The sequence below is a fragment of the Streptococcus parasanguinis genome (genome assembly GCF_009717775.1).
Classification (GTDB): Bacteria; Bacillota; Bacilli; order Lactobacillales; family Streptococcaceae; genus Streptococcus; species Streptococcus parasanguinis_AG.
Genome location: NZ_WMZF01000002.1, coordinates 288,358 through 346,028 on the forward strand (window position 1 = coordinate 288,358; position 57,671 = coordinate 346,028).

The window sequence follows — 57,671 nt, forward strand, 5'->3', positions numbered from 1 at the left end:
ACTAGTCTATTCCAAGTGGTCTCAGAAGAAGACCGCTGGGACCAAAGAGCAGAAGCGGCCTACAATGACTCTCTATCTTAAACAATTTTATGAAAGCCCTATGGGGCTTCTTTCGATCATTGTCAGTGAAGAAGGCCTTGTAGAGCTTGATTTTTATGATCCGAAAGAGGAGGCGCCTGATCCCTATGGGGCGCTGGAGCAGGTCCATCCCTACCATGAAAAGGTGAAGGAGTGGTTGGACCACTATTTTGCGGGCGATCCAATCGCTATCAGTTTTCCACTAGCACCGCAAGGGACAGCCTTCCAAGAGCGGGTGTGGCAGTTATTGCGAGAGATCCCATATGGTGAGACCAAGACCTATGGCCAGCTGGCCCAGGATCTTTCTTGTGGTTCAGCCCAGGCCGTGGGACAGGCTGTCGGACGCAATCCCTTGACGATCTTAGTCCCTTGTCACCGTGTGATGGGAAAAGATGGACAACTAACAGGCTATGCGTCTGGACTTGATCGCAAACGCTGGCTCTTACACCATGAAGGAATTACCTGGAAGGAGAAATAAAATCGATGTATACCTTTATTGAATACCCAAAATGTTCGACCTGTCGAAAGGCTAAATCAGAATTGGACGGTCTCCAATGTGAGTTTCAAATCCAAAACATTGTCACAGAAACACCGACTAGCCAAGAATTGCAAGACTGGATGGCAGCTTCTGGCCTACCGATCAAGTCTTTCTTCAATACTAGCGGAATGAAATACCGGGAACTCGGTTTGAAAGATAAGGTGGATCAACTGACAGTGAAAGAAGCGGCGGATCTCCTTGCTTCAGACGGTATGCTGATCAAGCGGCCTCTGCTTGTTAAAGACGGAAAAGTTGTTCAAGTGGGCTACCGGAAACCATACGCAGACTTAGGTTTGTAAAAGAAAAGGGAGTTGGGCTCCCTTTTCATTTTGTAGTGAAGATGATATAATCATACGAGTGAAATCAATGAAAGAGAGTCAAGCATGAGTATTTTAGAAGTGAAAAATTTGAGTCACGGTTTTGGGGACCGTGCGATTTTTGAGGATGTGTCTTTCCGTTTGCTAAAGGGAGAGCATATCGGCCTTGTCGGGGCCAATGGTGAAGGAAAATCGACCTTCATGAGCATCGTGACCGGTAAGATGCAGCCAGACGAAGGAAAGGTCGAGTGGTCTAAGTATGTGACTGCTGGTTACCTGGACCAACACGCTGTCCTAAAAGAAGGACAAACGGTGCGCGATGTCTTGCGGACGGCTTTTGATGAGTTGTTCACAGCTGAAGCTCGGATCAATGACCTCTATATGGCCATGGCAGAAGAGGGAGCTGATGTCGATGCTCTCATGGAAGAGGTTGGAGAACTCCAAGAACGTCTAGAAAGCCGTGATTTTTATACCTTGGATGCCAAGATCGATGAAGTGGCGCGTGCTCTTGGGGTCATGGACTTTGGGATGGAGACGGATGTGACCTCCTTGTCAGGTGGGCAACGGACCAAGGTTCTCTTGGCCAAACTCCTCCTTGAAAAACCTGATATCTTGCTACTAGACGAGCCGACCAACTACTTGGATTCAGAGCACATTGATTGGCTCAAGCGCTATTTGCAAAATTATGAAAATGCCTTTGTCCTCATTTCCCACGATATTCCATTTTTGAACGATGTGATTAATATCGTCTACCATGTGGAAAATCAGCAGTTAACCCGCTATTCAGGAGACTACTACCAATTCCTTGAAGTCTATGAAATGAAGAAGTCGCAATTAGAAGCGGCTTATGAGCGTCAGCAAAAAGAAATTGCTGATTTGAAAGATTTCGTAGCCCGTAATAAGGCGCGTGTAGCTACACGGAATATGGCCATGTCTCGTCAGAAAAAGCTGGACAAGATGGAACTCATTGAACTGCAAAGTGAGAAACCAAAGCCATCCTTTGACTTTAAAAATGCCCGTACTCCGGGACGCTTTATCTTCCAGGCCAAGGATCTCCAGATTGGGTATGACCATCCTTTGACCAAGCCTTTGAACCTAACGTTTGAGCGCAATCAAAAGGTAGCCATCATCGGTGCCAACGGGATCGGGAAAACCACTCTCTTGAAGAGCTTGCTAGGAATCATTCCACCGATCGCTGGAGAAGTAGAACGTGGAGATTACCTAGAACTTGGCTATTTCGAGCAAGAGGTCGAAGGAGGCAATCGTCAGACGCCACTTGAAGCAGTCTGGAATGCCTTTCCGGCTCTCAACCAAGCAGAGGTCCGTGCAGCCCTTGCCCGCTGTGGCTTGACCACCAAGCATATCGAAAGTCAAATCCAGGTCTTATCCGGTGGAGAGCAAGCCAAGGTACGTTTCTGTCTCTTGATGAATCGTGAAAACAATGTCTTGGTCTTGGACGAACCGACCAACCACTTGGATGTGGATGCTAAAGATGAATTGAAACGGGCCCTGAAAGAATACAAGGGATCGATCCTTATGGTTTGCCACGAGCCAGACTTCTATGAAGGCTGGATGGACCAAATCTGGGACTTTAATGAATTGACTTAAAGACAAAAAGAGAACCGCATGGTTCTCTTTTCATTATTTCTTGAAATTGTAGTCTTTTAAGATCTCGATTTTTTCAATCTTGATATCTGTTTTTGGTTTGTCCTTATCATCGGTTTCGGCAGAGGCGATTTTATCCACCACATCCATGCCATCGATGACTTGGCCAAAGACAGTGTAGTTACCACCATCGAGGGTTGGATTTCCACCATTTTTATAAGCATCGATGATCTTAGCCGGGAAACGATCAGTTGGAAGTTTACTTGAAATATCATCCTTATTTTGGTTGATATAGAATTGACTACCATTGGTATTTGGACCAGAATTGGCCATGGCAAGGGCTCCACGAAGGTTGTAAAGGTATGGAGAATACTCATTCTCAAAACCAGTACCTGAATCTTTGGATTTGTCTTTGCCCTTCCAGATAGATTCGCCACCCGTACCGTCTCCTTTAGGATCCCCAGTTTGGATCATAAAGTTGTTAATGACACGGTGGAAAAGTAAGCCATTGTAGTAGCCTTCTTTTGCATGGGTCAAGAAGTTTTCAACTGCAAGGGGCGCATATTTAGGGAAAAGCTTCACAGTGATATCGCCTTCAGTTGTTGTGATTTTAACCTCTGCTTCGTCTTCAGCCACATCAGTTGAGAGTTGTGGGAAGACGGCATTTTCATTGGTCATGGCATCGTTAAAATCTTTGCGCAGTTGTTCTAATTTCTTTTGTTCTTCTTCAATTTTCTTTTGATCTTTTTCACTAGAGCTAGAAGTTGCTGTCTGCTCTGTCTTTTCTTTGCTTGAGCTTGAAGCGTTAGTGTCTGTCTTATTGGACGAACAAGCTGTTAAAGCCAAGCCGGAAAATAATAGTAGTGCGATTAATTTTTTCATATTCTTCCTTTCCAACATAGTTGTCTTTCTCTATTGTACCTTAATTTTGCGATACTTTCAAATTTAGACGGAAATCTCTCTTCTCTAAAGTTGGTTAAAGATTGTCAATGCTTGATAAATCACTAATTAAGAAGGAAGTTGCGTAGAGATAGAAAATCCGGTATGATGGAAGATAAGTTGTTTTGTTGGAAAATGAACGAATTCCCTCAAAAACCGTATCATGAATAGGAGGATACAAATTGGATTATAAAACTCTACGAAAAAACTATAGACTCTATATTAGATCTGTGGGCTTGTTGGCAATGCTTCTGATTGTTTGCATTGGGTTAGTGGTCAGAGATACCCTTCTTCAGACTGCTGGTCTCTTATTGGTCCTTGCAGGCTTGTTTTTATTCATCCAATTGCTTAAGAAGAGCTACACCAACAAGTGCAGCACCTTGCTCCATGTAGACTTAGATTTAGCTTTTTGGCAGCAATACCTTCAGTTGAACAAGAATGTGAAAAAAGCCATTTTACAGATAGATATGAAGCTGACATCGGTCGCCTATTCTTTTATGATGGGAGATTTCGATACTGTCATAAAAGAAGCTAGAGAAGCAATCAGTCAGAAGGAACTACCGCAGAAATATAAGAACTTTTTTGAGAGTTATCTCATGCGATCAATCGTCCTTACAGATCCTGATTTGTCTAGAGAAGAGCTAGAGGCTCAGTTAAATGGATTGACCATTACAGACCCTATACTGGCTGAGAAAACAAAAGAGGTCTGTCTCGCTCTTTATGATTTAACCATTGCGCACCAAAGCAATGATTATTTCGAAGGCTTAAGCAATGACTTCAAGTACCAGCAGTTGGAAATCATCTACTACCAAGCCTTGAATGCTACTCTCAAAGGAGATAAGCATAGAGCAAATGATCTCTTTCACAAGTTGGTCTCAGAAGATGAGTCGCTCTATATCGTTCGAAAGGCTCAACAATACTTAAAGGATGAAGACAGTCATCTGTAAATCCTCCAATTCGAAATAGACATTAATTGAAAGAGCCTGAAAAAATATAAGGAGTTATTGGAAGGTAAGAATGAAAAAATCAATCTTTAAGGCTAATTTTTATGAAAGCCGTCGTCTACGTCATGATGGCTTTATCGATTATATGGTCAAGGACACAAATAGTCGCAAAATCTACACAAAGCCATTTAGTATTGCTAGGAAACTATTTTCATTTTTGGGGATTTTGTTCCTGTTTGGACTATCTGCAATAACCGATTCAAATATTGCATATCCACAGAATGGCATGACTGTGAAAACTTGGGGCATCAATTTTTTACCATTCTGGTTATTTTTCTTGTGCGGTTTTTTGTGGTATGCCATAAGTAAAGTCAATTGTAGAAAACAATACACTGCAAAAGTTCCATATGTTAGCATTCTAAATGGAAACTTGTATATAATTTGGATGACATTGTTTGTTAATTTATTCTTTATTAGTGCTTTTGGGAGAACTTTAACCATTCCTGGTTTACTTGTAATTTATTCTCTAATTGGAATCATTGATGGGATGATTATTCGAAAAAGAATATCTTCAATTCGAACTCGATTATATGAAAAACAAACTGATAATGGTTCTCAATCTAAACAAATTCAATTAGTTACAGGATTTGCTGGAGGAATTGTTGCAATTTGGATGGTTTTAAAATTCTTTTTTCCACAAATCGGAGAAGTTAGAACCGATATTATAGGTGTAGTATCAGTGATTGGTATGATATTTCTAATGAATGTGATATTTTTGGGTATGTATTTTATATTACTTTTGCCCCATTCACTATATGGTTACTATCGAAATAAATATTCAGAGGAATACCGCGAGTTCGAAGGAAAATCACTGGAAGAGTGGTATGGCAAGCGGTACTTGAAGAAACACAAGGAGTTATTAAATAATGAATAAGAATTTTAACGAGATGTCGTTTGATGAATTGAAATGCTACCGTAGAGAAGGTCTTTGGAGATCTTTGGGCTTATTACTGGTCATTATTTTAGTGATTACGGGAATGGTATTTATGGATGTGAACCATGTTTCTCCGTCCAATCAGAATCGTTTTCGGGGTATTGGTTTGACAACGGTCATTGCGCTCTTTGGCTACTTGAAGCCTCTGATGGCAGCAAATCGCGTGATGCGAGACCATCCGGATTGGGTCAAGAAATCAGGTTTCGGAGCAAAAATTCCCTTGCCGATGGCTTGGCATGTCAAAAGACTTTGCGTCCTTGGAGCGAATCTACTGGTGATTGGAGTAGGATTTACCTCACTATATAAACCACAAGTCCAACAGACAAATTTACAAGATCAAATCGATATCATTCAAATGGATCATGACTTGGAAAGAGAGCAAAAATTCGACCAAGTTCTAGATACCATCACACCGGAGGATAAAAAATCTGAGTAAGAACCATTTTGGAATTTGAACATCATTGAATATCGTTCTAAACAGCTCTAAAGAACAGTGCCCACTCGGTGCTGTTTTTCTGCTTTCTGCTACAAATTTATGGAAGAGATTTTACTAGAGAACTAGCTTGGAAATGTGATATAATAAAGGTTATGGCAAACAATAATCAATCAAAAAAAACACGGTCGACAAGACGACTGTCCAAAGCAGAATTAGAAAGAAAAAAAGCAATTCATCGCATGATTGCGACCATTCTGATTAGTCTGGTCTTAATTTTTGCGGCCTTGAAATTGGGGGCAGTAGGGGTCTTAGCCTATAATTTGATCCGTCTTTTTGTCGGAAGTTTGGCTTATTTGGCTATTTTAGCGACCTTCTTCTACCTTTATGCCTTTAAATGGCTGGATAAACACGAAGGGGTGATTTCAGGATTCCTAAGCTTCTTTGTTGGGGTTCTTTTGATGTTTCAGGCCTTCTTTGTATCCTCCCTTCATTTAGACAATAATGGAATCAAGGTCACTTTTTCAAGAATCATGGCAGACTTGATTCATCTGCGAGTGGAGAGTTTTGCCGGTGGTGGTATGATCGGTGCCCTTCTTTATGCTCCGATTTCCTTCCTGTTTTCAAATATTGGCTCTTATTTTATCGGTCTTCTCTTTATCGGATTGGGGATCCTCTTGATGAGTCCTTACTCCATCTATGATTTGTTTGAAAAGGGGTCCGAAGCCTTCCATGCTTCTATGGAAAAACGCAAAGAGCGTCGCGAGCAGAAATTCCTTGAAAAGGAAGCAAGAGTTGCCGAGGAAGCTGCTGCAGCTGAAAGAGAGCAAGAAGAAGCAAGAGCTGTTCTTCCAACTCCCCTTTCTATGGAAGGGCACCCTGTAGATCCTGAAACGGGAGAGGTGTTGGCGGAAGAGCCGTTTACAGAGTCCTTCCCAGAAGCTGAGATTGTTGCACCAGCAACACCAGAAATCTACCTGCCAGATGAAGAATGGCCTGAAGATCCTGAAGCATACGAAGAGTTTCCGGAAGCCGAAGAATTCGAGGACGATGGGGAAGAAGTTCAAGTGGATTTCACACCTAAGGAACTCCTTCAGTACAAGCTTCCAACGATTGATCTCTTCGCACCTGACAAGCCGAAAAATCAATCCAAAGAGAAAAACATCGTTCGTCAGAATATCCGTATTTTGGAAGAGACCTTTGCAAGCTTCAATATCAAGGCGACAGTGGAGCGGGCGGAAATCGGTCCTTCTGTTACCAAGTATGAGGTTAAGCCAGCTGTCGGTGTGCGGGTCAACCGCATCTCCAATCTAGCAGATGATTTGGCTTTGGCCCTAGCAGCCAAGGATGTGCGGATTGAAGCACCGATTCCAGGGAAGTCTCTGGTCGGGATTGAAGTGCCCAACTCAGAGATTGCGACCGTTTCCTTCCGTGAATTGTGGGAGCAGTCCAAAACAGATCCAGCTAAACTCCTTGAGATTCCTCTTGGGAAGGCTGTAGATGGCTCAGCTCGGACCTTTGATTTGGCTCGAATGCCCCACCTCTTGGTAGCGGGTTCTACCGGATCTGGTAAGTCAGTAGCGGTTAATGGGATTATTTCGAGTATCTTGATGAAGGCCCGTCCGGACGAAGTCAAGTTTATGATGGTCGATCCAAAGATGGTGGAGCTTTCTGTCTACAATGATATTCCTCACCTTTTGATCCCAGTGGTGACCAACCCACGCAAGGCTAGTCGAGCCCTGCAGAAGGTCGTTGATGAGATGGAAAATCGCTATGAGCTCTTCTCGAAAGTGGGTGCTCGTAATATTGCTGGCTTTAATGCCAAGGTGGCGGAGTACAATGCCCAGTCTGAGATGAAGCAAGTGCCACTTCCTTTGATCGTGGTCATTGTCGACGAGTTGGCAGACTTGATGATGGTCGCAAGTAAAGAAGTGGAAGATGCTATTATCCGCCTTGGACAAAAGGCGCGTGCAGCCGGGATCCACATGATTCTCGCGACCCAACGGCCATCGGTTGATGTTATCTCAGGTTTGATCAAGGCCAATGTGCCTTCCCGTGTTGCTTTTGCGGTATCATCTGGGACCGACTCACGGACTATCTTGGATGAAAATGGGGCAGAAAAATTGCTCGGTCGTGGGGATATGCTCTTTAAACCGATTGATGAAAATCATCCGATCCGTCTACAAGGATCCTTTATCTCAGATGATGATGTCGAGCGGATTGTCAACTTCGTCAAAGAACAAGCTGAAGCGGATTATGATGATGCCTTCGATCCAGGTGAAGTATCGGAGTCAGACTTTGATGGTGGTATGGGTGGCTCTGATGAAGGTGATCCTCTCTTTGAAGAGGCCAAAGCGCTCGTCATCGAGACCCAAAAAGCCAGTGCTTCGATGATCCAGCGCCGCTTATCGGTTGGTTTTAACCGGGCAACTCGCCTCATGGAAGAGTTGGAAGCAGCGGGTGTGATTGGACCAGCTGAAGGAACCAAGCCTCGGAAAGTATTGCAACAATCATAAGGATAGGGAAAAAGGGCATATGCCCCACTCCCTTTTCTTTTTATAGAAAATAGAAAGTAGGACCAGATGAAGTTAGACACGATTCATCATATTGCCATCATTGGACGGGATCGCGACGCCATGTTGCACTTTTATGTGGACCAGTTGGGCTTTGCGATTGTCAGTGAGTATGACCGTCCCGAACGCGGAGATATCTTGATCAATCTCCGCCAAGGGCAGCTGACTTTAGAACTTTTTATCAAACAGACGGCCCCAGAACGGCCTAAGCTCCCCTTGCCCGAGCATGCGGGACTGCGTCATCTGGCCTTTCAAGTGGACGATGTAGAGACCTATCTAGCTAGATTGGATCAGCTAGGTATTGAGAATACAGGCCTTCGCTATGATGATTTTGATGGCAAGAAGATGGCATTTTTCTTCGATCCAGAAGGATTGCCCTTGGAAATACATGAGTGAGGAAAGCAATGGATAGATTAGAAGGACTCAGTCAGGAAGAAGTAGCAAAAAAGATCCAAGAGGGTAAGCAAAATAAGGTCACGATTAAGACAGAAAAAAGTATTGGGCAGATCATTCGAGACAATGTCTTTACCTACTTTAATCTGATTTTTCTGGTCTTAGCGGTCTTGCTGGTAGCGGTGAAGTCTTGGAACAATCTCTTGTTTGTTCCGGTCGTTGTGGTCAACTCCTTGGTAGGAATTGTGCAGGAAGTCCGCTCTCGACGGATCTTGCGTCAGATGCAATTTCTGCATATAAGTGAGGCGATCGTTCTTCGTGAAGGAAAAGAAGTCGCTCTACCGATCGATCAGTTGGTGGAGGGCGATCTAGTTCGCTTTCAAGCTGGAGATCAGATCTATGCGGATGGGGTCTTGCTGGAGGGCGATCTAAAAGTCGATGAGTCGCAATTGACCGGTGAAGCCGATGAGGTCAAAAAAGGAGCACAAGACGCACTCATGTCAGGTAGTTTTGTGATCGCTGGTCAAGGTTTAGCGCGACTAGAAAAAGTTGGGAATGACTCCTACATCAACCAATTGAGCCTGGAAGCCAAGCAAGTCAAGTCTCATGAGGAGTCTGACATGGTCCATGCGGTCAATCGTATTGTGGGGATCATTGGTCTCCTTATCATTCCGCTAGGCTCGCTCCTTTTTCTTCGCAGCTATATCAGCCTAGGCGATAGCCTCAAGCTCAGTGTGACTTCAACAGTCGGGGCCTTGATCGGGATGATTCCAGAAGGCTTGTATCTCTTGATGACCTTGGCACTGGCTCTGGGTGCTGTCAGATTAGCCAAGGAAAAGGTCCTGCTCAATAGCATGAAGGGGATTGAGACCTTATCGCGCGTGGATGTCCTTTGTGTCGATAAGACAGGGACCATTACAGAGCCAGGTATGGAAGTGACAGAGATTCGTCCAGTTAAAGACGCTCAAGACTTGGAGGCCCTAGCTCAGTATGTAGGAGCTAGTATGGATCAAAACGATACCATGGATGCCATCCGAAAATTTCACAAGACTCCAGTCAGCCAGCCTTGGAAGGCTCTTGAAATACAGCCCTTTACGTCTAAGAAAAAATATGGGGCCATTGCCTTTGAATCAGGGATCTATGTATTGGGGGCTCCAGAATTTGTCTTACGAGAGGGCTTCTCTGAGGTTGAACAGGAGATAGCTCCTGCTACTCAGGCTGGCAATCGGGTCTTGGCCTTTGGGAAATATCGGGGAGAACAACTGGGAGAGACTTTAGAGGCTCCTGTAGACTTGGTGGCCTGGATTGTTCTCTCCAATCCTTTGAGAAAAAATGCCAAAGAAACCTTCGCCTACTTCAAACAACAAGGAGTGACCATTAAGGTCATTTCAGGGGACAACCCAGCAACAGTCTCAGCTATTGCACAAAAAGCAGGCATTGAAGGAGCAGAGGGTCTAATCGATGCTAGAACCTTATTGACGGAAGAAGACTTGCACCAAGCGGCGAGCCAATATACGGTCTTTGGACGAGTGACACCAGAGCAAAAGAAAAGCCTTGTAGAAAGCTTGCAGGCAAAGGGGCATAAAGTCGCCATGACCGGAGATGGCGTTAACGATATTCTGGCCCTCAAAACAGCGGATTGTAGTATTGCGATGGAATCTGGAAATGATGCAACCAAAAAGATGGCGCAAGTGGTTTTACTGGATTCCGACTTTGGAAAGATGCCGTCCATCGTGGCAGAAGGTCGGCGGGTGGTCAATAATATTCAACGATCAGCCAGTCTCTTTTTGATCAAGAATATCTTTTCTATTTTGTTGGCTATCTCAGTGACGCTCTTAGCTTTTACCTATCCCATCATGCCGTCTCAGATGTCTTTGATCAGTGGTTTTACGATTGGGATTCCAGGATTCTTTCTAGCGCTTGAGCCCAATAGCGAGCGCATCAAAGGACGCTTTATCGAAACGGTCTTTAAAAATGCGCTACCTGCGGCCTTGACGGATTTTATACTGATCTTCAGTCTGGTCTTGCTGTCTTCTACATTTGGCATGAGGTCGGAAGAACTCTCGAGTGCAGCCATCTGCTTGATGGCCTTCGTAGGCTTTACCATCATCTACCAAGAATCCCAGCCTCTCAATCACTACAAGAGACTGGTTCTTCTAGGAAATATCCTAGCCTTCCTGGTTTCAAGTAGTATCCTAGGTAGATTCTTTAACATGAGCCCCTTGAGACTTCAAACACTGGTTATCTGCGCCATCATGGCGGTTCTTGCTCTCATCTTGATTCAAGTCTTCAAGAAACTAGTGGGATGGTTCTTTCATCGGAAGAAATAAAAAAAAGAGAGTAGGACAGAAATCGGTAATTCGTTAGAATTCGATTTCGTCGTCCCACCTCCGCACAGTTGAGTAGGGCTGTAAAAGCTGATGAAATCAGCGTGGTAGAGACCACTCAACCACTGCGTCTTGATCGATAATCCAAAAACAATTAAGAGGCTAGGACTTTTGTCCCAGCCTCCTTTTGGCATTAGATAAACAAACTAGCGGTTAAGATCAGATAGAGCAAGAAGGTAACTAGAAATCCAGCGCGCCAGAAGTATTTGATAAATTTCGGATAATAAAAACACTTTTTCTTTTTTAAGAAATAAACCGTTAGCCCCAAGGCCAAAAGCGAAAGACTCAAGGCCAGCAGTGGTAAGAGGCTGTGGTAAAAGGCGCTGTCTGAAATCAGGTAGTACTCCAAAGCAAATAAAGGAAAGGCAATATCGGTGGATCGCCATCCTCTTTTTTGGAGTTTAAAGAGGTGAACAATGATGCCGCTCAGAATCAGCGTTAAAAAAATAAATAATACAGAAGCAACTTTGATTAACATAGCTTCATTCTATCATAAAACGAAAAAAAAGTTTACTATATTTTAATTTTTTCTTGCAAAAAAAGAGAAATCGTGTATAATAGAAAGGTATGCACAAAGCATACTTGTGGGAGGTAAAAATCTGTAATTACCGCCAAAACCACAAAGGAGGATTTAAGAAATGGCTAAAAAAGTCGAAAAACTTGTAAAATTGCAAATCCCTGCTGGTAAAGCTACTCCAGCTCCACCGGTTGGTCCAGCGCTTGGTCAAGCAGGTATCAACATCATGGGATTCACTAAAGAGTTTAACGCTCGTACAGCTGATCAAGCTGGTATGATCATCCCAGTTGTTATCACTGTATATGAAGATAAATCATTCGATTTCGTTACAAAAACACCACCAGCTGCTGTTCTTTTGAAAAAAGCTGCAGGTGTTGAAAAAGGTTCAGGTACACCGAACAAAACGAAAGTTGCAACTGTAACTCGTGCACAAGTACAACAAATCGCTGAAACTAAGATGCCAGATTTGAACGCTGCAAACATTGAGTCTGCAATGCGTATGATCGAAGGTACTGCTCGTTCTATGGGATTCACTGTTACTGACTAATTGTAACAATCCTATTTGCCCGCAATACACTTGATCAAATGACGAGTGACGTGGGAGATGAAAATCGATATGACCACATTACAAGGAGAAAGATAAAATGGCTAAAAAAAGCAAACAACTTCGTGCTGCTCTTGAAAAAATCGACAGCACAAAAGTATACAGCGTAGAAGAAGCTGTAGCTCTTGCAAAAGAAACTAACTTTGCAAAATTTGACGCAACTGTAGAAGTTGCTTACAACTTGAACATCGACGTGAAAAAAGCTGACCAACAAATCCGTGGTGCAATGGTATTGCCAAACGGAACTGGTAAAACAGCTCGCGTACTTGTATTTGCACGTGGTGCAAAAGCTGAAGAAGCAAAAGCTGCTGGTGCAGACTTCGTAGGTGAAGATGACCTTGTTGCGAAAATCAACGATGGTTGGTTGGACTTCGACGTTGTTATCGCTACACCTGATATGATGGCTCTTGTTGGACGTCTTGGACGTGTCCTTGGACCACGTAACTTGATGCCAAACCCTAAAACTGGTACAGTAACAATGGATGTTGCGAAAGCAGTTGAAGAGTCTAAAGGTGGTAAAATCACTTACCGTGCTGATAAAGCAGGTATTGTTCAAGCGATCATCGGTAAAGTTTCATTCGATGATACTAAATTGGTTGAAAACTTTAAAGCTTTCAACGACACAATCCAAAAAGCAAAACCAGCTACAGCTAAAGGTACTTACGTAACTAGCTTGACTTTGACTACAACTCAAGGTCCTGGTATCAAAGTGGACGTTAACTCACTTTAATTGATATAAAAAGCTGCCTTCGGGTAGCTTTTTTTGTACTCCATTTTTATTTGCTACAGTTGGTAAAACTAATCGGATGGAAAAAAGAAAATTTTGATGGATATGACTATATAAAAAACGTAATTTATGGTAAAATAATACAGATCAAAAAAGGAGAGAGAAAATGGTAGAACCTAAGTATAAACGTATCTTAATCAAGCTATCTGGTGAAGCCCTTGCTGGCGAACGTGGTGTCGGAATCGATATCAAAACTGTCCAAAATATGGCTCAAGAAATCAAGGAAGTTCACGAACTTGGAATTGAAATTGCCTTGGTGATTGGAGGGGGAAACCTTTGGCGTGGAGAACCTGCTGCAGAAGCAGGGATGGATCGTGTCCAAGCAGACTACACAGGGATGCTTGGGACTGTCATGAACGCCCTTGTGATGGCTGATTCGCTTCAACAAGTTGGCGTGGATACCCGTGTTCAAACTGCGATTGCTATGCAACAAGTTGCAGAACCATATATCCGTGGTCGTGCCCTTCGTCACCTTGAAAAAGATCGGATCGTGATCTTTGGTGCAGGGATCGGTTCTCCTTACTTCTCAACAGATACGACCGCAGCCCTTCGTGCAGCTGAGATTGAAGCAGATGCCATTCTCATGGCCAAAAATGGGGTCGATGGTGTTTACAATGCCGATCCGAAAAAAGATGCTTCAGCTGTGAAATTTGAGGAATTGACTCACCGTGATGTGATCAACAAAGGTCTTCGCATCATGGACTCAACAGCCTCTACTCTCTCCATGGACAACGACATTGATTTGGTTGTCTTTAATATGAATGAACCAGGCAATATCAAACGCGTTGTCTTTGGTGAAAATATCGGTACAACCGTATCAAATAACGTAGAAAAATAATAGAAAATAGAGGAAGATTATGGCAAACCCAATCGTAGAAAAAGCAAAAGAAAGAATGACCCAGTCTCACCAAAGTTTGGGACGTGAATTTGGTAGCATCCGTGCTGGACGTGCAAATGCAAGTCTTTTGGATCGTATTTTCGTAGAATACTACGGAGTAGAGACACCATTGAACCAATTGGCATCTATCACCATTCCAGAAGCGCGTGTCTTGTTGATCACACCATTTGATAAATCATCTTTGAAAGACATCGAGCACAGCATCAATGCTTCTGACCTTGGTATCACTCCAGCCAACGATGGATCTGTTATCCGCTTGGTTATCCCAGCTTTGACAGAAGAAACTCGTCGTGACTTGGCAAAAGAAGTGAAAAAAGTGGGTGAAAATGCTAAAGTAGCGATCCGTAACATCCGTCGTGATGCTATGGATGAAGCGAAGAAACAAGAAAAAGCAAAAGAAATCACAGAAGATGAATTGAAAGGTCTTGAAAAAGAGATCCAAAAAGTTACGGATGACGCTGTTAAGCATGTAGATGAAATGACAGCGCACAAAGAAAAAGAATTGATGGAAGTTTAATCCATCCCAACCATTACAGGAAAGAAAGACTCAGTTGGCACTGCTGGCTGGGTTTTATTTCCATTATTCTTGTGAAGAAGCAAGAGGAAAGAAGGAAACATGAATACGAATCTAGCAAGCTACATCATGGGAATGGTTATTGATGAAAATGATCACTTCTATTTTGTTCAAAAAGATGGCCAGACCTACGCGCTTGATAAAGCAGAAGGCCCACACAAAGTCGGAGAAAGTGTCAAGGGCTTTGCCTATACAGATATGAAGCAAAAGCTCCGACTCACGACACTTGAAGTCACTGCAACTCAAGAAAGCTTTGGCTGGGGAACGGTCACGGAAGTGCGCAAGGATTTGGGAGTCTTCGTGGATACAGGGCTTCCAGATAAGCAGATTGTTGTCTCACTAGATATCCTACCGGAGATCAAAGATCTATGGCCTAAAAAGGGCGATCGTCTCTATATTCGCTTAGAAGTTGATAAGAAAGATCGGATTTGGGGGATCTTAGCCTACCAGGAAGATTTCCAGCGTTTGGCTCGTCCAGCCTATAACAATATGCAAAACCAAAACTGGCCAGCCATTGTCTACCGCTTGAAATTGTCTGGAACTTTTGTTTACCTTCCAGAGAACAATATGCTGGGCTTTATCCACCCAAGTGAGCGCTATGCAGAACCTCGTTTGGGAGAGGTCGTAAATGCTCGCGTTATTGGTTTTCGTGAGGTGGATCGGACCTTGAATCTATCTTTGAAGCCACGCTCCTTTGAGATGTTGGAAAACGATGCCCAAATGATTTTGACCTATTTGGAAGCCAATGGTGGCTTTATGACCTTGAATGATAAGTCATCTCCAGAAGAGATCAAGGCGACTTTTGGGATTTCAAAAGGCCAGTTCAAAAAGGCTTTGGGTGGCTTGATGAAGGCCAAAAAAATCAAGCAAGACCAGTTTGGAACAGAGTTAATCTAAGAGGAGGCTTATGCGAAAATCGTTTTATACTTGGCTGATGACGGAGCGCAATCCTAAAAGCAATGCTCCTAAAGCCATTCTAGCAGATCTTGCATTTCATGAGTCTGCTTTTCCCAAACATACAGATGACTTCGACGAGGTCAGTCGCTATCTAGAAGAGCATGCGAGCTTTTCCTTTAATCTTGGCGATTTTGATGCGATTTGGGAAGAATACCAAGCCCATTAGAAAAGGACAGGTCGAGGATGGTTTTTTCTCGGCCTCTTTGTTATAATAATAGAAAAACACAGGTAGAGAGGTTCTTTATTTGCAAGAACATTCAGTTGAAATTACATTAACGCATCCAGACGATCTCTTTCATTTGTTTGGATCTAACGAACGCCATCTCCGTTTGATGGAGCAAGAATTTGGGGTAACTATTCATGCCCGGACAGAAATCGTCCAAATCATTGGGGAAGAAGAAAACTGCGAGCAGGTTCGTCAAGTCATCCAGGCTCTTTTGGTCCTCGTTAACCGTGGTATGACCATTGGTACGCCAGATGTGGTGACCGCCATTACCATGGTGAGAAATGGGGAATTGGATAAGTTCATCGCTCTCTATGAAGAAGAGATTATTAAGGATAGTTACGGCAAGCCCATTCGGGTTAAAACGCTTGGTCAAAAGATCTATGTCGATAGTGTCAAGAACCATGATGTCACTTTTGGGATTGGACCAGCGGGGACTGGGAAAACCTTCCTAGCAGTGACTTTGGCCGTGACTGCCCTCAAGCGTGGTCAGGTCAAGCGGATCATTTTGACCCGTCCTGCTGTAGAAGCTGGAGAGAGCCTTGGTTTCCTACCAGGGGATCTCAAAGAAAAAGTGGACCCTTATCTACGTCCGGTCTATGATGCTCTTTACCAGATTTTAGGGAAAGACCAAACCACTCGGATGATGGAGCGGGAGATTATCGAGATTGCGCCTTTGGCTTATATGCGGGGGCGGACCTTGGACGATGCCTTTGTCATCCTCGATGAAGCGCAAAATACCACCATCATGCAGATGAAGATGTTTTTGACCCGTCTTGGTTTTAATTCCAAGATGATTGTCAATGGGGATACCAGCCAGATTGACCTTCCGCGAAATGTCAAATCCGGCTTGATTGATGCTCAGGAGAAATTGAAGAACATTTCTCAGATTGACTTTGTGCATTTCTCTGCCAAGGATGTTGTTCGCCATCCTGTAGTAGCAGAAATTATCCGGGCCTACGAGCCCATTCCGAATCCAGTCGTCAAAGAAAAAATGGATGTGGAAGAAGAAGCAGAATAAAAGAAGAGGCAAAGATCTTATGATCTTTGCCTTAAATTGACGATGAAATCATCTTCTAGCCTTTCCTTAGGTGAGAACGGAGGTTAGGTGAAATTATCCAGTGGATGATTTCAGCAATCCAAGAAGTTCCATGACTAATAATTGAGCCTAAGGTCTCAATTATTCCGAGTGCTTGAAACTAAATTGTTTCAAGCACTTTTCTCACGGCGGAAAGTCTTTGAAAATGATTTAGAAACTCAAAACAACTTGTTTTTTTCAAAACATTTTTAATTAGTTCATATGAAAAAAAGTTGCTTATTTTTTTCGATGGTAATTCTTTAAATATATGATAGTTTAAACCAATTCATCAATTGGTGTGAAGTCACGCTCTAAACCAGTAGCAACGGGTTGGCTTGTGATATGGCCTTGGTAAGTAGTGACACCTTGGCGCAAGCCTTCATCGAGGGCAATTGCCTTGTGGAAACCATTGTCAGCTAGGGATTCAACATAAGGAAGGGTCACATTGGTAAGGGCGATAGTAGAGGTACGTGCGACAGCCCCTGGGATATTGGCAACGGCATAGTGGAGCACGCCATGTTTTTCGTAAACTGGTTCCGTATGCGTTGTGACACGGTCTGCTGTTTCGATAACCCCACCTTGGTCAACGGCCACATCGACGATGACTGAACCGGGACGCATTTGTTTAACCATATCGTCTGTAACTAATTTAGGAGCTTTAGCACCAGGAATCAAGACAGCACCGATGACAACATCAGCATCACGGACGCTGGCTTCAATGTTAAATGGGTTGGACATAAGGGTTTGGATTTGGTGACCAAAGACATCTTCCAGAACAGCCAAACGTTTAGCGCTGATATCTAAGATGGTCACTTGGGCACCAAGTCCAAGGGCGATCCGAGCCGCGTGGGTTCCAACGACCCCGCCTCCGATAATGGTAACTTTTCCTTTGGGAACACCTGGCACCCCACCTAGGAGGACGCCTGATCCACCTTCTTGTTTGGTCAGGAAGTGAGCACCGATTTGCACGGCCATCCGTCCAGCCACCTCACTCATTGGCACCAAGAGAGGCAATTGTCCATCAAGGTCACGCACCGTTTCGTAGGCCACCCCAGTTGTTTTAGCTGCGACCATAGCATCTGCTAATTCAGGTGCGGCAGCCATATGCAAGTAGGTGAAGAGCAAGAGGTCTTCGCGAAGGAAGCCATATTCTTCAGCGAGGGGTTCTTTGACTTTGACCACCATCTCAGCTGCCCAAGCTTCTGCAGCAGTTGCAACGATGGTTGCCCCTTGCTTCGTGTAATCTTCATCCGCAAAGCCAGAACCAAGTCCAGCATTTGTTTCTACCAAAACGTGATGACCTTTCTTCACCAAGCTTTGTACACCTGCAGGTGTCAAACCGACCCGATTTTCGTTGTTTTTAATTTCTTTAGGAATTCCAATGAGCATTTTTGCCTCCTTGCTCAGATTTAGGTGTAAAAAGGCCATTGGTGTGAGATGGCTCTCTTGACTCAATGACCTTTTCACTCCTTATCTGATTGTTTTGATTGATTTTATTGTATAGAAAAGTGGGTTAAAAAGCAAGAAAAATTTGAGCTTGCCTTCCTTTAGGTTATTTGCTAAACTAATCCCTAAAGAAGGAGAGTCAAATGGAAAATTTATATGTGAAGTTAGCGGCTTATCGAGAAATAGAGACTGAGCGTTTGCACTTGCGTCCGGTCACTCTTGATGATGCACCAGCTATGTTTGAGTATGCTTCTGATGAGACAGTTACGCGCTATACCTTTGCAACCAATCAAAGTATAGAAGAGACGCGTAATAATATTGCCCTCTTTTACCTAGCGAGCCCACTTGGAAGATGGGGGATCGAGCTCAAAGAAAATGGAAAATTTATCGGGACGATTGATTTACTGGATTTGGATCTTTGTCTGAAGAAGGGGAGTATCGGCTATGTTCTGAATAAAGACTATTGGAACCAGGGTCTTGCGACAGAGGCTACCAAGGCAGTCATTGCCTTGGCTTTTGAACAGTTAGGGATGAACAAGCTCATTGCTGTTCATGATAAGGACAACCCAGCTTCTGGACGGGTGATGGCCAAATCAGGGATGAAATATTCTCACGAGGAGCCCTACGCGATGCTAGACTTGCATGAAGAAGGGCGAATGGTGACGAGAGTTCATTATGTCCTCACTAAGGAAGAATATTTGGCAGAAAAATGAGTCAGGATATTGACAAAAGACCTATCTCCATGATATAGTAGATAGGTACTGCTGGTTTAGCTCAGTCGGTAGAGCGCATCCATGGTAAGGATGAGGTCGCCGGTTCAATCCCGGCAACTAGCATAGCAGAAGAGAGAAGCTTAGAGACGATCTAGGCTTCTTTTTTTGCGAGTCCATCTTAAAAATTTTGCTTTTTTCAATAATTTTCAAAAAAGCGTTGACAAGCAAGGAAATCCGTGGTAAAGTTAGAACAACAAAGAGAAAGGAGAAAACCATCATGAACAAAGTAGATGTTTTGATGACACAATTGAATACAAAGCTTCTCCAATCTCAGTTGAGTTCGATGTAAACTATAAATGGAACCCAAGATGGAGGAGTCTGTCTTGGGTTTTTTGTATGCATTTTTACCTGCCTTAACTGAATTGGTGATAGGCATCAGAAGGCCCAAGTGTGGACTGAGCACGTACTCAGCTCCTTGCTTGGGTTTTTTCTGTGCCATTTTGAAAAGGAGAATATATGATCAGAGCTATTTGGGAGTATATCAGGGAGCGCAAATGGCGATATGTGAAGATCGCTATGGTCCTGATTCTTTATGATTACACCTTATTGATCCCGACGCAAGTCATCCAGCGCTTAGTGGATCATTTGAGTCAGCGGACGCTGACGCAATCCAACTTTGTATGGGATATGGTCCTCTTGGTAGGATCAGCTCTCCTCAATTACCTAACGGCTTTTTATTGGCAGTTGCGACTCTTTCAGTCGTCAGTCCATTTCAAGGCGACCCTTCAGGGACAAGCTTTTCGTAAGCTAGTAGCTATGCGGCGTCCGTTTTTTGAGAAATTCCGTTCAGGGGACCTCTTGACGCGCTTTACGACAGATGTGGATGGGATGGCTGATATGGCGGGTTACGGGATGATGGTGCTCCTGTTTGGCGGTGGCTTGTTTGCCTTTATTATTCCGACCATGTTTTTCATTTCTTGGCAATTAACCTTGATTTCCTTTATTCCTATGATCTTCCTCGTCGTCTCGACCTATTTTTTGAGTAGAAAGCAGGAGGAGTATGTTGAGCAAAACCGGGAAGCGGTCGCTCAGTTGAACGATGAAGTCTTGGAGTCCATCGAGGGGATCCGTGTCATGCGGGCCTATAGTAGACGGGACCAGCAGGTCAAACAGTTTCAGAAAAAAACAGCCAGTCTCTCCAAAACAGGGGACAAGATTGCTTCTATCCAGTACTCTTTTGGACCTTTAGCCCTGTTGTTTATTGGATTCTCGACAGTCTTGCTCCTGCTATTTGGAGGCCAGTCCCTGGCAAGCGGGCAGTTGAGCCTTGGCAAGTTATTGGCTTTACAGCTGTATTTGGTCTTTTTAATTGAGCCTATGTGGATGATGGCAGACTTGATCTTGGTCTACCAGACAGGTCAAATGTCCTATAAAAAATTAAAAGAAGTGATTGATGAAACGGATGATCTGGAGCCAGATGGTCCTCACTACTTAGAGCAGATTGATTTGGTGCAGTTTAAGGACTATTCTTTCAGCTATCCTAGTGCTGAGCGAAAGAGCCTGTCAGGCATTGATTGGACCATTCAGAAAGGACAGACGGTTGGAATTGTTGGTCGTACTGGAGCAGGAAAGACTACCCTTGTTCGACAATTCTTGCGGCAGTACCCAGTTGGTGAGGGAGAGTTTTTGATCAACCAGCAACCGATCGTGGACTACAACCGACACTCGATTGAAGAAAAAATTGGTTATGTTTCCCAAGAACATATTTTATTCTCCAAGTCTATCCGTGAGAATATAGCGCTTGGTAAAAAAGGAGCCAGCCAAGAAGACTTGGTGGAAGCGATAGCCCAAGCTGCTTTTGCGGATGATCTCGAGCGGATGTCTCAGGGAATGGACACCCTGATCGGTGAGAAAGGGGTCTCTGTATCAGGAGGTCAAAAACAACGGATCTCCCTGGCGCGTGCATTCTTAAGAGATGCTGAGCTCTTGCTGTTAGATGATTCCCTTTCGGCAGTAGATGCTAAGACTGAACAGGCCATTATTGATACGATTCAAAAGGAACGAAAAGACAAGACGACCATTATTGTTTCTCATCGCTTGTCTGCTGTTCATCAGGCGGATTGGATCATCGTCTTGGATCAAGGTCGTATTGTAGAAGAAGGCAGAGCTAGTGATTTATTGGCTCAAGAGGGCTGGTATTATGAACAATACCAACGGCAACAAAAACAGGAAGGAGAATAATATGAAAGTTTTGAAACGATTATTATCGAGGATCACACTTTATCCAACTGTCTTTCTTGCTGGCTTTATTTGCCTCTTGCTAGCCACTATTTTTTCTGAATTGTCACCCTTTCTTCTCCAAAAGATGATCGATGGACCTTTGACTGCACTGACCCACGGTGGCGGGCAAGGGGACTTGCTTCAGATGGGAGGCTTTTATCTCTTGGTCTTGAGCCTGGGGCAGCTGATTAGCTACATGGGCAATCGGATCTTGCTACATGGAAGTAATCAAGTAACCGCTAGTCTGAGAGATCAAGCCTTTCAAGTCATGCAAGGGCTGCCTATTTCTTATTTTGATGATAAGCCGGCTGGGAAGATCGCGACAAGAATTGTCAATGATACGGAGACCTTGCGGACCCAGTTTTATAACTCTTGTATGATTTTAGTCATCTACTTGGTGCGTTTCCTCTTTATCCTAGGGATTCTCTTTTACCTGAGTCCTATGATGGGCCTTCTCTTGTGTTTGGTCTTTCCGATTTTTTATGGGATCCAGTATCTCTACAAGGTCATGACGGACCAGCCTATGAAGGATTTCTTTGATGCGAGAAGCGAGGTCAATACCCAGGTCAATGAACTCTTGCATGGTGCCAGTATGATTCAACTCTATCATCAAGAGCCTGGTGTGGTGGATGAGTTTGAAGCCACTACTCAGAAGATGCTAGGAGCTAATGATCGAATCCTCTTAGCCGATTCCATTGCTTCTTGGACCTTGACGGAATTGCTCAAGTTTTTAGTGATTGCAGGCATTTTGACTATCGCTGGGATTTCTTTCCTAGAGGGTAATATCGGTGTGACGGCTGGTTTCTTATTTATCAATATTAACTATGTGATTAATCTATTTGATCTCATGGCCAATCTTAGTCGTCAATTTCCGAATATTCGGCGATCCTTAGAAACGGGGAGTCGCGTCCTTGCTTTCTTAGACCAACCGTTAGAGGCCGATGGTGCATCGGAACTGAAGATAGAAAAGGCAGAAGTCGTGTTTGACGACGTTCAATTTGCTTATGAAGAAGGCAAGCCAGTTCTGCAGGATATTGCCTTTCAGGCTAGTCCTGGGGAAACCATCGCTCTTGTGGGCCATACTGGATCGGGTAAGTCTTCGATTATGAATCTGCTCTATCGTTTTTATGATCCTCAAGAAGGAGCGATTTTGATCGATGGTCAAGATATTCGCCAAGTCTCTCGTGAGAGCCTACGAAGCCATATGGGGATTGTCCTACAGGATCCTTATCTATTTACAGGAACCATTGCTAGTAATGTGGCCATGAGTCAGGATCACATTGATCGGGAGGCGGTCCAAGATGCCTTGAAAAAAGTCGGGGCTTGGCCCTTTGTAGAGCGTCTTGAAAAGGGAATCGACCATCCAGTCGTAGAAAAAGGATCCGCCTTTTCAAGTGGTGAGCGCCAATTGATTTCCTTTGCGCGGACGCTCTATATGAATCCGCAAATTCTGATTTTGGATGAGGCAACCTCTCACATCGATACGGAAACAGAAGAAATCATCCAGAAGGCTATGGCAGTCCTGCAAAAGGGACGGACCACCTTTATCATTGCCCATCGCTTGTCCACTATCCAAGATGCGGATCAGATCTTAGTCTTATCTGAAGGACGCATTGTGGAGCGTGGTAGACACGAGGAACTGGTTGCACAAGGCGGGATCTATGCCCAGATGAATGCCATCCAGCAAACAGTGGTGTAAGATTGTCCTGCAAAGAAAAAGATTGAAAACCAGCCTGTATCTAGTATATAGGCTGGTTTTTGTGATATAATAAAGTGATAGTAGTGAGGTGATCCAGATGTATATTGAAATGGTAGATGAGACTGGTCAAGTCTCTGACGAAATTTTAAAACAAACGCAAGAAATTTTAGAATTTGCTGCTAAAAAAATTGGGAAAGAAGACAAGGAAATGGCTGTGACTTTTGTAACCAATGAACGCAGTCATGAACTAAATCTTGAATACCGTGATACGGATCGTCCGACGGATGTCATCAGTTTAGAATACAAGCCAGAGATGGAGATTTCTTTTGACGAGGAAGACCTTGCAGAAAATCCAGAATTGGCAGAGATGATGGCTGAATTCGATACCTATATTGGTGAGCTCTTTATTTCAATTGATAAGGCGCGTGAGCAAGCCGAAGAATATGGCCACAGTTTTGAGCGCGAAATGGGATTTTTAGCAGTGCATGGTTTTCTTCACATTAATGGCTATGATCATTATACGCCGGAAGAAGAAAAGGAAATGTTTGGCTTACAGGAAGAGATTTTGACAGCCTATGGACTCACAAGACAATAAGCGAAAATGGAAAAATCGGGACTTTATTTCCAGTTTGGAGTTTGCGATAACAGGAATTTTCACGGCGATCAAAGAAGAGCGCAATATGCGCAAACATGCCTTATCAGCCCTTGTAGCAATTCTTGCTGGTTTGGTATTTAGGATTTCTGCAACGGAGTGGCTCTTTTTGTTGCTCAGCATCACCTTGGTGATTGCTTTTGAAATTATGAATTCAGCCATTGAAAATGTGGTGGATCTAGCTAGTAACTACCATTTCTCCATGTTGGCAAAGAATGCCAAAGACATGGCGGCTGGAGCAGTCCTCGTCGTATCAGGCTTTGCCCTACTAACAGGACTGGTGATTTTTGTGCCCAAATTCTGGGCCTTGGTATTTGGATAAGAGGGAGTATGCCCTCGTGAAAGGATATTATGACATTTAAATCAGGCTTTGTAGCCATTTTAGGACGTCCCAATGTTGGGAAGTCAACTTTTTTGAACCACGTCATGGGGCAAAAAATTGCCATCATGAGTGACAAAGCGCAGACAACGCGCAATAAGATTATGGGGATTTATACGACGGATAAGGAACAGATCGTCTTTATCGATACCCCAGGGATTCACAAACCCAAGACAGCCCTTGGAGACTTCATGGTGGAGTCGGCCTATAGTACCCTTCGAGAAGTCGATACCGTTCTCTTTATGGTGCCAGCAGACGAGCCACGTGGGAAAGGCGATGACATGATCATCGAACGCCTCAAGGCTGCTAAGGTGCCGGTTATTCTTGTGGTCAATAAGATCGACAAGGTGCACCCTGACCAACTCTTGGCGCAAATCGATGACTTCCGTAGTCAGATGGAGTTCAAGGAAATCGTGCCGATTTCAGCCCTTCAAGGAAACAATATTTCGCGTTTGATTGACATTTTGAGCGAAAACTTGGAAGAAGGTTTCCAATATTTCCCTGCTGACCAAATCACTGACCATCCAGAGCGCTTCTTGGTCTCTGAAATGATCCGCGAGAAGGTCTTGCACTTAACGCGGGAAGAAATTCCCCACTCTGTTGCAGTAGTTGTGGATTCTATGAAGCGGGATGAAGAGACAGATAAGGTCCATATCCGAGCAACCATCATGGTCGAGCGCGATAGCCAAAAAGGTATTGTCATCGGAAAAGGCGGCGCCATGCTCAAGAAGATCGGAACCCTTGCGCGTAAGGATATTGAGCTCATGCTAGGGGACAAGGTCTTCCTAGAAACATGGGTCAAGGTCAAGAAAAATTGGCGGGATAAGAAATTGGATCTTGCCGATTTCGGATACAACGAAAAAGAATATTAAGAAGAGGTGGGCAGAAGCCTGCTTCTTGTTTTTAGAGAAGGAGAAGCTATGCCTGAATTACCAGAAGTAGAGACCGTTCGACGAGGTCTTGAGAAATTAATTCTTGGGAAAACCATCCAGTCAGTGGAAGTAAAGTATCCAAAGATGATTCAGACGGATCTGGATGCTTTTCGACAAGATCTCCCAGGTCAAGAAATTCGGGCCATGGGGCGCCGCGGGAAATACCTTTTGTTTTATCTGACGGATCTGGTCATCATCTCGCATTTGCGGATGGAAGGCAAGTATTTCTTTTATCCAGACGAAGTTCCTCTTCGCAAGCATGCCCATGTCTTTCTTCATTTTACAGATGGTAGCACCCTGGTCTATGAGGATGTCCGCAAGTTTGGGACCATGGAAGTCCTAGTACCTGTGCTTGTCGACAGCTATTTTTTGGCGAAAAAGATTGGTCCAGAGCCGACAGAAGCGGATTTTAAAGAACCGGCCTTCCAAGTAGCTCTTAAAAAATCAAAGAAACCCATTAAATCAGCTCTTTTAGACCAAAAATTAGTGGCTGGTCTGGGCAATATCTATGTGGATGAGGTCCTTTATCGAGCCAAGGTTCATCCAGCCCGTTTGGGTCAAAGCTTGACTGCTAGAGAAGCTAAAGCAATCCGCAAAGAAACGATTGCCGTGCTTGCTCAGGCTGTTGAAAAGGGTGGCTCCACCATTCGCTCCTACAGCAATGCTTTTGGAGAAGATGGCACCATGCAGGAAGAACACCAGGTCTATGGGAAAACAGGCCAGCCTTGTTTGCGCTGCGGGACACCGATTGAGAAAATCCAGCTGGGGGGACGCGGAACCCATTTTTGCCCCCACTGCCAAAAGGAGAACTAGATGGCGAGAATCATCGGATTAACAGGAGGGATTGCTTCAGGAAAGTCCACTGTCACCTCCTATCTGAGAGAAAAAGGGTATCCTGTCATTGATGCGGATCAAGTGGTTCATGATTTGCAGGCACCAGGTGGAGAACTCTACCGTGTCCTAGTGGATCATTTTGGTAAAGAGATCCTTACCAAAGAAGGAGAGCTGGATCGCCTAGCTTTGGGTCAGCGGATCTTTTCAGACCCTAGTGAACGAGACTGGTCCAATCGCGTCCAAGGCAGGCTTATTCGTGAGGCTCTAGCTGAGGTAAGAGACAGACAAGCTGCACAATCCGATCTCTTTTTTATGGATATTCCTCTCTTAATCGAGCAGCACTATGACGAGTGGTTTGAATCTGTCTGGTTGGTAGCTGTATCAAAAGAAACCCAGCTCAAGCGCCTGATGGAACGCAACCACTTATCAGAACTGCAGGCCCAAGAACGCATCGCGTCTCAAATGCCGCTAGATGAAAAAAGAGCCCATGCAGATCTGGTCTTAGACAATAATGGCGATCTTGCTGCCCTCTATGTCCAATTAGATGCAGCCCTAAAACAATTAGAAAGAAGATGATTTTATCACAAGAGAAATCAATTGGCGTAAAAATCTATATATTGCCTGGATCGGGTGCTTTTTCATCGGAGCCAGCCTTTCTTTAGTCGTTCCTTTTATGGCCCTCTTTGTGGAAGAGTTGGGTGTTACGGGCAAGGCTGTTCCCTTTTATGCTGGGATTGCCGTCGCAAGTTCTTCTGTAACTTCTGCGATCATGTCTCCCATCTGGGGGAGCTTAGCCGACCGCTATGGTCGAAAACCTATGATGCTTAGAGCTTCTATTGCCATGACGCTGACCATGGGAGGGATTGCCTTTGTCCCGTCCGTCTTTTGGCTCTTGGTCCTGCGCTTGCTCAATGGGGTTTTTTCAGGCTTTGTCCCCAATAGTACAGCCCTGATTGCTAGTCAAGTTCCCAAGGACCAATCTGGCTATGCCCTAGGGACCTTGTCGACCGGTGTCGTGGCTGGAACCTTGATGGGCCCTTTGATTGGGGGACTCATTGCTGAAAATCTGGGAATGCGCAATGTCTTTCTCTTGGTCGGCTTCTTCTTATTTTTGGTTTCCCTCTTAACCTTCTGGGGCATCGAGGAAGACTATGAGCCCCTTCCAAAAGAAGAACAAAAATCCAGTTGGCAGTTGCTCAAGTCCATTCAGCAGAAGGATATTCTCTTGGGCCTCTTTTTGACCAGCATGACCATTCAAATGATCGCCCAATCTATTTCTCCGATCCTGCCTCTTTATGTGCGAGCTTTGGGACAAAGAGATAACCTGATCTTTGTATCGGGGATGATTGTTTCGGCTATGGGAGTCTCTAGTATGCTCTTTTCAGGTTGGATGGGAAAACTCGGAGACCGAATTGGGAATCACCGGCTCTTATTAATCGCCCTTCTTTATAGTGGCTGTCTCTATATCCTTTGTGCCCAAGCGCAAACACCCCTGCAATTAGGAATCTTACGCTTCCTTTTTGGGATTGGGACTGGTGCCCTTTTACCAGGAGTTTCTGCTTTGTTAAATCGCTTAACCCCTCCTGAAGGAATCTCTCGGATCTTTAGCTACAACCAGCTCTTTTACTACTTAGGTGGCGTGTTAGGGCCAATGATGGGATCGAGTATTTTCATGCATTTTGGCTATCATTGGGTTTTTTACGGCACAGCCCTCTTAGCCTTTACCGATTTGATGTTCCTCTTATTCTTATTTAGAAAGTATTTGAAAGTGAGAGACGTACGTGCGAATTAAAGTTCAATTGACCTGCACAAGCTGTGGGAGTCAGAATTATTTGACCAGTAAAAATACCAAAACCCATCCCGAAAAGATCGAGGTCTTGAAGTATTGTCCCAAGGAAAGAAAAGTAACCTTACATATTGAATCAAAATGATTTTCATGGTATAATAGTGAGGATTTTAAGGAGTTTTGAATATGAGCGGAGCATTAACAACTATTTTACTAGTATTATCAGTATTGATTATTATCGCAATTTTTATGCAACCAACAAAAAACCAATCGAGCAATGTCTTTGACGCAAGCTCAAATGACTTGTTTGAACGTTCAAAAGCGCGCGGGTTTGAAGCCGTGATGCAGCGTTTAACAGCTATTATGATCTTCTTTTGGTTATTGATCGCGATGATCTTAATGGTACTTTCTAGTAGATAAGATAGGCTCAGACAATGTCTTTGCCTATTTTTATTTTGTAAAACAAAGACACAAGTAGATAGAAAAAAGGAGGCTGGATAACCAGCAAATAAATCAATGAAAACAAGTATTAAAGAATATTTACAAGAGCATGACAAAGCCCAGATCAATGATCTGGCAGCAGCTCTAGGAAAGGAAGGGTCTAAGGATTTCCGTGACTTGGTCAAAACCATCTCTCTGATGGAACGCCGCCATGAGTTGAAATTCGAAGATGATGGCTCTCTTCGTTTGGCTCAAAAGAAGGCCCCAGCTATTACCCTCAAGGGGATCTTTCATGCGCATAAAAATGGCTTTGGCTTTGTCAGTTTAGAAGGTGAAGAAGAGGACCTCTTTGTTGGTCGAAATGATGTCAATCACGCTATCGATGGGGACACCGTTGAGATCGTCATTACCAAGGTAGCAGACCGAAACAAGGGAACGGCAGCAGAAGCTAAGATTATTGATGTCTTGGAGCATAGCATTAAAACGGTAGTTGGACAAATCGTTCTGGATGAGGAAAAGCCTAAATATGCCGGCTACATTCGTTCGAAAAATCAAAAGATCAGCCAGCTGATCTATGTGAAGAAGCCAGCCATCCAATTGGAAGGGACCGAAATCCTCAAGGTCGAAATTGATCAATACCCGAGCCGCAAGCACAATTATTTTGTGGCGACTGTGCGGGATGTGGTCGGTCATGTAACCGATCCAGGAATCGATGTCTTGGAAGTGTTAGAATCCATGGACATTGTCTCAGAATTTCCAGAAGAAGTGCTGAAAGAGGCTGAGAATGTTCCAGATGCACCATCTAAAAAGGATTTAGAGGGACGCTTGGATCTGCGAGAGGAGATCACCTTTACCATTGATGGGGCAGATGCCAAAGACTTGGACGATGCGGTCCATATCAAGCCATTGAAGAACGGTAATTTTGAGCTGGGTGTTCACATCGCAGATGTTTCTTATTACGTTAAGGAAGGTTCAGCACTCGACAAGGAAGCTCTAAATCGGGCGACTTCTGTCTATGTGACCGACCGAGTTGTACCCATGTTGCCAGAGCGTCTCTCCAATGGGATCTGTTCTTTGAATCCGAATGTGGACCGCCTGACCCAGTCTGCCATCATGGAGATTGATCCACATGGCAAGGTCGTCAAGCATACCATTACCCAAACAGTGATCAATACAACCTTCCGAATGACCTATAGCGACGTCAATGATATCTTAGCAGGCGACGAAGAAAAGGCTCAAACCTTTAAGAAAATTGTCCCAAGTATTCATCAAATGGCCACCTTGCATGGTATTTTAGAGAGCATGCGGATTCGTCGCGGAGCCCTCAATTTTGATACCAATGAAGCTAAAATTCTGGTCAATAAAGAAGGAAAACCGGTCGATATTGTCCTTCGCCAAAGAGGAATTGCCGAGCGGATGATCGAGTCCTTTATGCTGATTGCCAATGAAACAGTGGCGGAGCACTTTACGCGACTGAAACTGCCGTTCATCTACCGGATCCACGAAGATCCAAAAGCAGAAAAAGTACAGAAGTTTATCGATTATGCTTCTAGCTTTGGGATCCAGATCTACGGAACGGCTAGTGAGATGAGCCAAGAAGCCCTGCAAGAAATTATGCGCAAGGTAGAAGGAGAACCGTATGCAGATGTCCTTTCAATGATGTTGTTGCGCTCGATGCAACAGGCTCGCTACTCAGAACACAACCATGGCCACTATGGGCTTGCTGCTGAGTATTATACCCACTTTACCAGTCCCATCCGTCGGTATCCGGACCTGATGGTTCATCGAATGGTGCGCGAATACGGGAAATCCCAAGAAATGGCTGAACACTTTGAACAAGTCCTTCCAGACATTGCCAGCCAATCCTCTAGTCGGGAACGCCGAGCTATTGATGCGGAGCGCGAAGTAGAAGCCATGAAGAAGGCTGAATACATGGAAGACTTTGTTGGGGAAGAGTATGATGCCGTGGTTTCCAGTGTGGTAAAATTTGGCCTCTTTGTGGAGTTGCCAAATACGGTTGAAGGCTTGATCCATATTACCAATCTCCCTGAATTCTACTATTTTAATGAACGGGATCTAACCCTTCGCGGAGAAAAATCAGGAGTGACCTTCCGTGTCGGTCAGCAAATCCGGATCAAGGTAGAAAGAGCCGACAAGATGACAGGAGAGATTGATTTCTCTTATATTCCAAGTGAATGGGATGTCGTCGAAAAAGGTCTCAAGTCTAAAGGACGTGACCGAGATGGCAATCGTAGAGATCGCAGACGCAAGGACAAAAAAGTTTCTAAGGGATCAACTGCTAGAAAAGATGACAAGCGGAAAGATTCTTCCTCTAAATCCAAAAAGAAAAAAGGGAAGAAACCATTTTACAAGGAAGTAGCAAAGAAAGGAGCCAAACATGGCAAAGGGCGAAGGAAAGGTAGTCGCGCAAAATAAAAAGGCGAGACATGACTACACCATCGTGGATACGATTGAAGCAGGGATGGTGCTGACGGGGACAGAGATCAAAAGTGTCCGTGCGGCACGCATTAACTTGAAAGATGGCTTTGCACAAGTAAAAAATGGCGAAGTTTGGCTTAGCAATGTCCACATTGCCCCTTATGAGGAAGGCAATATCTGGAACCAAGATCCAGACCGTCGTCGCAAGCTCCTTCTTCATAAAAAGCAAATCCAAAAGCTGGACCAAGACACCAAAGGGACCGGAATGACCTTGGTGCCTTTGAAGGTCTATCTCAAGGACGGCTATGCCAAATTGCTTTTGGGACTCGCTAAAGGGAAACATGATTATGACAAGCGTGAATCCATCAAGCGTCGGGAACAAAACCGGGACATCGCACGGGTCATGAAACAATACAATACACGTTAAAGAAAAAGACAGTTTTGAAACTTGTTTCAGATCTGTCTTTTTTCTTGGAGATGGGCTCTCCTTTTTCCAACTTGTAAAAAGGAATTTTTTTCTGTATGATAAGGGTACAGAAAGAAAAAGGAGAAGCAGCATGACACAAAAATTGATTGCTTACAAGCGCATGCCTATCTGGACCAAGGATACCATGCCAGAAGCTCTTCAAAGAAAGCACAATACCAAGGTAGGAACCTGGGGAAAGATTACTGTTTTAAAGGGTCAGTTACGATTTATTGAATTGACCGAAGAGGGGGAAGAAATTGCGAGCCACCTCTTTGAAGCAGGAGCAGAGAACCCCATGGCCGAGCCCCAGGCCTGGCATCGTGTCGAAGCGGCGACTGACGATGTGGAGTGGTACCTAGAATTTTACTGTGAGCCAAAAGACTATTTCCCCAAAAAATACAACACCAATCCTGTCCATTCAGAAGTGCTAGAAGCAGTGGGAATTGTCCCAGCTGGAAAGGCGCTGGATCTAGGATGCGGGCAAGGCCGCAACGCCCTCTTTTTGGCCCAACATGGCTTTGACGTGACAGCAGTGGATCAAAATGAACTGGCTCTTGAGATCTTACAAAGTATTGTCGCTGAGGAAGATCTAGAGATGCCAGTGGGACTCTATGATATCAATGCTGCAGCTCTTACCCAAAACTATGACTTCATCATATCGACTGTGGTCCTCATGTTTTTAGAGGCTGATCGGATTCCAGCGATTATCCGCAATATGCAAGAGCATACCAATCCAGGTGGTTACAATCTCATTGTCTGTGCTATGGATACGGAAGATTATCCTTGCCAGATGCCCTTCTCGTTCACCTTTAAAGAAGGAGAATTGGCGGAGTATTACAAGGATTGGGAATTGGTCAAATACAATGAAAATCCTGGCCATCTCCATCGTCGAGATGAGAATGGCCATCGGATTCAACTTCGATTTGCAACCATGTTGGCAAAGAAAAAATAGAGAAAAAGCAGGATCCTAGCATCCTGCTTTTTTGCTTTCTACAAACAAGTTGAACAAGGTGATCTATATGTTGTTCATTTGCCAAAAAGAAAAAACCTTCTCCATAAAGGTAGGAAAAGGTTGGGGAATTTAGTTCCAGTTAGCAAAGTCGCAGACGCTAAGAATGATCGTCCCGATTTCGATTGGCTCTTCCTTGGCACCAGATTCTAACCAGGTCACAATCACAGATTCGATTGTAGCGATGAAAATTTCTAGACCATACTTGTATGGAACTTGAAAGTCTGAAATGATGTGTTCTTTCGCATGGGGAGTATCGTCTAATGCATGGAGGGTAAAACTTCTTATTAGTTTACGGAAGTCCGAGCAGCAGGATTGGGACAAGGCATAAATAAAATCATAATTCTCTTTAATAGCAGTCAAGACATTGAGAAAGTTTACCTTGACAGGGCTTCCTTCAACGAAGAGGCTATCCAATTCTTGCATCATGTCCATTTTCATTTGCTCAAACATGTCGTATTTATCGACATAGTGCAAGTAGAAGGTCCCGCGGTTAATCCCAGCGGTTTCAGTTAATTGTCGAATAGTGATGCTTTCAAAAGGTTGTTGCAAGAGGAGTTTTGAGAGCGCATTTCGTAAGTCTGACTTGGTTGTTGTTTGTCTTTGGCGTACCATATGTTCCTTTCTGTAGTTGTATAAATTTATTCTTATTTATTTGACGTTAAAATAATTTATATGTTAAATAATTTCACGACACTAACAAAGAGCATTATACTCCAAAAGAATAAATTAGACAACAATTCTCATTTTTGTACAGATAACGGAAAGTGTACAAAAATTTTATAAGTTTATGAATGACGGGCACTGGCAAGATTTTGTGAAAACCTCACAACAATTAGTGATTTAAAATAATTCCCTCCTAAAAAAATGGTCAGGAAATTTTTAGGAAAAGGAGGAACAAGATGAAGGGACGAATAAAGAAACCAGCACCGTTTAAGTGCTGGTTTCTTTATTTGATAAAAGTTGTCACGATCAGATTGAAATTTAAGATAGTTAAGACAATCGCAACGAGATAACCTAAGAAAGTATTCCATTTCGCATTGACATGTTCTCCCATGATTTCCTTGTTGGAGGTGAAATAAACCAGAGGGAAGATGGAGAATGGAAGAGCCGCTGATAGGAAGACTTGAGAGTAGACTAGAAGGTCGTCGAGGACATGTTCCTGATCTCCAAATAAGATCGCAACGATGATGACAGGAAGAAGGGCAATGATCCGAGTCATGAGACGAACGACCCATTGTGGCAGGCGGAATCTCAAGAAACCTTCCATAACGATTTGACCGGTTAGGGTCCCAGTAATGGTTGAATTTTGACCACTGGCTAACAAAGCGATGGCAAAGAGGGTAGACAAGAAGGGACTAGCGATAGCACCGGCAATATGATTATCTTTGAGGGCATTATACATGCTAGAAAAAGCACCGATCTTATCTCCGTGACCAAAGAAGAGGGCCGCTCCAAGAATCAAGAGGAGGGAGTTGACGACGAAGGCCAAGCTCAATTCAATATTTGAATCCCAGGTCATAAAGCGCACTGCCCGTTTGATATCTGCTGAATCTTTGTAGTCCACCTTTCGCGTTTGTGAAATGGAAGAGTGGAGATAGAGGTTGTGAGGCATTACGGTTGCCCCGATGATTCCAAGCGCCAAGGTTAAGGCTTCATTTCCTTTTGGAAGTCCAATTCCTAGCACCTCTTTTTGAGGGAGGAAGCCAGCGAAGATTCCTCCGATATCTGGTTTCGATAGGAATACCAGATAGCCGAAAATTGCAAGGATCGTGAGGATCAAGGTTGAAACGATGGCCTCGATCTTTCGAAATCCTAGATGCATGAGCCCCAATAAGAGGAAGACATCAAAGATGGTGATCAGAATGGAAAAAAGCAAGGGCCAGCCAAAAAGAAGGTGGAGGGCAATCCCTGATCCGATGACTTCTGCTAAATCTGTCGCCATCAGGGCAAGCTCGATCACAATCCAAAGGGTATAGCGAAGCCATTTTGGCAAGTGATGGGCGGTTGTTTGGGCCAGGTCCTTACGATGGACAATTCCTAGTTTACCAGCCATTTGTTGCAACTGCATGGCGATTAAAGAGGAGAGAAGAACCACTGATAAGAGGAGGTAGCGGTATTGTGCCCCTCCGACCACACTGGTAATCCAGTTTCCCGGGTCCATATAGCCGACAGCTACCAGACTTCCTGGTCCTGAAAAGAGTAGAAGAGTCTTCCAAAAGGGGATGCCTTTTGGCACGTCAATAGACTGGTTGATTTCTTGAAGAGATTTCCTTTCAAACTGTTGTAAACTCATGATGAGCCTTCTTTCTAAGAATAAATCAAATTTCTCTCTAATTATAGCATAAAATTTATAATAGTTCATGATAATGAGGAAGAATCACTATTGGTGATGCCTCGATTTCTTTGTAATCTATACGAAAAGGACTATAATATAGATAGGAAATAGGAGGGAGGAGAGAAAAAATGGCCTACATCGAAATGCAGCACTGTTACAAGCGATACACTAGTGGAGAAACGGAGATTCTCGCTAATCAGGATGTTTCTTTTGAGATTGAAAAAGGCGAATTGGTCATTATTTTAGGGGCGTCAGGAGCTGGAAAATCAACAGTTCTCAATATCTTAGGAGGGATGGACACGAATGACGAAGGACAGGTCCTGATTGATGGGGTGGATATTTCTAAGCTCAATTCCCATCAACGAACGGATTATCGACGAGATGACGTTGGCTTTGTCTTTCAATTTTATAATTTAGTAGCCAATCTGACAGCCAAGGAAAATGTCGAATTGGCTTCAGAAATCGTCTCTGATGCCTTGGATCCGGAAGCCGTTTTAAGAGAAGTAGGACTTGGCAATCGTCTTGATAATTTTCCTGCCCAATTGTCAGGTGGAGAGCAACAACGGGTGGCGATTGCTCGGGCAGTGGCGAAAAACCCTAAAATTCTCCTTTGCGATGAGCCTACAGGAGCCTTAGACTACCAGACAGGTAAGCAAGTATTGGGGATTTTACAGGCCATGTCTCGTAAAAAGGGAGCGACGGTCATCATCGTAACCCATAATGCTGCTTTAGCCCCGATTGCAGACCGTGTGATTCGCATGCATGATGCCAAGGTCAAGTCGGTAGAAATCAATGAGCTTCCTCAAGATATTGCTACACTAGAGTATTAGAAGAGGTGCTAGCATGAAACGAAAAGTCTATTGGAAGGATCTGTTTGCTTCTTTTACACATTCAAAAGGACGTTTTCTCTCCATCTTAACCTTGATGTTGTTGGGAAGCTTGGCCTTGGTAGGCTTAAAGGTGACTACTCCAAATATGCATCGAACGGCTAACCAGTTTATTCAGCAACAAAAGATGCTAGATCTTGCTGTCATGGGGGACTTGGGATTAGACCAGGTAGACCAAGAGGAGCTTTTAGGACTCAAAGGGACGCGTGTCGAATTTGGTTCACTGCTGGATCTGACGTTGAAAGGAACAGGAAAGGCAATCCGACTTTTTTCTCCCCCAAAGAGTCTCTCTTCTTTTCGTGTGACCAAGGGGCGTCTGCCTCAAAAAGAAGGGGAATTGGCCCTAGCGAGTTTTTGGGAGGATCGTTATCGATTAGGGGATACCCTCACACTTGAAGAAAAGGCGGGAACTAGGTCTAGTTTAAAGCAAAAGCAATTCACCATTGTTGGCTTTGTTCAATCCTCTGAGATGTGGTCTCAAAAGAATTTAGGCACTGCCATGAGTGGCAGTGGGAATCTGGATGCCTATGCTCTGGTTTCAAAAGAGGTCTTTACGACTAAACTCCCTGTGATGGCGCGGATCCAGTTTGATGATCTGAGATCTTTGGATTCTTTTTCGCAAGCCTACCAAAAACGGCTAGAAGATCACCAAGAAGAGTTAGAAAAACTTCTGAAAGACAATGGAAAGGCTCGCTATCAAAGACTCAAGAAGGAGGCGGATGGGCAGATCCAAAAAGGCCAGAAAGAACTCAGTCGTGCCAAGGAAACATTACAGTCAGCCAAGAATCAGATCGATCAGGCTCAAAAGCAATTAGACTTGCAGGAGACGCAGCTCAGTAAACTAGCTCCATTTCTGCCAGCTAAAGAGCGAGTAGCCAGTCAAGAAAAAATCCATCAAGCTAAAGAACAACTGGATCAGAAAAAGAAGGACTGGACTGCAGGTGAAAAGGAACTTGCAAAAAAAGAGGAGGAGCTAAAAAAAGCCAAAACCGAGCGAGATCAGCTGGAAATTCCAACTTATCATGTTTATGATCGCAAGACCATGCCAGGCGGACAAGGTTACCTGATGTATAGCAATGCTAGTAGCAGTATCTCTGCTATCGGAAATATTTTTCCGGTCGTTCTTTATCTGGTAGCAGCCATGGTGACCTTCACCACGATGACGCGCTTTGTCGATGAAGAGCGGACCAATGCAGGCGTTTTTAAGGCGTTGGGCTATCGAACCAAGGACATCATTCTCAAATTTGTCCTCTATGGATTCTTTGCTGGTACGATTGGAACCCTTCTAGGAAGCTTGTTGGGGCATTATTTCCTATCGGGAATCATCTCCAACATTATTACGCAAGGGATGGTTATAGGAGAGAGCAGAGAGTATTTTTATAGGGATATTACTCTGATTGCTCTTGGACTGTCTTTCGTCGCGAGTGTGCTTCCAGCTTACTGGGTTGCTCGTAAGGAATTAAAAGAAGAAGCCAATCTTTTATTACTGCCCAAACCACCAGTATCCGGTTCGAAAATTTTTCTGGAGCGTGTCCATTTTATTTGGAAGCGTCTGAATTTCACGCACAAGGTTACTGCTCGCAATCTCTTTCGTTACAAACAAAGGATGCTGATGACCATTTTTGGAGTGGCGGGTTCTGTTGCTCTTCTCTTTGCAGGGCTAGGGATTCAATCTTCTGTAGGAAGTGTTTCCAAACGCCAATTTCAAGAGATCCTATCTTATGAGTTGATTGTAGCCAAAAAAACGAATGCCTCCTACCAAGAAAGCAAAGAACTAACCAATCGTCTGGCAAAATCAGACATCAAGGATTATCGATTGATTTATAGTAAGGTCATCGAAGCTTCTTTAAAGGGTGGACGCGACAAGCAGACCATTACGATGATGGTTACAAATCGTGCAGATTTTTCTCCCTTTGTCAGCTTGCGTTCTCTCAAGCAAGGAGAGCCCTTGTCTCTCAAGAAAGGGGTTATCATCAGTAGTAAACTAGCACAACTAGCCCGGGTTACAGTCGGTGATCGACTGACCTTAGATGGTCATACTTTTACGGTAGCAGGAATCACTGAAAATTATGTAGGCCATTTTGTCTATATGGATCAGGCAAGTTACCAAAAAATCTACGGAAAGCGGACTTCAGCAAATAGCTATTTGCTGCAGTTGAAAAATCCTTCTACACGACAAGTGCAGGCTGTTAGTCGGGATATGATGAATCTTGCAGCTGTGAAGGCGGTTAGTCAGAACGCTTCGATGATTTCCCTCTTTAACTCAGTTGCCAAATCTTTGGACACCACTATGATGATTCTAGTAGTCGTATCGATCTTGCTAGCTATCGTGATCTTGTATAATTTAACCAATATCAATGTGGCAGAGCGGATCCGTGAATTATCGACCATTAAGGTCTTAGGATTCCATAATAAGGAAGTGACGCTCTATATTTACCGCGAAACCATCTTATTGTCTATCATAGGGATCCTCATGGGATTAGTGGGTGGTTATTATCTTCATCAATTCCTCATTGCAATGATTGCACCAGATGCCATTCTCTTTTACCCTAAAGTGGGACTTAGCGTTTTTCTCTTTCCTGTCGGAGGAATGCTCCTTCTCTTGCTCCTGTTAGGAATTTATGTTGACCATTATCTCCGAAAAGTAGACATGCTCGAAGCTCTCAAATCAGTAGACTAAGATACAAAGAGTTGGAGGCGTGTTCGTTTATAAGATACAAAGCCCGTGGCTGATATCGTCCAATAAAGATCTCTATCCTTATTTTTCATTTCTGGTAGCATGGAATGTTCATAAAACTTTCACCTTTGGGTGGAAGTTTTTCTTCTCTTTGTTATAATGGAGAGAAGGAGAAGATCATGACTAAAATTGCTTTACTTTCAGATATTCATGGAAATACGACAGCATTGGAAGCTGTCCTAGAGGATAGTCGAAAAGCCAAGGTGGATGAATATTGGCTCTTGGGAGATAGTTTGATGCCGGGGACAGGGAGACGGGCCCTCTTGGAGCTGTTAGAGGAGCTACCGATTACGGTCAAAGTCCTTGGAAACTGGGAAGATAGTCTTTGGCGGGCTATGAGGGGGATGTTGGATGAGACCAGACCCAGTCATCGCTACCTCATGCGCCAGTGTCAATATATTCTTGAAGAAATCACGCCCCAGGAAATTGAAGACATGCAGAAAATGCCCATGCAGGTCCATAGAGAAATCGCAGGTTTAAAGATCGGCATTACCCACCACTTACCTGATAAGAATTGGGGTCGCGAATTGATCCACATTGGTGAGCAGAAGGATTTTGATCGCTTGGTGACAAACCCGTCTTGTGATATTGCAGTCTACGGACACATTCACCAGCAGTTTTTCCGCTACGGGACAGGAGGAGAACTGATTATCAATCCTGGATCGATCGGTCAACCTTTCTTTTTGGAAAAGAATCTTCGCAAGGACCTTCGGGCCATGTATGCCATTCTCGAATTTGATCAAATGGGGCTAAAAGATGTCGATTTTAGACGGGTGGACTATGATGTCCAAAAAGAACTGCAACTGGCAAAAGACCTCCATCTTCCTTATTACCAAGTATATTATGAAAGTTTGGTCAATGGCATTCATCATACCCACAATCATGAGCTCCTTCATGAAATTGAGCAGAGAGAAGGTCATGATCGAGAAATCGATGCTTGGCTAGAGGACTTCTTCCAATAGTGTAACTGTTGACATTACAACTGAAAAGAGTATAATAGGAATAACGAAAGTCGTCCCTTGACGGTTGTTCAATAGACTCTACCTTCAAAAACGGGTAGAAAGGAGTGAAGTTATGCAAATTTCGAGTCGCTTTACCATTGGGACTCATGTCTTGATCATGATTGCTCTACAAGGAGAGAAAACAAAAGTAACCAGTGATTTTTTGGCAGGAAGTGTCGGCGTGAACCCTGTTATTATTCGAAAGACCTTGTCTCAGTTGAAGAAAGCTGGATTGATTCATGTAGCGCGTGGGACAGGCGGAGCTGAGCTCGCAAAAGCAGCCGATGAGATCAGCCTGCTGGATATCTATCAAGCAGTAGAATGCTTAGGTTCGACAGGTCAATTATTTGGTTTTCATGACAATCCGAATCCAGCCTGCCCAATTGGCCACAATATCCATAATGTTTTAGATGGAAAGCTTGAGGACATTCAGACTGCTATGGAAAAAGAGATGGCTCAAACCAGCCTAAAAGAAGTCGTAGAAGACGCGCAGAAAAGAATGGACCTCGAATCGGTTTCATAAGAAAAAAGAGAGTGGGACAGAAATCGGTCATTCGTTAGAATTCGATTTCGTCGTCCCACCTCCGAACAGTTGAGTAGGCTGTAAAAGCTGATGAAATCAGCGTAGTAGAGACTACTCAACCACTGCGTCTTGTTCGACAATCCAAAAACAATTAAGAGGCTAGGACTTTTGTCCCAGCCTCATTTTTTATATTTATTGACGAAACATTCTGTTTGCTGCGACTTGGATCTACAAAAGGATTAGTCAAAGTAAAGCAAGTCTTTGCTGGTTTCTGTAAAGAGTCCAAAGCCGTCTTTTGTGACATAGCCGCAGTCTTCGATACGGACTCCGACTTTACCTGGGATATAGATCCCAGGTTCGACTGAGAAGCACATGCCTTCTTCAAGCACCAGGTCATTTCCTTCCATAATAGAAGGGAATTCATGCACATCCATACCGATACCGTGTCCAAGGCGGTGGTTGAAGTATTCACCATAGCCAGCTTTTTCGATGACGCTCCGTGCAGCACGGTCAACGTCATGTGCGGTTACACCAGGTTTGATCATATCGATGGCTGCTTGTTGAGCTTCTAACGTCAAGTGGTAGATTTCTTTTTTGAAATCATCCGGTTTTCCAACCGCGACGGTACGGGTCATATCAGACGCATAACCATTCACCATACAGCCAAGGTCAAAGAGCAAGAGAGCATTGTTTTCGACTTTATTGCTTCCAGGAATACCGTGGGGGTTAGCTGCATTATTCCCCGTCAGGACCATAGTTTCAAAGCTCATTTCATAGCCCAAGCGTTTGATGCCAAAGTCGATTTCTGCAACGATATCAGTTTCTGTTTTATCCAGTGAGATGGCATCAAATCCCATATTGACAGCCTTATCTGCGTATTGACCGGCCACCAACATCTTTTGGATCTCATCAGCAGATTTGATCAAGCGCATGCGGTTAATCCGTGGTGTTAAGTTGGTGAATGTTGCTTTTTCAAAGACAGTACGCAAGCCATTGTATTTGGTAAGGATCAAGTTATCATATTCAAGTGCAACAGTTTTGGCATCTGGTTTAGCGATAGCCCCTTTAATCTTTTCCCAAGGGTTTTCAGAATCTACATAGCCAACTACTTGGAAATCGACAACAGCAGTCGCCCGTTCCACTTCAAGTGCAGGAACGAAGAGAAGGGGTTCGTGGTCTGTATAGACGAACAAGAAGAGTTGGCGTTCGTGGGGATCACTGTAAAATCCAGTCAGGTAATTGATGGTGACAGGATCAGATACAACAGCGACGTCTGTTTTTTCAGTTTCAAGAAAATCGACGATTTGATCTAATTTAGACATAATGCTACCTTCTTTCTATGGATCTATTTTGTCAAATTTTCCCCAAAAAAGCAAGAGTTTACAAAATTTTACCAAAATACTTGAAAGTGTTTACAATCCATGATAAAATAGGATTAATTAGAGAGTGAAAACGAAATTTTCAATAATGAAAGGAAATCTTATGAATACAGACGATACAGTAACGATTTATGATGTCGCCCGTGAAGCAGGGGTTTCAATGGCAACCGTTAGTCGTGTAGTGAATGGAAATAAGAACGTTAAAGAAAATACACGTAAAAAAGTTTTGGAAGTGATCGAACGCTTGGATTACCGTCCAAATGCTGTTGCGCGTGGTCTTGCCAGCAAGAAAACCACAACAGTCGGTGTTGTGATTCCAAACATTACCAACAGCTATTTTTCTACCTTGGCTAAAGGGATTGATGACATTGCGGAAATGTACAAGTACAACATCGTCCTTGCAAATAGCGATGAAGACGATGACAAAGAAGTTTCAGTGGTAAACAACCTCTTTTCAAAACAAGTGGATGGGATCATTTTCATGGGCTATCACTTGACTGAAAAGATTCGCTCAGAATTTTCACGCTCTCGGACTCCAGTCGTCCTTGCTGGGACAGTCGATGTAGAACACCAATTGCCAAGTGTCAATATCGACTACAAGCAAGCGACTGTTGATGCTGTTGCACAATTGGCAAAACACAATAAGAAGATTGCTTTTGTAAGTGGCCCATTGGTGGATGATATCAATGGAAAAATCCGTTTGGCCGGCTATAAAGAAGCTTTGAAAACGAAAAAATTGAGCTACAGCGAAGGACTTGTCTTTGAATCGAAATACCGTTATGATGAAGGTTATAACTTGGCAGAACGCATCATTGCGTCAAAAGCAACAGCTGCTTTTGTGACAGGTGATGAATTGGCTGCAGGTCTCTTGAACGGCTTGTCTGATCACGGTATCAAAGTACCAGAAGACTTTGAAATCATTACTAGTGATGATTCACAAGTAACACGTTACACGCGTCCAAATCTATCAACGATTGGCCAACCCTTGTATGACCTTGGTGCGATTAGTATGCGGATGTTGACTAAGATCATGCACAAAGAAGAGTTGGAAGAACGCGAAGTGTTGTTGTCTCATACGATCAACCAACGTGGTACGACGAAAAAATAGGGATTAGTTGACTAGAGTCTCGACTTGGGAAGACGTGTCTACTAGTCTGAGAGGTTAGAACAGAACTGTTCTAGCTTCTTTTTATATGTGTCATTAATCATAAGTAATGATGAAGTGAAATTGAATGAGTGTTGGTTCAAATATTGATGTGTAAGTTACAATTAAATCGTTCTAGAGTTTGTTAAAATACCATACAACAAAATATGATGAATTTGTTTTGTTTCGTCTTCTATGTTTTTATTTGGAGATAGATGATTTCCTGTGCTATTGAGAGCACTCATGACGTTTAATATAACCTCTGTTGACAAATCTTTAGCAATTATATTTTCATTTTTACCTAGCTCAATATATGCACGATATATTTCACGCTTTTTCTCATCTATCGCTTTTGTCATAAGTTTCGTAAAAGTAGGATCCTCTAACGTTTTTTCTTGAAAGTAGTTAGAAATCTGTTGGCTTATTTTTTTCTGACATAAAGCTAAGGCTTGATTTAATTTTGATTTATAATCTATATTACTGAGTAGAATGTTTTCAGCTTCTTGTATGATGTCTTTAAACAATTCATTAATACATAAAGCTACTAAATTATCTTTCTTATCAAAGTAATTGTAGATTGACACAGGAGAAACTTCTGCGACTTTTGCAATTGATTGTATACTTGTTTCTTTAAACCCTTTTTCTTTAAATAAAGAAAGAGCAGACTGAATAATAGCTTGCTTCTTTTTTTCTGTTGTTTTTTGATATTGATTCATTTGAACACTCCATTTGATATCAATTATAGCACAACTTTGAAATTTATCTCAGATTATTTCATTAATTCTTGACGATATCTGATATTTACAATACAATTAAGTTTGAAATATAATTAATGATATTTCAAACTTATAATAATTGAGGGAAGATATTTAATGTTAACTGAATTTCTTATTAAGCAGTCTCAAAAACCTAGTGGTCTTATTGGTAGAGTCATCACAAAAATATGGTCATTCTATTTTAAAAAACTTAGTCTTTGGGCGATTAAACAGACTACTATTTCAGATAATTATAGAATTTTAGAAATTGGTTACGGTGGCGGGAGTACTATCAAGAACCTTCTTGCTTTAAATAAAAATCTTGAGATTCATGGTATTGATATTTCTAAGGAATCATATAGAACTGCCCAACGTGTTCATTCAGATTCCATAAGAAAAGGTAGTGTCCAACTTAAGATTGGAAATGTGGAGAATATGCCTTATCAAAATAACTATTTTGATAGAATATTTGCTATTCAGACCCATATTTTTTGGAAGGATATAAAAAAGAGTTTTCAAGAAGTTTATAGAGTCATGTCCAGCAATTCTACTTTGATAATTGCTTCTGAAAAAGAAAAAATACATTATCATATGACAGATTATCGTACAAGTCATGAATTTAGTCAGTTACTAACAAGTATTGGTTTTTCAAAAATTGAGGAAAAACAGAATCGCAATTGGATTTTGTATACCGTATATAAATAAAATAGAATTTTAAATTTCGAACAGAACTGTTCTAGCCTCTTTTTTATACTGCAAACAGGTAGAGACTTGCTGGGCACTCTTTATTTCGGTATAATAGAAAGTATGAAAGTTTTACTGTATTTAGAAGGAAAATCCGTATTACAAAAATCAGGAATTGGTCGAGCCTTGCAGCATCAAATGCATGCGCTGGATTTGGCTGGGATTCCGTATACGACAGATATTTTAGGAGATTATGATGTGGTGCATATCAATACCTATGGCCCACGGAGTTTCCTTTTGCTCCATGCAGCAAAGCGTCGTGGAAAGAAAGTCATCATGCATGGCCATTCAACCCGTGAGGATTTTGAAAATTCCTTTATCGGGTCTAACTTTTTTGCGCCCTTGTTTGGGAAGTATTTGGCTCACATGTACCAAAAGGCAGACTATGTGATCACGCCATCTGAGTATTCCAAACACCTGATTCAGTCTTATGGGGTGACCACACCGATTATCGCGGTTTCCAATGGAATTGATTTGGAAAAATACAAGAAGGATCCGAAAAAAGAAGAAGTCTTTCGCAAGCATTTTAATATCCAAGAAGGCCAAAAGGTTGTCATCTGTGCAGGGCTTTATTTTAAACGCAAAGGGATTGAAGATTTCGTAGAAGTGGCTCGTCGCATGCCGGATGTGCGCTTTATCTGGCTAGGTTCTATCAACAAATGGATCATTCCGCGTAAGATTCGTCGTATCGTGGAAAAGGATCATCCAAGTAATGTGGAATTCCCTGGCTACTTCAAGGGAGCGGTCTTCCAAGGGGCCATGACGGGTTCAGATGCTTTCTTCTTCCCATCTTATGAAGAAACAGAAGGAATCGTTGTTTTGGAAGCCTTGGCCAGTCATCAGCACACGGTCTTGCGGGATATTCCAGTATACAATGGCTGGATCGACGAGACGTCTTCTGAATTGTGCCATAATGTAGACGAATTTGTGGATTCCTTGAACAAGGTCTTGAACGGACAAGTAGACAAGCGGGAGGCGGGCTACAAGGTCGCTGAAAGTCGTTCGATCGACTTAGTGGCTTATCAATTGGTCGAAGCCTATCAAACAGTTTTGGAGATGTAAGATGCGTGTAGGGTTATTTACAGATACCTATTTCCCGCAAGTTTCGGGAGTGGCGACCAGTATTCGGACGCTCAAAACAGAATTAGAAAAATTGGGTCACACGGTCTTTATCTTTACGACAACGGATAAAGATGTCAACCGCTATGAAGATTGGCAGATCATTCGGATTCCAAGTGTGCCTTTCTTCGCCTTTAAGGACCGCCGCGTTGCATATCGTGGCTTCTCAAAGGCGCTTGCCATTGCCAAGCAATACCAGCTGGATATTATCCATACCCAGACTGAGTTTTCACTGGGCCTTTTGGGAGTGTGGATTGGACGCGAGTTGCGGATTCCAGTCATTCATACCTACCATACCCAGTATGAGGACTATGTCCGCTATATTGCAAGAGGCATGGTCATTCGCCCAAGTATGGTCAAATACATTGTGAGAAGTTATATGAATGATCTGGACGGCGTGATCTGTCCTAGTGAGATCGTCTATGACTTGCTCCAAAAGTACAAGGTCAAGGCAGAAAAACGCATTATTCCGACAGGGATTGATTTGGCCAAGTTTGACCGACCAGAAATCACTCCGACAGAGACAGCAGCCCTTCGTGAAAAATATGAAGTCGCAGAAGATGAAACGCTTTTACTGAGTCTGTCGCGGGTTTCTTATGAAAAGAATATTCAGGCTGTTATTGCGGCTCTTCCTGATGTCCTCAAGGTCAATCCAAAAGTTAAGTTGATCGTGGCTGGAGATGGTCCTTATTTGGATGATTTGAAAAAACAAGCGGCGAAACTGGGGATTTCAGATGCGGTTGTCTTTACAGGGATGATCCCACCAAATGAGACAGCTCTTTACTATAAGGCGGCTGACTTCTTTATTTCAGCTTCAACGAGTGAGACGCAAGGGTTGACTTATTTAGAGAGTATTGCGAGTGGTACCCCGATCATCGCTCATGGCAATCCTTATCTCGATCATGTGATTGATGACCCTATGTTTGGAAAGCTCTTTTATGAAGAGAGTGATCTGGCACAAGCGATTCTTGAAGCGATTGAGGAGATGCCTCCAATCGATGAGACCAAGTGGGCAGAAAAGATTGATGATATTTCTGCAGCAACCTTTGGCCGTCGGGTCTACGAATTTTACTTGGATAAAATCATCTCTAAAGACTTTTCAAATGATTTGAATCCTGAGCAAAGTCGGGTTAAGCGGATGTCTAAGACCATTGTGAAAATCCCGACCAAGGTGATTGCTCTTCCGGTCAATGGATCTGTGAAGATGATGAAGGCTTCGGTCAAACAAGTGAAGAAAATCCGTAAAATCACGCATTTCTTTGATTGAAAATGAAACTTTTTCTTGCAAAATTTTTCAATCGTGCTATAATAACTGACAGAGACATATCAAATCTAGGAAATCTGATAGAGAGCGCGTGGGGCTGGAAATCGCGTAGAGGATAGGTTTGGGACTACTCGTGATTCTTTTATGCAAACATAAAACGGTGGCTACGTTAGAGCCAATCAGAGGTGTCCCTCTTTTTTGAGGAACATAAATGAAGGTGGAACCACGTTGCGACGTCCTTTCGAGGAGGTCGCTTTTTTGATTTCTTAATGAAGCAATCAAAAGGAGTGACGATTCCAATGTTCAAAGACACCTCCTACCCATTTAGCTACTAAAAACTTTATAAGGAGAAAATCATGATTAAGATTACTTTCCCAGATGGCGCTGTTCGTGATTTCGAATCTGGCGTTACTACTTTTGAAATTGCCCAATCTATCAGCAATTCCCTAGCTAAAAAAGCTCTTGCTGGTAAATTCAACGGCAAATTGATTGACACAACTCGTGCGATCACTGAAGACGGAAGCATTGAAATCGTGACACCTGATCACGAAGATGCTCTTCCAATCTTGCGTCACTCAGCGGCTCACTTGTTCGCTCAAGCAGCTCGTCGCCTCTTCCCAGATATCCACTTGGGTGTCGGTCCAGCCATCGAAGATGGTTTCTACTACGATACAGACAACCAAGCTGGTCAAATCTCTAACGAAGACCTTCCTCGTATCGAAGAAGAAATGAAGAAAATCGTGAAAGAAAACTTCCCATCTATTCGTGAAGAAGTGACCAAAGATGAAGCGCGTGAAATCTTCAAAAATGATCCATACAAATTGGAATTGATCGAAGAACACTCTGAAGACGAAGGTGGTTTGACCATCTACCGTCAAGGTGAGTACGTAGACCTTTGCCGTGGCCCACACGTCCCATCAACTGGTCGTATCCAAATCTTCCACCTTTTGAATGTGGCAGGTGCTTACTGGCGTGGTAATAGCGACAATGCGATGATGCAACGGATTTACGGTACTGCTTGGTTCGACAAGAAAGATTTGAAGAACTACCTTCAAATGCGTGAAGAAGCTAAGGAACGTGACCACCGTAAACTTGGTAAAGAGCTTGACCTCTTCATGATTTCTCAAGAAGTTGGTCAAGGTCTTCCATTCTGGTTGCCAAATGGTGCGACCATCCGTCGTGAGTTGGAACGCTATATCGTTGATAAAGAAGTAGCAGCAGGCTACCAACACGTCTACACTCCACCAATTGCTTCTGTAGAACTTTATAAAACTTCAGGTCACTGGGATCACTACCGTGAAGACATGTTCCCACCAATGGATATGGGGGATGGAGAAGAGTTTGTTCTTCGTCCAATGAACTGTCCTCACCACATTGAAGTCTACAAACATCATGTGCACTCTTACCGTGAATTGCCTATCCGTATCGCTGAAATTGGTATGATGCACCGTTATGAAAAATCTGGTGCTCTGACTGGTTTGCAACGTGTGCGTGAAATGTCTCTGAATGATGGTCATACTTTTGTGGCTCCAGAACAAATCGAGGAAGAATTCAAGAAGATCCTTCAATTGATCATCGATGTGTATGAAGACTTTAACTTGACAGATTACCGTTTCCGCTTGTCTTACCGTGATCCTGAAGACAAACACAAATACTTTGATAACGATGAAATGTGGGAAAATGCTCAACGCATGTTGAAAGCAGCCGTTGATGATATGGGTGTTGAGTACTATGAAGCTGAAGGAGAAGCAGCCTTCTACGGACCAAAATTGGATATCCAAGTGAAAACAGCTCTTGGTAAAGAAGAAACTCTTTCTACGATCCAATTGGACTTCTTGCTTCCAGAACGCTTTGATCTTCATTACATTGGAGCAGACGGGGAAGAACACCGTCCAGTCATGATCCACCGTGGGGTAATCTCAACCATGGAACGCTTTACTGCGATCTTGATTGAAAACTACAAGGGAGCTTTCCCAACCTGGCTTGCCCCTCACCAAGTAACTCTCATCCCAGTATCGAACGAAAAACACGTGGACTACGCTTGGGAAGTAGCTAAGAAACTTCGTGACCGTGGTGTCCGTGCCGATGTAGACGAACGCAATGAGAAAATGCAGTTCAAGATTCGTGCTTCTCAAACTCAAAAAATTCCTTACCAATTAATCGTTGGTGACAAGGAAATGGAAGAGCAGGCTGTAAACGTTCGCCGTTATGGTCAAAAAGAAACAGAAGCCATGCCGGTAGATACATTTGTAGAATTGATTCTTGCAGATATTGCAAATAAATCTCGTGTTGAGAAATAAAACGATCACAGTCTGATAAATATTTTTTAGTAAGAAAAAGCAACAACTATTTCAGTTGTTGCTTTTTCTATTTTGTTTAACCTGAGCTAGTAGTGATCGGTCAAATCGCCACAAATAGTATCCTCATCAACAATCCTTTCTATCCATGAACTTTTGGATATAGGATATCCTCCCAAGATTTGCTCCCATGAGTTAGATAAGTTGACTATCCTCAATCCTTGTCTGCTTCATTTTCTTTTACGAGATCGTTTTGTGAATCTTTTTCAGAGAGTTTTTGATCGATATACTTGTCAATGTTTTCGTAAAATTCCTTGGTCGTCTCACTATCTAATTTTGTCGAATTATGGACTTGATTGACTTTCAATTGAACAGATTCAATACCGTAAGAGTCTTGTTTTTGGCGAATGGTTTCTAATTCTTCTTCTGAAATCGGATCTCCAACAACTGTCAAGACCAATTCATTGCTACTTGACTTGTAGACTTGATTAATGATCGTATGATTGGCAAACTCTTTTCCTACAAACTGTTTGATCCCTTCTTTTCGTGCTTGATCCATCGTCAGAGTGACTGCTGAATAGCTGGCTGGAAGAACCAATAATACAATCAAGGAGATCAACCCAATTCTCATTTTCATGTTTAGCTCTTTAAATGAACTTAAGGGAGATTGTCTCATCATAATTCTTGTTCCAACAATATTGATTAGCATGATAAAGACACAGTTGATCAAGAAAAGATAGAGAGCCCCAAATAAAAATCGTACATTTCCATTAGCTAAACCATAGCCTGCAGTGCAGATAGGTGGCATCAGAGCTGTTGCAATAGCTACTCCTGGCACGATATTGTTTGCTTCTTTTTTCCTTGAACCAATGACACCTGCTATCCCACCCGCAATAGCAATGAGAACATCCCAAATGGTTGGAGAGGTTCGTGCAATCAATTCGCTACTTGCATAAGATAAGGGAGAAATCCAGAAATATAGAGTCGAGACAAGCAAACTGACCAATACTTGAGTAAATAAAACCCCTAGAGATTGCTTGATTAAACGCGTATCAAAAATAGCTAAACCAAACCCCAGTCCAATAATCGGTGTCATAAGAGGGGAAATCAGCATGGCTCCAATAATGACAGCTGTTGAATTCATATTTAGACCTATAGAGGCAATAAAAATCGAACACATCAAAATCATTGTATCTCTTAATCGAACATGAAGGTCATCATATAGTTTCTCGCGGAATTCACGTGTTGAATAGTTTCCGGACATTGGTTACTCCTTTTATTTCATATAATCTTGTTTCTGCATGGATGATGGTAGAGAGACTTCTGTCCAAACTGACATGTTTTTAATTCTTACCTGTGATTCTTTTGAACATTATCTTTTAAATATCCATCAGTCCATCCTTGACATTATATCAAAAATTTTACAGTCTTTCTCTGAAGAAATCAATTGATTTAAAAGATAGAGAAAGGAAGTAATTTTTGTATCCTTATCCGAATAAGAAGAAAAACGATATCTCCTCTGAAAATAGATACCGTTTTAATGTTTAAACAGTATGAGTTTGTAGCAGCAATCCTAGCAGATATCGCCAACAAATCACGTGTTGAGAAATAATGAAAAAATAAAAAGATTAAGGATAAAACAATCTAAAAAACCTTCCCTTAGGTGAGTAAGAACGTCAGCGAACTTCTATGAAGTTCCAAAACTCCCGAGTGAGAGTGGGACAGAAATCGGTAATTCGTTAGAATTCGATTTCGTCGTCCCACCTCCGCACAGTTGAGTAGGGCTGTAAAAGCTGATGAAATCAGCGTAGTAGATCCCACTCAACCACTGCGTCTTGCTCGACAATCCAAAAATAATTGAGAGGCTAGGACTTTTGTCCCACTCTCACTTTTCACACGACGGAAAGTTTTCTAAATATGATTTATTAGCTATAGCAAGTAGGAAATTAACTTTTTTTAGAATCACTCAAGTGATTTTATCTTCTACATATCATTCGTTTTTTCTGAGACTGAGATTTTAACTTCTCGGTCTTTTTTACCCTTTCTTATAGGAAAGTCCAGCAATTGAGGCTCCACATTTCTTCATAAGTTTGATATAATAAGAAGATAGAGATTGATTAGGAAAAGAAGCATTAGAAACAGGTATGTAAGATGAAAAAAATATTAGTAGTTGATGATGAAAAACCAATTTCAGATATTATCAAATTTAACATGGCAAAAGAGGGCTATGAAGTCTTGACAGCCTTTGATGGCCGGGAAGCTTTGGAAGTCTTTGCGGCTGAGAATCCGGATATTATTATTCTAGATTTGATGTTGCCAGAGATTGATGGTCTGGAAGTGGCGCGTACCATTCGCAAGACCAGCAATGTGCCCATCATTGTCCTTTCTGCCAAAGATACAGAATTTGATAAGGTTATCGGACTTGAAATTGGTGCTGATGACTATGTGACCAAACCCTTCTCTAATCGGGAATTGCAAGCGCGTGTGAAGGCCTTGTTGCGTCGTTCGGAGTTTGCGGCTGATCCTCAGCTTGAAAATGAGGCCGATACGGAAATTGTCATTGGTGATCTTCACATTCTTCCAGATGCCTTCTTGGTTCAAAAAGGCAACAAAGAATTGGACTTGACCCATCGTGAGTTTGAATTGCTCTATCACCTTGCGACCCATGTCGGTCAAGTGATGACCCGTGAACACCTTCTTGAGACGGTGTGGGGCTATGATTACTTTGGTGATGTTCGGACAGTAGACGTGACGGTTCGTCGGTTGCGTGAAAAAATCGAGGACACACCGGGGCGTCCGGAATATATCTTGACCCGCCGTGGTGTCGGATATTATATGAGAAACAATGATTGATCAACTAAAACAATTTGTAATGTCGTCGAACTTTGTCTTTGTTCTGATTACGGTTGGGTTTATCATTGTGGTAGCCTTGCTTTTGTTAGAAAACCGTAGGGACAATATTAAGCTCAGACAATTAAACGCCAAAATTAAGGATCTGATTGCAGGGGACTATTCTGAAGTGGTCGACATGCAAGGGAGTCCAGAACTGACAGATATGACCAATAGTATCAATGATCTGTCTGAGGTTATTCGCCTGACGCATGAAAACTTGGAACAAGAAACCAAGCGTTTGACCAGTATCCTTTCTTACATGACAGATGGGGTGCTTGCGACCAATAGACGTGGTCAGATCATCATGGTCAATGAAATGGCCGCCAAGCAATTGAATGTTAATCCGGATGAGGTGCTCAATACCAGTATTCTGGATTTGCTTTCGCTTGGAGATGACTATGATCTGCGCAGCTTGATTACAGAAGTACCAGAGTTGACCATCGATTCCCAGGATGAAAATGGGGAATACATAAGTCTTCGTGTGCGCTTTGCCTTGATTCGTCGCGAGTCAGGTTTTATCTCTGGTCTGGTAGCTGTCTTGCACGATACGACAGAGCAGGACAAGGAAGAACGGGAACGTCGCCTCTTTGTTTCCAATGTGAGTCATGAATTACGAACACCGTTGACCAGTGTGAAATCCTATCTGGAAGCCCTAGACGATGGCGCTTTGTCAGAGCCGGTAGCACCAGATTTTGTCAAGGTTTCACTCAATGAAACCAACCGCATGATGCGCATGGTCACAGATCTATTGAGCTTGTCACGAATCGATAATGAAACCAGTCAGTTGGACATCGAGTTGACCAACTTTACGGCCTTTATCACCTTTATTTTGAACCGGTTTGATAAGATCAAGAGTCAATCGCAAGAAGATACTAAGAAGTATGAACTGATCCGGGAATACCCGATCACCCCGATCTGGGTTGAAATTGATACGGATAAAATGACCCAGGTGATCGACAATATCTTGAACAATGCCATCAAGTACTCACCTGATGGTGGAAAGATCAAGGTAGGGATGAAAACGACAGATGCCCAGTTGATTATCTCCATCTCAGATGAGGGCTTGGGAATTCCCAAGAAAGACTTGCCTCGCATTTTTGATCGCTTTTACCGAGTGGATAAGGCACGTAGCCGGGCCCAAGGAGGGACTGGTCTAGGCTTAGCCATTGCTAAGGAGATCGTTAAGCAACACAAAGGCTTTATTTGGGCCAAGAGTGAATATGGCAAGGGATCTACCTTTACCATTGTCTTGCCGTACGACAAAGATGCTATTAAAGACGACTGGGATACAGAAGAGGAAGAATAAGGAGTCAATGACAGAAGAGGGATTTAAGTACAGTATTTTAGCTTCAGGTTCTAGTGGGAATTCTTTCTACCTTGAGACGCCAAAGAAAAAACTGCTTATTGATGCAGGGTTATCAGGGAAAAAGATTACGGGACTATTGGCTGAAATTGATCGCAAACCAGAAGACTTAGATGCCATTTTGATTACGCACGAACACTCAGACCATATTCATGGTGTGGGTGTTTTAGCGCGGAAATATGGCATGGATCTATATGCTAATGAAGCAACTTGGAAGGCTATGGAAGGCACCAAGTATCTAGGGAAAGTCGATGATGCTCAAAAGCACATCTTTGAAATGGGGAAGACCAAGACATTTGGCGATATCGATATCGAAAGTTTTGGGGTCAGTCACGATGCTGCTGCCCCTCAATTCTATCGCTTTATGAAGGATGGCAAGAGCTTCGTCATGCTGACGGATACGGGCTATGTGAGTGATCGCTTGGCAGGTATCGTCGCGGATGCGGATGGCTATTTGATTGAGTCCAACCATGATGTAGAGATCCTTCGAGCAGGTTCTTATGCTTGGCGCCTGAAGCAGCGGATCTTGTCAGACCTAGGCCACCTTTCTAACGAAGATGGTGCCGATGCCATGATCCGAACCTTGGGGAATCGCACCAAGAAGATTTATCTGGGACATTTGTCAAAAGAGAACAATATCAAAGAATTGGCCCATATGACCATGGAGAATCAACTAGCTCGAGCAGATCTAGCTGTTGGCCATGATTTTGAGGTGTTAGATACCTCGCCAGATACCGCGACCCCTTTGACGAAGATATAAGATAGAAAACCACCTTCGGGTGGTTTTTTATCTGCCTATTTGAGGAAATCTATATCTAGTAATGAATTTGCTCTTTACCCAAAATTCGTGTATGATAGGAAAGAACGAATTCTGAGTGAGAATCACGAAAGTAGAGGAGAGATAATAAATGAAAAAAATGATGTTATTACTGGCTGGTTTGGTTGCTTTAACTGCTTGTAGTCAGTCTAAGCAAGCTACGAAAGAGTCGACTTCCAATCAAACGACGAAGGAAACAAAAATATCAGAGTCTTCTAAAGATAAAGAAGAAAAAGGTTTGAAATTTGTAGTAGCACCTCAGTATGAAGGTAAAACGTCTGATCTCATCGAGCTAGGAAAAAAATTGGTCAAGGAACATCCTGAACTCGGAAGTGAAGGTAATATGGCGCTCTACTTCACGGGAGCTATTTCTGAAGGAAGAGCTGCACTCATGCTGGTCAATAAGACAGATGTAGATATCAAGAAAGATTTAAATTTTTCAATTACGTGGTCTTATGATAGCAAGACTATTTTTGAGAATCAAAAGGTTAGCTATTTCATCAAAGATAGTGGTGAATTACCCTCTCATACAGCAACTATGATATTATTACCATTGAACGAGGAGCAAATGAAGATTGTCGATGGAATGTCAGACCCATCTAAGATGAAGCTTCAAATGTCAGACGTGAACGCTGTAGAGTGATAGCAAAAAATGAATCATACAAAGGAGAAGTAAATGCGCCTTGTTTATCTTACGATTGGTTTTGTGTCTTTGGGATTAGGAATTATTGGGATTCCTTTACCGATTTTACCGACGACTCCCTTTTTACTGCTATCGATGGCCTGCTTTGCTAAAAGTTCCAAACGCTTTGAAACCTGGCTCTACCAAACCAAGCTTTATCAAACCTATGTAGCGGATTACCGAGAGACCAAATCGATTGCCAAAGAACGGAAGAAATGGATCCTTCTTCAGATCTACATTCTGATGGGGATTTCGATCTATCTGGCACCGATTATTTGGGTGAAGCTTGCTCTAGGTGCTTTGACGATTTTTATCACCTATTATCTCTTAAAAGTGATTCCCAATAAGTCCGAAAATCAAACAGAAGAAGATCCTGATTAAAATTGGAGAATTCAGGCCCTAGAACTAGGAAAAGAAGTGCGTTCGTGCTTCTTTTTTGGTATACTTAAGAGTATGAATTTATTAGAAAGTAGGCTTCCCATGGAGAAATTACAAGCCCTGTTATCGGAACGGTTTCAGATCGTTTTTTCAGATAGCAGTTTATTAGATACAGCTTTTACGCACACCTCTTATGCCAATGAGCACCGCCTCTTAAAAATTTCACATAACGAACGTTTGGAATTTTTAGGAGACGCTGTTCTTCAATTAGTTATTTCCGAATATTTGTATAAGGAACACCCCAACAGACCGGAGGGAGATTTGTCCAAATTCCGTTCTATGATTGTCCGTGAAGAAAGTCTGGCTGGTTTTTCTCGGGATTGCCACTTTGACCATTTCATCAAACTAGGCAAGGGCGAAGAAAAATCTGGTGGTCGGGACCGCGATACGATTCTTGGCGACTTATTTGAAGCTTTTTTAGGTGCTCTTTTACTGGATCAAGGAGTGGAAGCAGTCAAACGCTTCATCTATCAGGTCATGATTCCAAAGGTTGAAACGGGTCAATTTTCTCAAGTCATTGACTACAAGACTCGTCTGCAAGAACTGTTACAGGTTCACGGAGATGTGGAGATCCAATACCAAGTGGTTAGCGAGTCCGGTCCAGCTCATGCGAAAGAGTTTGAAGTAGAAGTGTTCGTGAACGGTCAAACGATGGGACATGGTCATGGTCGTTCCAAGAAATTAGCGGAGCAGGAAGCAGCCCGCAATGCAGTTGAAACGAGGAATGATGGGCCATGTATCTAAAAGAGATTGAAATCCAAGGCTTTAAATCCTTTGCGGATAAGACAAAAGTCGTATTTGACAAAGGGGTCACTGCCGTTGTAGGGCCTAATGGATCTGGAAAATCAAATATCACGGAGAGTTTGCGCTGGGCCCTGGGGGAATCTAGCGTCAAGAGTTTACGCGGGGGCAAGATGCCCGATGTCATCTTTGCAGGGACAGAATCGCGTAAACCGCTGAATTATGCCTGTGTCACAGTTGTCTTAGATAACCAGGATGGTTTTATCCAGCAGGCTGGTAAAGAAATCCGGGTCGAACGGCATATTTATCGTTCAGGAGACAGCGAGTACAAGATCGACGGCAAGAAAGTACGTCTCAGAGATGTTCATGATTTGTTCATGGATACGGGATTGGGACGGGATTCCTTCTCCATTATCTCTCAAGGACGGGTAGAGGAGATCTTTAACTCCAAACCGGAAGAACGCCGGGCTATCTTTGAAGAAGCTGCTGGTGTCTTGAAATTTAAGACGCGGCGCAAGGAAACCGAGACCAAACTCAACCAAACCCAGGAGAATTTGGACCGTCTGGAGGACATCCTCTATGAATTAGAAGGACAGATCCAACCTCTTGAAAAGCAAGCGACTGTCGCTCGCCGTTTCTTGAAATTAGATCAAGAACGGCAGGTTCTCTTGCTGGATGTTTTGGTCGCTCAAGTTGATTTGACAAAAGAGCTCTACGAAAAGGCTGATCAAGAAGAAAAGGCCATTCAAGAAAAGTTGGCCTCTTATTACCAACGTCGTCAGGTCTTAGAAGAAGATAATGTACGTATCAAGAAAGCCCGTCATCAGTTGGATGAGAGCTTAGCTGAGGACCAGGCCAGCTTGCTTGAGGTCACTCGTTTGATCAGTGATTTAGAAAAGCAAATCGAAGTAGCTAAGTTGCAATCGAGTCAAGCAGCCCATAGTCGCAGGGAAAATCTTGAGCGGCTGGATGCTGTTTTGGCCCGTCTGGAAGAAGCGAAACAAGAGCTGGCTCAAAAACAAGAGACGTTAGCTGTGCTTCAACAAAGGCTGACAGAGAACCGTCAGCAACAAGAAGAGTTGGAAAAAGAATTAGCCAACTACGAAGAAGATCCGGAACAAGTCATTGAGCATCTACGCGAGCAGTATGTCGCGCTCTTGCAGACGGAGGCTGAAAAATCGAATGAGCGGACAGCCATTGAGAGCCGGATCCAAGCACTCCTGCAAGAATCAAGCCATCGTCAAGAGGATTTGACCAAAGCACAAACAAACTTTGAAACTGCCAAGGAAAAAGAAGTCCGACAATTGGAAGAGTTGGATCAGGCACAAGCAACGGTCAAAGGTTTACTAGTAGAATATCAAGAGCAATTGGTAAAAGTGGAGCAAGCCAAAGCTGCCTACCAAGAGGCTCAAGCGGCCATGTTTGACTTGATGGATGAGAGCAAGAATAAGCGGGCGCGGATCAATAGCTTGGAAGCTATTCAGAAGAATCATAGTAACTTCTATGCAGGCGTCAAGAGCGTTTTGCAAGAAGCAGAACGGTTAGGAGGCATCTGTGGGGCTGTTAGTGAGAATTTGAGTTTCTCAAAAGACTACCAGACGGCGCTTGAAATTGCTCTGGGAGCTAGCAGCCAACAGATCATTGTCGAGGATGAAAAGGCTGCAACGCGAGCGATCGATTTCTTGAAACGCAATCGTTTGGGACGGGCAACTTTCCTTCCACTAACGACCATCAAAGCTCGTCAACTATCCCCTCGGAATCTGGAATTGATTCAAGCCAGTGCAGGATTTTTAGGAATTGCGAGTGACTTAGTGACCTATGAGCATCGTTTTGAACAGATTTTCCAAAACCTGCTTGGCGTAACGGCCATCTTTGATACGACGGAGCATGCGCGTGAGGCGGCCCGTAAAGTCAACTATCAAGTTCGGATGGTGACCTTGGATGGGACTGAATTGCGGACCGGAGGATCATATGCCGGTGGTGCCAACCGTTCCCAAAATACGGTCTTTGTCAAACCAGAATTGGATAGTTTGAAGCAGGAAATGCAAGCTCTGGATGCTCGTTTGAGAGAAGCTGAGCAGGAAGTAGAAACCAAAGACAATCTGCTCAAGCAGGCGCAAGAATACCTGGCCTCTATTCAAAGCCAGGGTGAGCAAGCGCGTCTGGAGCAACAGCGAGCCCAATTGGCCTACCAACAAAGCCAAGAGCAACTGAAAGAAATTCAGGAACTCTTAGAAGCTTTGAAGTCAGAATTAGCAACAGATGCGACCCAGTCTCTCCAAGAAGAGCTGGAGTCCCTTACTGAGCAATTGGCAGAAATTGAGCTTCAAAAAGAAAATCTGAATCGCGACATTGAAACCATGAAGTCGGATAAAGATGTCTTGCAACAAAAGGTACAAAACCTGCAAGAACAATTGGCAGAATTGCGACTTCAACAGACGGAATGGTTGAGCCAACAAAGCTATGAGCAAACAGATGCTCGTCGCTTGGAAGAAACGATCTCTCAGTTGGAAGTAGAAGAGCATCAGTTGCAATTGCTGATTGAACAAGGCGAGGCTCAAGTTCAGACAGTGGATGTGGAGCAGCTAGCCAATCAATTGGCACAGGCCCAAGCTAAGAAAACGGACTTGGAACA

55 protein-coding genes and 1 tRNA gene (2 of these 56 only partly in view) are annotated in these 57,671 nt (G+C 43.2%); 48 read left to right on the forward strand and 8 right to left on the reverse strand.

The genetic code is table 11. The features are described 5' to 3' along the window. From GMC92_RS05565 to GMC92_RS05580, 4 genes are all read left to right on the forward strand, one after another. Positions 1-81, forward strand: the 3' end of a protein-coding gene (locus GMC92_RS05565) for a GNAT family N-acetyltransferase (RefSeq protein WP_155199943.1). Its footprint begins 501 nt before the window's first position; 81 of the gene's 582 nt are visible here — the last part of the coding sequence; its start codon lies off the left edge, out of view; its stop codon occupies positions 79-81. After that, positions 65-556, forward strand: a complete 492-nt coding sequence (locus GMC92_RS05570; RefSeq protein ID WP_155199944.1) for a methylated-DNA--[protein]-cysteine S-methyltransferase — start codon at positions 65-67, stop codon at positions 554-556. The genes GMC92_RS05565 and GMC92_RS05570 overlap by 17 nt, the downstream gene beginning before the upstream one ends. Before the next feature lie 5 nt (positions 557-561). Then, entirely contained in the window at positions 562-915 is a 354-nt protein-coding gene (locus GMC92_RS05575; protein WP_155199945.1) for an arsenate reductase family protein, read from the forward strand. A gap of 84 nt (positions 916-999) precedes the next feature. Further along, positions 1,000-2,541 (forward strand): ABC-F family ATP-binding cassette domain-containing protein, encoded by a 1,542-nt coding sequence (locus GMC92_RS05580; protein WP_155199946.1) that lies wholly within the window; start codon positions 1,000-1,002, stop codon positions 2,539-2,541. 33 nt (positions 2,542-2,574) lie between these two features. On the opposite strand, the gene GMC92_RS05585 is transcribed toward GMC92_RS05580, so the two are convergent. Continuing rightward, complete coding sequence (locus GMC92_RS05585; RefSeq protein WP_155199947.1) at positions 2,575-3,420, reverse strand: peptidylprolyl isomerase; 846 nt, start codon at positions 3,418-3,420, stop codon at positions 2,575-2,577. Between the two features lie 239 nt (positions 3,421-3,659). On the opposite strand from GMC92_RS05585, the gene GMC92_RS05590 reads away from it, so the two are divergent. The 6 genes from GMC92_RS05590 to GMC92_RS05615 all read left to right on the forward strand — a co-directional run bounded on the left by GMC92_RS05590 (position 3,660) and on the right by GMC92_RS05615 (position 11,144). Next, the gene (locus GMC92_RS05590; protein WP_173019409.1) at positions 3,660-4,424 is read left to right on the forward strand and encodes a hypothetical protein; all 765 of its coding nucleotides are present in this window, start codon (positions 3,660-3,662) and stop codon (positions 4,422-4,424) included. Positions 4,425-4,494: 70 nt separating this feature from the next. Continuing rightward, on the forward strand, positions 4,495-5,355 hold the full coding sequence (locus GMC92_RS05595) for an ABC transporter ATP-binding protein (protein ID WP_155199948.1): 861 nt from the start codon (positions 4,495-4,497) through the stop codon (positions 5,353-5,355). Further along, positions 5,348-5,851 carry a hypothetical protein gene (locus GMC92_RS05600; RefSeq protein ID WP_155199949.1) on the forward strand — a complete coding sequence of 168 codons (504 nt, stop codon included), beginning with the start codon at positions 5,348-5,350 and terminating at the stop codon, positions 5,849-5,851. The genes GMC92_RS05595 and GMC92_RS05600 overlap by 8 nt, the downstream gene beginning before the upstream one ends. A gap of 152 nt (positions 5,852-6,003) precedes the next feature. Next, on the forward strand, positions 6,004-8,364 hold the full coding sequence (locus tag GMC92_RS05605; RefSeq protein ID WP_065426834.1) for a DNA translocase FtsK: 2,361 nt from the start codon (positions 6,004-6,006) through the stop codon (positions 8,362-8,364). Between the two features lie 66 nt (positions 8,365-8,430). Beyond that, the gene (gene gloA2 / locus GMC92_RS05610) at positions 8,431-8,817 is read left to right on the forward strand and encodes an SMU1112c/YaeR family gloxylase I-like metalloprotein (RefSeq protein WP_118227927.1); all 387 of its coding nucleotides are present in this window, start codon (positions 8,431-8,433) and stop codon (positions 8,815-8,817) included. Between the two features lie 8 nt (positions 8,818-8,825). Further along, positions 8,826-11,144: an HAD-IC family P-type ATPase gene (locus GMC92_RS05615; RefSeq protein ID WP_118227928.1), complete on the forward strand. Its 2,319-nt coding sequence runs from the start codon at positions 8,826-8,828 to the stop codon at positions 11,142-11,144. Positions 11,145-11,334: 190 nt separating this feature from the next. On the opposite strand, the gene GMC92_RS05625 is transcribed toward GMC92_RS05615, so the two are convergent. Further along, the gene (locus GMC92_RS05625; protein WP_023918773.1) at positions 11,335-11,679 is read right to left on the reverse strand and encodes a DUF3397 family protein; all 345 of its coding nucleotides are present in this window, start codon (positions 11,677-11,679) and stop codon (positions 11,335-11,337) included. Positions 11,680-11,839: 160 nt separating this feature from the next. Between GMC92_RS05625 and rplK the strand changes: the two genes are divergently transcribed. The 7 genes from rplK to GMC92_RS05660 all read left to right on the forward strand — a co-directional run bounded on the left by rplK (position 11,840) and on the right by GMC92_RS05660 (position 16,782). Continuing rightward, positions 11,840-12,265 (forward strand): 50S ribosomal protein L11, encoded by a 426-nt coding sequence (gene rplK, locus GMC92_RS05630; protein WP_003005369.1) that lies wholly within the window; start codon positions 11,840-11,842, stop codon positions 12,263-12,265. 97 nt (positions 12,266-12,362) lie between these two features. Continuing rightward, entirely contained in the window at positions 12,363-13,052 is a 690-nt protein-coding gene (gene rplA / locus GMC92_RS05635; protein WP_003005355.1) for a 50S ribosomal protein L1, read from the forward strand. A 163-nt stretch (positions 13,053-13,215) separates the two neighbouring features. Then, positions 13,216-13,947 (forward strand): UMP kinase, encoded by a 732-nt coding sequence (gene pyrH, locus GMC92_RS05640; RefSeq protein ID WP_003005706.1) that lies wholly within the window; start codon positions 13,216-13,218, stop codon positions 13,945-13,947. Between the two features lie 19 nt (positions 13,948-13,966). Then, positions 13,967-14,524 (forward strand): ribosome recycling factor, encoded by a 558-nt coding sequence (frr, locus tag GMC92_RS05645; RefSeq protein ID WP_003005165.1) that lies wholly within the window; start codon positions 13,967-13,969, stop codon positions 14,522-14,524. A 99-nt stretch (positions 14,525-14,623) separates the two neighbouring features. Next, positions 14,624-15,478, forward strand: a complete 855-nt coding sequence (cvfB, locus tag GMC92_RS05650) for an RNA-binding virulence regulatory protein CvfB (RefSeq protein WP_061455029.1) — start codon at positions 14,624-14,626, stop codon at positions 15,476-15,478. Positions 15,479-15,488: 10 nt separating this feature from the next. Next, positions 15,489-15,704 carry a YozE family protein gene (locus GMC92_RS05655; RefSeq protein ID WP_003005127.1) on the forward strand — a complete coding sequence of 72 codons (216 nt, stop codon included), beginning with the start codon at positions 15,489-15,491 and terminating at the stop codon, positions 15,702-15,704. A 79-nt stretch (positions 15,705-15,783) separates the two neighbouring features. Beyond that, positions 15,784-16,782: a PhoH family protein gene (locus tag GMC92_RS05660; protein WP_155199950.1), complete on the forward strand. Its 999-nt coding sequence runs from the start codon at positions 15,784-15,786 to the stop codon at positions 16,780-16,782. Between the two features lie 333 nt (positions 16,783-17,115). On the opposite strand, the gene ald is transcribed toward GMC92_RS05660, so the two are convergent. Then, on the reverse strand, positions 17,116-18,228 hold the full coding sequence (gene ald, locus GMC92_RS05665; RefSeq protein ID WP_037608011.1) for an alanine dehydrogenase: 1,113 nt from the start codon (positions 18,226-18,228) through the stop codon (positions 17,116-17,118). Between the two features lie 200 nt (positions 18,229-18,428). Here ald and GMC92_RS05670 point away from each other — a divergent pair, with 200 nt between their 5' ends. The 15 genes from GMC92_RS05670 (at position 18,429) to tehB (ending at position 31,858) form a co-directional block, all read left to right on the forward strand. Further along, on the forward strand, positions 18,429-18,998 hold the full coding sequence (locus GMC92_RS05670; protein ID WP_045759722.1) for a GNAT family N-acetyltransferase: 570 nt from the start codon (positions 18,429-18,431) through the stop codon (positions 18,996-18,998). Between the two features lie 50 nt (positions 18,999-19,048). Then, positions 19,049-19,121, forward strand: a tRNA-Thr gene (locus tag GMC92_RS05675). A gap of 393 nt (positions 19,122-19,514) precedes the next feature. Beyond that, entirely contained in the window at positions 19,515-21,239 is a 1,725-nt protein-coding gene (gene tetA(46) / locus GMC92_RS05680; protein WP_155199951.1) for a tetracycline efflux ABC transporter Tet(46) subunit A, read from the forward strand. A gap of 1 nt (position 21,240) precedes the next feature. Beyond that, positions 21,241-22,977 carry a tetracycline efflux ABC transporter Tet(46) subunit B gene (gene tetB(46), locus GMC92_RS05685; RefSeq protein WP_134974122.1) on the forward strand — a complete coding sequence of 579 codons (1,737 nt, stop codon included), beginning with the start codon at positions 21,241-21,243 and terminating at the stop codon, positions 22,975-22,977. Positions 22,978-23,074: 97 nt separating this feature from the next. Next, positions 23,075-23,572: an rRNA maturation RNase YbeY gene (ybeY, locus tag GMC92_RS05690; protein ID WP_013903932.1), complete on the forward strand. Its 498-nt coding sequence runs from the start codon at positions 23,075-23,077 to the stop codon at positions 23,570-23,572. Then, entirely contained in the window at positions 23,553-23,951 is a 399-nt protein-coding gene (locus GMC92_RS05695; RefSeq protein ID WP_013903931.1) for a diacylglycerol kinase family protein, read from the forward strand. The genes ybeY and GMC92_RS05695 overlap by 20 nt, the downstream gene beginning before the upstream one ends. Positions 23,952-23,980: 29 nt before the next feature. Beyond that, positions 23,981-24,880: a GTPase Era gene (gene era, locus GMC92_RS05700; protein ID WP_155199952.1), complete on the forward strand. Its 900-nt coding sequence runs from the start codon at positions 23,981-23,983 to the stop codon at positions 24,878-24,880. A gap of 48 nt (positions 24,881-24,928) precedes the next feature. Beyond that, the gene (gene mutM / locus GMC92_RS05705) at positions 24,929-25,753 is read left to right on the forward strand and encodes a DNA-formamidopyrimidine glycosylase (RefSeq protein WP_155199953.1); all 825 of its coding nucleotides are present in this window, start codon (positions 24,929-24,931) and stop codon (positions 25,751-25,753) included. Continuing rightward, complete coding sequence (gene coaE, locus GMC92_RS05710; protein ID WP_155199954.1) at positions 25,754-26,350, forward strand: dephospho-CoA kinase; 597 nt, start codon at positions 25,754-25,756, stop codon at positions 26,348-26,350. Between the two features lie 16 nt (positions 26,351-26,366). After that, entirely contained in the window at positions 26,367-27,566 is a 1,200-nt protein-coding gene (locus tag GMC92_RS05715; protein WP_338324040.1) for a multidrug efflux MFS transporter, read from the forward strand. Beyond that, positions 27,556-27,705, forward strand: a complete 150-nt coding sequence (rpmG, locus tag GMC92_RS05720) for a 50S ribosomal protein L33 (RefSeq protein WP_003005699.1) — start codon at positions 27,556-27,558, stop codon at positions 27,703-27,705. Before GMC92_RS05715 ends, rpmG begins: the two co-directional genes overlap by 11 nt. Positions 27,706-27,746: 41 nt before the next feature. Then, positions 27,747-27,980, forward strand: a complete 234-nt coding sequence (gene secG / locus GMC92_RS05725; protein WP_003008189.1) for a preprotein translocase subunit SecG — start codon at positions 27,747-27,749, stop codon at positions 27,978-27,980. 96 nt (positions 27,981-28,076) lie between these two features. Then, on the forward strand, positions 28,077-30,437 hold the full coding sequence (gene rnr, locus GMC92_RS05730) for a ribonuclease R (protein WP_129299083.1): 2,361 nt from the start codon (positions 28,077-28,079) through the stop codon (positions 30,435-30,437). Beyond that, the gene (gene smpB / locus GMC92_RS05735) at positions 30,400-30,867 is read left to right on the forward strand and encodes an SsrA-binding protein SmpB (protein WP_003005443.1); all 468 of its coding nucleotides are present in this window, start codon (positions 30,400-30,402) and stop codon (positions 30,865-30,867) included. Before rnr ends, smpB begins: the two co-directional genes overlap by 38 nt. Positions 30,868-30,997: 130 nt before the next feature. Continuing rightward, complete coding sequence (gene tehB / locus GMC92_RS05740) at positions 30,998-31,858, forward strand: SAM-dependent methyltransferase TehB (protein ID WP_045759711.1); 861 nt, start codon at positions 30,998-31,000, stop codon at positions 31,856-31,858. Between the two features lie 129 nt (positions 31,859-31,987). On the opposite strand, the gene GMC92_RS05745 is transcribed toward tehB, so the two are convergent. Both GMC92_RS05745 and GMC92_RS05750 read right to left on the reverse strand, forming a co-directional pair. After that, a complete protein-coding gene (locus GMC92_RS05745) occupies positions 31,988-32,530 on the reverse strand; it encodes a TetR/AcrR family transcriptional regulator (protein ID WP_003008179.1) in 543 nt (180 codons plus the stop codon). 334 nt (positions 32,531-32,864) lie between these two features. Then, entirely contained in the window at positions 32,865-34,211 is a 1,347-nt protein-coding gene (locus GMC92_RS05750; RefSeq protein ID WP_045759710.1) for an Nramp family divalent metal transporter, read from the reverse strand. 170 nt (positions 34,212-34,381) lie between these two features. Here GMC92_RS05750 and GMC92_RS05755 point away from each other — a divergent pair, with 170 nt between their 5' ends. The 4 genes from GMC92_RS05755 (at position 34,382) to GMC92_RS05770 (ending at position 39,401) form a co-directional block, all read left to right on the forward strand. Then, positions 34,382-35,083: an ABC transporter ATP-binding protein gene (locus GMC92_RS05755; RefSeq protein ID WP_070595245.1), complete on the forward strand. Its 702-nt coding sequence runs from the start codon at positions 34,382-34,384 to the stop codon at positions 35,081-35,083. Between the two features lie 13 nt (positions 35,084-35,096). Then, positions 35,097-37,820 (forward strand): FtsX-like permease family protein, encoded by a 2,724-nt coding sequence (locus GMC92_RS05760; RefSeq protein WP_155199956.1) that lies wholly within the window; start codon positions 35,097-35,099, stop codon positions 37,818-37,820. Positions 37,821-37,996: 176 nt separating this feature from the next. Then, positions 37,997-38,839 (forward strand): metallophosphoesterase family protein, encoded by an 843-nt coding sequence (locus GMC92_RS05765; RefSeq protein WP_129824040.1) that lies wholly within the window; start codon positions 37,997-37,999, stop codon positions 38,837-38,839. A 112-nt stretch (positions 38,840-38,951) separates the two neighbouring features. After that, on the forward strand, positions 38,952-39,401 hold the full coding sequence (locus GMC92_RS05770) for an Rrf2 family transcriptional regulator (protein ID WP_155199957.1): 450 nt from the start codon (positions 38,952-38,954) through the stop codon (positions 39,399-39,401). A gap of 239 nt (positions 39,402-39,640) precedes the next feature. Here GMC92_RS05770 and GMC92_RS05780 read toward each other — a convergent pair whose 3' ends face one another. Then, positions 39,641-40,723 (reverse strand): M24 family metallopeptidase, encoded by a 1,083-nt coding sequence (locus tag GMC92_RS05780; protein ID WP_155199958.1) that lies wholly within the window; start codon positions 40,721-40,723, stop codon positions 39,641-39,643. Between the two features lie 160 nt (positions 40,724-40,883). On the opposite strand from GMC92_RS05780, the gene ccpA reads away from it, so the two are divergent. Next, on the forward strand, positions 40,884-41,888 hold the full coding sequence (gene ccpA, locus GMC92_RS05785; RefSeq protein WP_061591300.1) for a catabolite control protein A: 1,005 nt from the start codon (positions 40,884-40,886) through the stop codon (positions 41,886-41,888). 161 nt (positions 41,889-42,049) lie between these two features. On the opposite strand, the gene GMC92_RS05790 is transcribed toward ccpA, so the two are convergent. After that, positions 42,050-42,640 carry a TetR/AcrR family transcriptional regulator gene (locus GMC92_RS05790; RefSeq protein WP_024055141.1) on the reverse strand — a complete coding sequence of 197 codons (591 nt, stop codon included), beginning with the start codon at positions 42,638-42,640 and terminating at the stop codon, positions 42,050-42,052. A gap of 156 nt (positions 42,641-42,796) precedes the next feature. On the opposite strand from GMC92_RS05790, the gene GMC92_RS05795 reads away from it, so the two are divergent. The 4 genes from GMC92_RS05795 to thrS all read left to right on the forward strand — a co-directional run bounded on the left by GMC92_RS05795 (position 42,797) and on the right by thrS (position 48,106). After that, entirely contained in the window at positions 42,797-43,384 is a 588-nt protein-coding gene (locus tag GMC92_RS05795) for a class I SAM-dependent methyltransferase (protein WP_021153618.1), read from the forward strand. 102 nt (positions 43,385-43,486) lie between these two features. Beyond that, positions 43,487-44,485 (forward strand): LTA glycolipid anchor biosynthesis glycosyltransferase, IagA/BgsA family, encoded by a 999-nt coding sequence (locus tag GMC92_RS05800; RefSeq protein ID WP_003008161.1) that lies wholly within the window; start codon positions 43,487-43,489, stop codon positions 44,483-44,485. Between the two features lies 1 nt (position 44,486). Continuing rightward, positions 44,487-45,809, forward strand: a complete 1,323-nt coding sequence (locus tag GMC92_RS05805) for a glycosyltransferase family 4 protein (RefSeq protein ID WP_021153617.1) — start codon at positions 44,487-44,489, stop codon at positions 45,807-45,809. Positions 45,810-46,162: 353 nt separating this feature from the next. Beyond that, on the forward strand, positions 46,163-48,106 hold the full coding sequence (gene thrS, locus GMC92_RS05810) for a threonine--tRNA ligase (protein ID WP_155199959.1): 1,944 nt from the start codon (positions 46,163-46,165) through the stop codon (positions 48,104-48,106). Between the two features lie 211 nt (positions 48,107-48,317). Here thrS and GMC92_RS05815 read toward each other — a convergent pair whose 3' ends face one another. Then, a complete protein-coding gene (locus tag GMC92_RS05815) occupies positions 48,318-49,367 on the reverse strand; it encodes a DUF389 domain-containing protein (protein WP_155199960.1) in 1,050 nt (349 codons plus the stop codon). A gap of 887 nt (positions 49,368-50,254) precedes the next feature. Here GMC92_RS05815 and yycF point away from each other — a divergent pair. From yycF to smc, 7 genes are all read left to right on the forward strand, one after another. After that, positions 50,255-50,956 carry a response regulator YycF gene (yycF, locus tag GMC92_RS05825; protein WP_003008151.1) on the forward strand — a complete coding sequence of 234 codons (702 nt, stop codon included), beginning with the start codon at positions 50,255-50,257 and terminating at the stop codon, positions 50,954-50,956. Continuing rightward, complete coding sequence (vicK, locus tag GMC92_RS05830; protein ID WP_003008150.1) at positions 50,949-52,301, forward strand: cell wall metabolism sensor histidine kinase VicK; 1,353 nt, start codon at positions 50,949-50,951, stop codon at positions 52,299-52,301. The genes yycF and vicK overlap by 8 nt, the downstream gene beginning before the upstream one ends. Positions 52,302-52,308: 7 nt before the next feature. Next, entirely contained in the window at positions 52,309-53,118 is an 810-nt protein-coding gene (locus tag GMC92_RS05835; protein ID WP_023918725.1) for an MBL fold metallo-hydrolase, read from the forward strand. 148 nt (positions 53,119-53,266) lie between these two features. Beyond that, complete coding sequence (locus tag GMC92_RS05840) at positions 53,267-53,818, forward strand: putative periplasmic lipoprotein (protein ID WP_070665433.1); 552 nt, start codon at positions 53,267-53,269, stop codon at positions 53,816-53,818. 33 nt (positions 53,819-53,851) lie between these two features. Continuing rightward, entirely contained in the window at positions 53,852-54,238 is a 387-nt protein-coding gene (locus tag GMC92_RS05845; protein ID WP_070665432.1) for a YbaN family protein, read from the forward strand. Positions 54,239-54,337: 99 nt separating this feature from the next. Further along, a complete protein-coding gene (rnc, locus tag GMC92_RS05850) occupies positions 54,338-55,039 on the forward strand; it encodes a ribonuclease III (protein ID WP_049475143.1) in 702 nt (233 codons plus the stop codon). Continuing rightward, positions 55,030-57,671, forward strand: partial view of a chromosome segregation protein SMC gene (gene smc / locus GMC92_RS05855; protein ID WP_155199961.1) — the 5' portion only. Its footprint extends 895 nt past the window's final position; only the first 2,642 of its 3,537 coding nucleotides appear in the window; it begins with the start codon at positions 55,030-55,032; its stop codon lies beyond the right edge, outside the window. The genes rnc and smc overlap by 10 nt, the downstream gene beginning before the upstream one ends.

Excerpts from the sequence above, each read along its gene's own strand:
- GMC92_RS05815 (WP_155199960.1), bottom strand. The coding sequence starts at position 49,367 with ATGTCCGGAAACTATTCAACACGTGAATTCCGCGAGAAACTATATGAT.
- GMC92_RS05580 (WP_155199946.1), top strand. The coding sequence starts at position 1,000 with ATGAGTATTTTAGAAGTGAAAAATTTGAGTCACGGTTTTGGGGACCGT.
- vicK (WP_003008150.1), top strand. The coding sequence starts at position 50,949 with ATGATTGATCAACTAAAACAATTTGTAATGTCGTCGAACTTTGTCTTT.
- GMC92_RS05745 (WP_003008179.1), bottom strand. The coding sequence starts at position 32,530 with ATGGTACGCCAAAGACAAACAACAACCAAGTCAGACTTACGAAATGCG.
- GMC92_RS05755 (WP_070595245.1), top strand. The coding sequence starts at position 34,382 with ATGGCCTACATCGAAATGCAGCACTGTTACAAGCGATACACTAGTGGA.
- coaE (WP_155199954.1), top strand. The coding sequence starts at position 25,754 with ATGGCGAGAATCATCGGATTAACAGGAGGGATTGCTTCAGGAAAGTCC.
- rplK (WP_003005369.1), top strand. The coding sequence starts at position 11,840 with ATGGCTAAAAAAGTCGAAAAACTTGTAAAATTGCAAATCCCTGCTGGT.
- tehB (WP_045759711.1), top strand. The coding sequence starts at position 30,998 with ATGACACAAAAATTGATTGCTTACAAGCGCATGCCTATCTGGACCAAG.
- GMC92_RS05780 (WP_155199958.1), bottom strand. The coding sequence starts at position 40,723 with ATGTCTAAATTAGATCAAATCGTCGATTTTCTTGAAACTGAAAAAACA.
- frr (WP_003005165.1), top strand. The coding sequence starts at position 13,967 with ATGGCAAACCCAATCGTAGAAAAAGCAAAAGAAAGAATGACCCAGTCT.
- GMC92_RS05575 (WP_155199945.1), top strand. The coding sequence starts at position 562 with ATGTATACCTTTATTGAATACCCAAAATGTTCGACCTGTCGAAAGGCT.
- mutM (WP_155199953.1), top strand. The coding sequence starts at position 24,929 with ATGCCTGAATTACCAGAAGTAGAGACCGTTCGACGAGGTCTTGAGAAA.
- secG (WP_003008189.1), top strand. The coding sequence starts at position 27,747 with ATGAGCGGAGCATTAACAACTATTTTACTAGTATTATCAGTATTGATT.
- GMC92_RS05655 (WP_003005127.1), top strand. The coding sequence starts at position 15,489 with ATGCGAAAATCGTTTTATACTTGGCTGATGACGGAGCGCAATCCTAAA.
- rnr (WP_129299083.1), top strand. The coding sequence starts at position 28,077 with ATGAAAACAAGTATTAAAGAATATTTACAAGAGCATGACAAAGCCCAG.
- cvfB (WP_061455029.1), top strand. The coding sequence starts at position 14,624 with ATGAATACGAATCTAGCAAGCTACATCATGGGAATGGTTATTGATGAA.
- ald (WP_037608011.1), bottom strand. The coding sequence starts at position 18,228 with ATGCTCATTGGAATTCCTAAAGAAATTAAAAACAACGAAAATCGGGTC.
- yycF (WP_003008151.1), top strand. The coding sequence starts at position 50,255 with ATGAAAAAAATATTAGTAGTTGATGATGAAAAACCAATTTCAGATATT.
- GMC92_RS05840 (WP_070665433.1), top strand. The coding sequence starts at position 53,267 with ATGAAAAAAATGATGTTATTACTGGCTGGTTTGGTTGCTTTAACTGCT.
- GMC92_RS05605 (WP_065426834.1), top strand. The coding sequence starts at position 6,004 with ATGGCAAACAATAATCAATCAAAAAAAACACGGTCGACAAGACGACTG.
- thrS (WP_155199959.1), top strand. The coding sequence starts at position 46,163 with ATGATTAAGATTACTTTCCCAGATGGCGCTGTTCGTGATTTCGAATCT.
- pyrH (WP_003005706.1), top strand. The coding sequence starts at position 13,216 with ATGGTAGAACCTAAGTATAAACGTATCTTAATCAAGCTATCTGGTGAA.
- GMC92_RS05670 (WP_045759722.1), top strand. The coding sequence starts at position 18,429 with ATGGAAAATTTATATGTGAAGTTAGCGGCTTATCGAGAAATAGAGACT.
- GMC92_RS05770 (WP_155199957.1), top strand. The coding sequence starts at position 38,952 with ATGCAAATTTCGAGTCGCTTTACCATTGGGACTCATGTCTTGATCATG.
- rplA (WP_003005355.1), top strand. The coding sequence starts at position 12,363 with ATGGCTAAAAAAAGCAAACAACTTCGTGCTGCTCTTGAAAAAATCGAC.
- GMC92_RS05765 (WP_129824040.1), top strand. The coding sequence starts at position 37,997 with ATGACTAAAATTGCTTTACTTTCAGATATTCATGGAAATACGACAGCA.
- GMC92_RS05790 (WP_024055141.1), bottom strand. The coding sequence starts at position 42,640 with ATGAATCAATATCAAAAAACAACAGAAAAAAAGAAGCAAGCTATTATT.
- era (WP_155199952.1), top strand. The coding sequence starts at position 23,981 with ATGACATTTAAATCAGGCTTTGTAGCCATTTTAGGACGTCCCAATGTT.
- ccpA (WP_061591300.1), top strand. The coding sequence starts at position 40,884 with ATGAATACAGACGATACAGTAACGATTTATGATGTCGCCCGTGAAGCA.
- GMC92_RS05600 (WP_155199949.1), top strand. The coding sequence starts at position 5,348 with ATGAATAAGAATTTTAACGAGATGTCGTTTGATGAATTGAAATGCTAC.
- GMC92_RS05800 (WP_003008161.1), top strand. The coding sequence starts at position 43,487 with ATGAAAGTTTTACTGTATTTAGAAGGAAAATCCGTATTACAAAAATCA.
- GMC92_RS05805 (WP_021153617.1), top strand. The coding sequence starts at position 44,487 with ATGCGTGTAGGGTTATTTACAGATACCTATTTCCCGCAAGTTTCGGGA.
- ybeY (WP_013903932.1), top strand. The coding sequence starts at position 23,075 with ATGTATATTGAAATGGTAGATGAGACTGGTCAAGTCTCTGACGAAATT.
- rnc (WP_049475143.1), top strand. The coding sequence starts at position 54,338 with ATGGAGAAATTACAAGCCCTGTTATCGGAACGGTTTCAGATCGTTTTT.
- GMC92_RS05595 (WP_155199948.1), top strand. The coding sequence starts at position 4,495 with ATGAAAAAATCAATCTTTAAGGCTAATTTTTATGAAAGCCGTCGTCTA.
- GMC92_RS05570 (WP_155199944.1), top strand. The coding sequence starts at position 65 with ATGACTCTCTATCTTAAACAATTTTATGAAAGCCCTATGGGGCTTCTT.
- GMC92_RS05625 (WP_023918773.1), bottom strand. The coding sequence starts at position 11,679 with ATGTTAATCAAAGTTGCTTCTGTATTATTTATTTTTTTAACGCTGATT.
- GMC92_RS05695 (WP_013903931.1), top strand. The coding sequence starts at position 23,553 with ATGGACTCACAAGACAATAAGCGAAAATGGAAAAATCGGGACTTTATT.
- GMC92_RS05845 (WP_070665432.1), top strand. The coding sequence starts at position 53,852 with ATGCGCCTTGTTTATCTTACGATTGGTTTTGTGTCTTTGGGATTAGGA.
- smpB (WP_003005443.1), top strand. The coding sequence starts at position 30,400 with ATGGCAAAGGGCGAAGGAAAGGTAGTCGCGCAAAATAAAAAGGCGAGA.
- GMC92_RS05585 (WP_155199947.1), bottom strand. The coding sequence starts at position 3,420 with ATGAAAAAATTAATCGCACTACTATTATTTTCCGGCTTGGCTTTAACA.
- GMC92_RS05835 (WP_023918725.1), top strand. The coding sequence starts at position 52,309 with ATGACAGAAGAGGGATTTAAGTACAGTATTTTAGCTTCAGGTTCTAGT.
- GMC92_RS05750 (WP_045759710.1), bottom strand. The coding sequence starts at position 34,211 with ATGAGTTTACAACAGTTTGAAAGGAAATCTCTTCAAGAAATCAACCAG.
- GMC92_RS05795 (WP_021153618.1), top strand. The coding sequence starts at position 42,797 with ATGTTAACTGAATTTCTTATTAAGCAGTCTCAAAAACCTAGTGGTCTT.
- GMC92_RS05760 (WP_155199956.1), top strand. The coding sequence starts at position 35,097 with ATGAAACGAAAAGTCTATTGGAAGGATCTGTTTGCTTCTTTTACACAT.
- GMC92_RS05615 (WP_118227928.1), top strand. The coding sequence starts at position 8,826 with ATGGATAGATTAGAAGGACTCAGTCAGGAAGAAGTAGCAAAAAAGATC.
- gloA2 (WP_118227927.1), top strand. The coding sequence starts at position 8,431 with ATGAAGTTAGACACGATTCATCATATTGCCATCATTGGACGGGATCGC.